General features: G+C 57.2%; 58 protein-coding genes and 1 pseudogene (2 of these 59 running past the window's edge). 27 read left to right on the top strand and 32 right to left on the bottom strand.

Features of this window, described 5'->3' with window-relative positions:
* Positions 1–650, top strand: the final stretch of a protein-coding gene (locus AC2FIB_RS09470; protein WP_496734328.1) for a TIGR02302 family protein. Its footprint begins 1,897 nt before the window's first position; the window shows 650 of its 2,547 coding nt (coding positions 1,898–2,547); its start codon lies off the left edge, out of view; it ends in the stop codon at positions 648–650.
* 6 nt (positions 651–656) lie between these two features.
* Here AC2FIB_RS09470 and AC2FIB_RS09475 read toward each other — a convergent pair whose 3' ends face one another.
* Positions 657–1,388, bottom strand: a complete 732-nt coding sequence (locus AC2FIB_RS09475) for a zinc-ribbon domain-containing protein (protein ID WP_496841968.1) — start codon at positions 1,386–1,388, stop codon at positions 657–659.
* Between the two features lie 184 nt (positions 1,389–1,572).
* Between AC2FIB_RS09475 and AC2FIB_RS09480 the strand changes: the two genes are divergently transcribed.
* The 4 genes from AC2FIB_RS09480 to AC2FIB_RS09495 are packed head-to-tail and all read left to right on the top strand — an operon-like array spanning position 1,573 to position 4,478.
* Positions 1,573–2,250 carry a cell division ATP-binding protein FtsE gene (locus AC2FIB_RS09480; protein WP_058273548.1) on the top strand — a complete coding sequence of 226 codons (678 nt, stop codon included), beginning with the start codon at positions 1,573–1,575 and terminating at the stop codon, positions 2,248–2,250.
* The gene (locus AC2FIB_RS09485; RefSeq protein WP_496734330.1) at positions 2,247–3,146 is read left to right on the top strand and encodes a cell division protein FtsX; all 900 of its coding nucleotides are present in this window, start codon (positions 2,247–2,249) and stop codon (positions 3,144–3,146) included. Before AC2FIB_RS09480 ends, AC2FIB_RS09485 begins: the two co-directional genes overlap by 4 nt.
* Entirely contained in the window at positions 3,146–3,886 is a 741-nt protein-coding gene (locus AC2FIB_RS09490) for a lysophospholipid acyltransferase family protein (RefSeq protein WP_496734331.1), read from the top strand. The genes AC2FIB_RS09485 and AC2FIB_RS09490 overlap by 1 nt, the downstream gene beginning before the upstream one ends.
* Complete coding sequence (locus tag AC2FIB_RS09495) at positions 3,873–4,478, top strand: pyridoxamine 5'-phosphate oxidase family protein (protein ID WP_496734332.1); 606 nt, start codon at positions 3,873–3,875, stop codon at positions 4,476–4,478. The genes AC2FIB_RS09490 and AC2FIB_RS09495 overlap by 14 nt, the downstream gene beginning before the upstream one ends.
* An 8-nt stretch (positions 4,479–4,486) precedes the next feature.
* Here AC2FIB_RS09495 and AC2FIB_RS09500 read toward each other — a convergent pair whose 3' ends face one another.
* A complete protein-coding gene (locus AC2FIB_RS09500) occupies positions 4,487–5,080 on the bottom strand; it encodes an NAD(P)H-dependent oxidoreductase (RefSeq protein WP_496734334.1) in 594 nt (197 codons plus the stop codon).
* Between the two features lie 102 nt (positions 5,081–5,182).
* Between AC2FIB_RS09500 and AC2FIB_RS09505 the strand changes: the two genes are divergently transcribed.
* Positions 5,183–5,761, top strand: coding sequence for a TetR/AcrR family transcriptional regulator (locus AC2FIB_RS09505; protein WP_496734335.1), 579 nt, complete (start codon positions 5,183–5,185; stop codon positions 5,759–5,761).
* A gap of 19 nt (positions 5,762–5,780) precedes the next feature.
* On the opposite strand, the gene lpdA is transcribed toward AC2FIB_RS09505, so the two are convergent.
* From lpdA to mdh, 10 genes are all read right to left on the bottom strand, one after another.
* Positions 5,781–7,169 carry a dihydrolipoyl dehydrogenase gene (lpdA, locus tag AC2FIB_RS09510; RefSeq protein ID WP_480794965.1) on the bottom strand — a complete coding sequence of 463 codons (1,389 nt, stop codon included), beginning with the start codon at positions 7,167–7,169 and terminating at the stop codon, positions 5,781–5,783.
* Positions 7,170–7,258: 89 nt separating this feature from the next.
* Positions 7,259–7,648, bottom strand: coding sequence for an MAPEG family protein (locus tag AC2FIB_RS09515; protein ID WP_496734336.1), 390 nt, complete (start codon positions 7,646–7,648; stop codon positions 7,259–7,261).
* A gap of 83 nt (positions 7,649–7,731) precedes the next feature.
* Entirely contained in the window at positions 7,732–8,001 is a 270-nt protein-coding gene (locus AC2FIB_RS09520) for a hypothetical protein (protein ID WP_058273540.1), read from the bottom strand.
* A 2-nt stretch (positions 8,002–8,003) separates the two neighbouring features.
* Positions 8,004–9,518: a 2-oxoglutarate dehydrogenase complex dihydrolipoyllysine-residue succinyltransferase gene (gene odhB / locus AC2FIB_RS09525; protein ID WP_496734338.1), complete on the bottom strand. Its 1,515-nt coding sequence runs from the start codon at positions 9,516–9,518 to the stop codon at positions 8,004–8,006.
* Positions 9,519–9,521: 3 nt separating this feature from the next.
* Complete coding sequence (locus AC2FIB_RS09530) at positions 9,522–12,479, bottom strand: 2-oxoglutarate dehydrogenase E1 component (RefSeq protein ID WP_496734340.1); 2,958 nt, start codon at positions 12,477–12,479, stop codon at positions 9,522–9,524.
* Positions 12,476–13,018, bottom strand: coding sequence for a DUF805 domain-containing protein (locus AC2FIB_RS09535; RefSeq protein WP_496734342.1), 543 nt, complete (start codon positions 13,016–13,018; stop codon positions 12,476–12,478). Before AC2FIB_RS09535 ends, AC2FIB_RS09530 begins: the two co-directional genes overlap by 4 nt.
* On the bottom strand, positions 13,015–13,845 hold the full coding sequence (locus AC2FIB_RS09540; protein WP_496734344.1) for a hypothetical protein: 831 nt from the start codon (positions 13,843–13,845) through the stop codon (positions 13,015–13,017). Before AC2FIB_RS09540 ends, AC2FIB_RS09535 begins: the two co-directional genes overlap by 4 nt.
* Positions 13,846–13,850: 5 nt before the next feature.
* Positions 13,851–14,732: a succinate--CoA ligase subunit alpha gene (gene sucD / locus AC2FIB_RS09545; RefSeq protein WP_058273535.1), complete on the bottom strand. Its 882-nt coding sequence runs from the start codon at positions 14,730–14,732 to the stop codon at positions 13,851–13,853.
* An 83-nt stretch (positions 14,733–14,815) separates the two neighbouring features.
* Entirely contained in the window at positions 14,816–16,009 is a 1,194-nt protein-coding gene (gene sucC / locus AC2FIB_RS09550) for an ADP-forming succinate--CoA ligase subunit beta (protein WP_058278788.1), read from the bottom strand.
* A gap of 363 nt (positions 16,010–16,372) precedes the next feature.
* Positions 16,373–17,335: a malate dehydrogenase gene (gene mdh / locus AC2FIB_RS09555; RefSeq protein ID WP_058273532.1), complete on the bottom strand. Its 963-nt coding sequence runs from the start codon at positions 17,333–17,335 to the stop codon at positions 16,373–16,375.
* A gap of 160 nt (positions 17,336–17,495) precedes the next feature.
* Between mdh and AC2FIB_RS09560 the strand changes: the two genes are divergently transcribed.
* Positions 17,496–18,251: a sulfite exporter TauE/SafE family protein gene (locus tag AC2FIB_RS09560; RefSeq protein WP_496734346.1), complete on the top strand. Its 756-nt coding sequence runs from the start codon at positions 17,496–17,498 to the stop codon at positions 18,249–18,251.
* Here AC2FIB_RS09560 and AC2FIB_RS09565 read toward each other — a convergent pair whose 3' ends face one another.
* Positions 18,252–18,551: a hypothetical protein gene (locus AC2FIB_RS09565; RefSeq protein ID WP_282120109.1), complete on the bottom strand. Its 300-nt coding sequence runs from the start codon at positions 18,549–18,551 to the stop codon at positions 18,252–18,254.
* Between the two features lie 170 nt (positions 18,552–18,721).
* Between AC2FIB_RS09565 and AC2FIB_RS09570 the strand changes: the two genes are divergently transcribed.
* The 12 genes from AC2FIB_RS09570 (at position 18,722) to AC2FIB_RS09625 (ending at position 27,532) form a co-directional block, all read left to right on the top strand.
* Positions 18,722–19,579: an HpcH/HpaI aldolase/citrate lyase family protein gene (locus AC2FIB_RS09570; protein WP_496734350.1), complete on the top strand. Its 858-nt coding sequence runs from the start codon at positions 18,722–18,724 to the stop codon at positions 19,577–19,579.
* 6 nt (positions 19,580–19,585) lie between these two features.
* Positions 19,586–20,140 carry an NnrU family protein gene (locus AC2FIB_RS09575; RefSeq protein ID WP_496734355.1) on the top strand — a complete coding sequence of 185 codons (555 nt, stop codon included), beginning with the start codon at positions 19,586–19,588 and terminating at the stop codon, positions 20,138–20,140.
* A gap of 12 nt (positions 20,141–20,152) precedes the next feature.
* Positions 20,153–20,359: a DUF1737 domain-containing protein gene (locus tag AC2FIB_RS09580; protein ID WP_496722954.1), complete on the top strand. Its 207-nt coding sequence runs from the start codon at positions 20,153–20,155 to the stop codon at positions 20,357–20,359.
* Complete coding sequence (locus AC2FIB_RS09585) at positions 20,359–21,387, top strand: MaoC family dehydratase (protein ID WP_496734356.1); 1,029 nt, start codon at positions 20,359–20,361, stop codon at positions 21,385–21,387. The genes AC2FIB_RS09580 and AC2FIB_RS09585 overlap by 1 nt, the downstream gene beginning before the upstream one ends.
* A 57-nt stretch (positions 21,388–21,444) precedes the next feature.
* Entirely contained in the window at positions 21,445–22,107 is a 663-nt protein-coding gene (locus AC2FIB_RS09590; RefSeq protein WP_496734358.1) for a DUF1194 domain-containing protein, read from the top strand.
* A 199-nt stretch (positions 22,108–22,306) separates the two neighbouring features.
* Positions 22,307–22,690: a succinate dehydrogenase, cytochrome b556 subunit gene (gene sdhC, locus AC2FIB_RS09595; protein WP_058278905.1), complete on the top strand. Its 384-nt coding sequence runs from the start codon at positions 22,307–22,309 to the stop codon at positions 22,688–22,690.
* Between the two features lie 11 nt (positions 22,691–22,701).
* A complete protein-coding gene (sdhD, locus tag AC2FIB_RS09600; RefSeq protein WP_170562777.1) occupies positions 22,702–23,073 on the top strand; it encodes a succinate dehydrogenase, hydrophobic membrane anchor protein in 372 nt (123 codons plus the stop codon).
* A gap of 24 nt (positions 23,074–23,097) precedes the next feature.
* Positions 23,098–24,906 carry a succinate dehydrogenase flavoprotein subunit gene (gene sdhA / locus AC2FIB_RS09605; RefSeq protein WP_496734360.1) on the top strand — a complete coding sequence of 603 codons (1,809 nt, stop codon included), beginning with the start codon at positions 23,098–23,100 and terminating at the stop codon, positions 24,904–24,906.
* Between the two features lie 133 nt (positions 24,907–25,039).
* Entirely contained in the window at positions 25,040–25,651 is a 612-nt protein-coding gene (locus AC2FIB_RS09610) for a methyltransferase domain-containing protein (protein WP_496734362.1), read from the top strand.
* On the top strand, positions 25,641–26,342 hold the full coding sequence (locus AC2FIB_RS09615) for a hypothetical protein (RefSeq protein WP_496734364.1): 702 nt from the start codon (positions 25,641–25,643) through the stop codon (positions 26,340–26,342). Before AC2FIB_RS09610 ends, AC2FIB_RS09615 begins: the two co-directional genes overlap by 11 nt.
* A 73-nt stretch (positions 26,343–26,415) precedes the next feature.
* Positions 26,416–27,195 carry a succinate dehydrogenase iron-sulfur subunit gene (locus tag AC2FIB_RS09620; protein ID WP_058273522.1) on the top strand — a complete coding sequence of 260 codons (780 nt, stop codon included), beginning with the start codon at positions 26,416–26,418 and terminating at the stop codon, positions 27,193–27,195.
* A gap of 88 nt (positions 27,196–27,283) precedes the next feature.
* Positions 27,284–27,532, top strand: coding sequence for a hypothetical protein (locus AC2FIB_RS09625; RefSeq protein WP_496734366.1), 249 nt, complete (start codon positions 27,284–27,286; stop codon positions 27,530–27,532).
* Between the two features lie 567 nt (positions 27,533–28,099).
* On the opposite strand, the gene deoD is transcribed toward AC2FIB_RS09625, so the two are convergent.
* The 3 genes and pseudogenes from deoD to AC2FIB_RS09640 all read right to left on the bottom strand — a co-directional run.
* Positions 28,100–28,810: a purine-nucleoside phosphorylase gene (gene deoD, locus AC2FIB_RS09630; RefSeq protein WP_496734368.1), complete on the bottom strand. Its 711-nt coding sequence runs from the start codon at positions 28,808–28,810 to the stop codon at positions 28,100–28,102.
* A 24-nt stretch (positions 28,811–28,834) separates the two neighbouring features.
* Entirely contained in the window at positions 28,835–29,149 is a 315-nt protein-coding gene (locus AC2FIB_RS09635) for an H-NS histone family protein (RefSeq protein WP_496734370.1), read from the bottom strand.
* 124 nt (positions 29,150–29,273) lie between these two features.
* A pseudogene (locus tag AC2FIB_RS09640) lies at positions 29,274–31,244 on the bottom strand (protein meaA); the annotation flags it as partial.
* Between the two features lie 141 nt (positions 31,245–31,385).
* Between AC2FIB_RS09640 and AC2FIB_RS09645 the strand changes: the two are divergent.
* The 7 genes from AC2FIB_RS09645 to AC2FIB_RS09675 all read left to right on the top strand — a co-directional run bounded on the left by AC2FIB_RS09645 (position 31,386) and on the right by AC2FIB_RS09675 (position 38,299).
* Positions 31,386–32,774, top strand: a complete 1,389-nt coding sequence (locus AC2FIB_RS09645; RefSeq protein WP_496734372.1) for a 1-acyl-sn-glycerol-3-phosphate acyltransferase — start codon at positions 31,386–31,388, stop codon at positions 32,772–32,774.
* A 113-nt stretch (positions 32,775–32,887) separates the two neighbouring features.
* Positions 32,888–34,174 carry a crotonyl-CoA carboxylase/reductase gene (gene ccrA / locus AC2FIB_RS09650; RefSeq protein WP_496734373.1) on the top strand — a complete coding sequence of 429 codons (1,287 nt, stop codon included), beginning with the start codon at positions 32,888–32,890 and terminating at the stop codon, positions 34,172–34,174.
* Positions 34,175–34,381: 207 nt separating this feature from the next.
* Positions 34,382–34,600, top strand: coding sequence for a hypothetical protein (locus AC2FIB_RS09655; protein WP_058278773.1), 219 nt, complete (start codon positions 34,382–34,384; stop codon positions 34,598–34,600).
* On the top strand, positions 34,539–35,258 hold the full coding sequence (locus tag AC2FIB_RS09660) for a helix-turn-helix transcriptional regulator (RefSeq protein WP_496734375.1): 720 nt from the start codon (positions 34,539–34,541) through the stop codon (positions 35,256–35,258). The genes AC2FIB_RS09655 and AC2FIB_RS09660 overlap by 62 nt, the downstream gene beginning before the upstream one ends.
* A gap of 84 nt (positions 35,259–35,342) precedes the next feature.
* Entirely contained in the window at positions 35,343–35,981 is a 639-nt protein-coding gene (locus tag AC2FIB_RS09665) for an acyl-homoserine-lactone synthase (RefSeq protein ID WP_496734377.1), read from the top strand.
* Between the two features lie 60 nt (positions 35,982–36,041).
* The gene (locus AC2FIB_RS09670) at positions 36,042–37,574 is read left to right on the top strand and encodes an ATP-dependent DNA helicase (RefSeq protein WP_496706082.1); all 1,533 of its coding nucleotides are present in this window, start codon (positions 36,042–36,044) and stop codon (positions 37,572–37,574) included.
* On the top strand, positions 37,571–38,299 hold the full coding sequence (locus AC2FIB_RS09675; RefSeq protein ID WP_496841973.1) for an SDR family oxidoreductase: 729 nt from the start codon (positions 37,571–37,573) through the stop codon (positions 38,297–38,299). Before AC2FIB_RS09670 ends, AC2FIB_RS09675 begins: the two co-directional genes overlap by 4 nt.
* A gap of 7 nt (positions 38,300–38,306) precedes the next feature.
* Here AC2FIB_RS09675 and AC2FIB_RS09680 read toward each other — a convergent pair whose 3' ends face one another.
* The 13 genes from AC2FIB_RS09680 to trpS form a co-directional block, all read right to left on the bottom strand.
* Positions 38,307–39,071, bottom strand: a complete 765-nt coding sequence (locus AC2FIB_RS09680; protein ID WP_496841974.1) for a TIGR02186 family protein — start codon at positions 39,069–39,071, stop codon at positions 38,307–38,309.
* Positions 39,072–39,073: 2 nt separating this feature from the next.
* On the bottom strand, positions 39,074–39,994 hold the full coding sequence (locus AC2FIB_RS09685; RefSeq protein ID WP_496841976.1) for a sulfite exporter TauE/SafE family protein: 921 nt from the start codon (positions 39,992–39,994) through the stop codon (positions 39,074–39,076).
* 346 nt (positions 39,995–40,340) lie between these two features.
* Positions 40,341–41,309 (bottom strand): ABC transporter permease, encoded by a 969-nt coding sequence (locus tag AC2FIB_RS09690; RefSeq protein WP_058278769.1) that lies wholly within the window; start codon positions 41,307–41,309, stop codon positions 40,341–40,343.
* Complete coding sequence (locus AC2FIB_RS09695) at positions 41,309–42,403, bottom strand: ABC transporter permease (RefSeq protein WP_282152456.1); 1,095 nt, start codon at positions 42,401–42,403, stop codon at positions 41,309–41,311. Before AC2FIB_RS09695 ends, AC2FIB_RS09690 begins: the two co-directional genes overlap by 1 nt.
* 1 nt (position 42,404) lies before the next feature.
* The gene (locus tag AC2FIB_RS09700; protein WP_058273509.1) at positions 42,405–43,934 is read right to left on the bottom strand and encodes an ABC transporter ATP-binding protein; all 1,530 of its coding nucleotides are present in this window, start codon (positions 43,932–43,934) and stop codon (positions 42,405–42,407) included.
* Positions 43,935–44,023: 89 nt separating this feature from the next.
* Positions 44,024–45,022 (bottom strand): BMP family lipoprotein, encoded by a 999-nt coding sequence (locus AC2FIB_RS09705; RefSeq protein WP_496722979.1) that lies wholly within the window; start codon positions 45,020–45,022, stop codon positions 44,024–44,026.
* Positions 45,023–45,181: 159 nt separating this feature from the next.
* Positions 45,182–45,595, bottom strand: coding sequence for a GNAT family N-acetyltransferase (locus AC2FIB_RS09710; protein WP_496734382.1), 414 nt, complete (start codon positions 45,593–45,595; stop codon positions 45,182–45,184).
* Positions 45,595–46,179, bottom strand: coding sequence for a tRNA (adenosine(37)-N6)-threonylcarbamoyltransferase complex dimerization subunit type 1 TsaB (tsaB, locus tag AC2FIB_RS09715; protein WP_496841977.1), 585 nt, complete (start codon positions 46,177–46,179; stop codon positions 45,595–45,597). Before tsaB ends, AC2FIB_RS09710 begins: the two co-directional genes overlap by 1 nt.
* The gene (locus tag AC2FIB_RS09720; RefSeq protein ID WP_058273506.1) at positions 46,169–46,732 is read right to left on the bottom strand and encodes a NifU family protein; all 564 of its coding nucleotides are present in this window, start codon (positions 46,730–46,732) and stop codon (positions 46,169–46,171) included. Before AC2FIB_RS09720 ends, tsaB begins: the two co-directional genes overlap by 11 nt.
* 69 nt (positions 46,733–46,801) lie before the next feature.
* Complete coding sequence (locus tag AC2FIB_RS09725) at positions 46,802–47,395, bottom strand: 2-hydroxychromene-2-carboxylate isomerase (RefSeq protein ID WP_496841978.1); 594 nt, start codon at positions 47,393–47,395, stop codon at positions 46,802–46,804.
* A gap of 9 nt (positions 47,396–47,404) precedes the next feature.
* Positions 47,405–47,860 (bottom strand): universal stress protein, encoded by a 456-nt coding sequence (locus AC2FIB_RS09730; RefSeq protein WP_058273504.1) that lies wholly within the window; start codon positions 47,858–47,860, stop codon positions 47,405–47,407.
* A gap of 65 nt (positions 47,861–47,925) precedes the next feature.
* Positions 47,926–48,789, bottom strand: coding sequence for a branched-chain amino acid aminotransferase (locus AC2FIB_RS09735; RefSeq protein ID WP_496734386.1), 864 nt, complete (start codon positions 48,787–48,789; stop codon positions 47,926–47,928).
* 59 nt (positions 48,790–48,848) lie between these two features.
* Complete coding sequence (gene trpS, locus AC2FIB_RS09740; RefSeq protein WP_496734388.1) at positions 48,849–49,877, bottom strand: tryptophan--tRNA ligase; 1,029 nt, start codon at positions 49,875–49,877, stop codon at positions 48,849–48,851.
* 86 nt (positions 49,878–49,963) lie between these two features.
* On the opposite strand from trpS, the gene AC2FIB_RS09745 reads away from it, so the two are divergent.
* Positions 49,964–50,650, top strand: a complete 687-nt coding sequence (locus AC2FIB_RS09745) for a rhomboid family intramembrane serine protease (RefSeq protein WP_282120136.1) — start codon at positions 49,964–49,966, stop codon at positions 50,648–50,650.
* On the opposite strand, the gene murJ is transcribed toward AC2FIB_RS09745, so the two are convergent.
* The 3 genes in view from murJ to AC2FIB_RS09760 are tightly spaced (at most 7 nt apart) and all read right to left on the bottom strand, a layout consistent with a single transcriptional unit that may run on beyond the window.
* Positions 50,651–52,192, bottom strand: a complete 1,542-nt coding sequence (gene murJ, locus AC2FIB_RS09750; protein WP_496734390.1) for a murein biosynthesis integral membrane protein MurJ — start codon at positions 52,190–52,192, stop codon at positions 50,651–50,653.
* Positions 52,189–54,960: a [protein-PII] uridylyltransferase gene (locus AC2FIB_RS09755; RefSeq protein ID WP_496734392.1), complete on the bottom strand. Its 2,772-nt coding sequence runs from the start codon at positions 54,958–54,960 to the stop codon at positions 52,189–52,191. Before AC2FIB_RS09755 ends, murJ begins: the two co-directional genes overlap by 4 nt.
* A gap of 7 nt (positions 54,961–54,967) precedes the next feature.
* Positions 54,968–55,910, bottom strand: the 3' portion of a protein-coding gene (locus tag AC2FIB_RS09760; protein ID WP_496841979.1) for a penicillin-binding protein activator. It continues 230 nt past the right edge of the window; only the last 943 of its 1,173 coding nucleotides appear in the window; the start codon falls outside the window, past its right edge; its stop codon occupies positions 54,968–54,970.

Raw genomic sequence — 55,910 nt, forward strand, 5'->3', positions numbered from 1 at the left:
TCCGTGATCTGCAGGAACAGTTCAACCCCGGCGCGCAAGCCGGCGAAAGCCAGGGCAACGAAGGCCGCTCGGGTGGGCAGGGCCGGGGCCAGAGCCACGAAGGACAAGGCGGTCAGGGTCAGGGGACTGACGAACAGGGCAGCGGCAGCCAGCAAGGCCAGGGGTCACTTGCAGATCGCCAACAGGCCTTACGCGATGAGCTGAACCGCCAGCAACAAGGATTGCCCGGAACCGGAACCCCCGAAGGTGACGCCGCGCGCGATGCGCTGGACCGTGCCGGGCGCGCGATGGAGGGTGCCGAAGAAGCCCTGCGCGGCGATGATCTGGCCGAAGCAATCGACCAACAGTCCGAAGCGATGGAGGCCCTGCGCGAGGGCATGCGATCCCTGGGCGAGGCGCTGGCACAAAACCAGCAGAACCAGCCGGGCCAAGGTTCGCAGGAAGGCGACATGCAAGCCGACAACCGTGATCCGCTGGGCCGCGCCCCAGGGGCCAATGGCACAATCTCGACCGATGAAAACCTGCTGCAGGGTGAAGATGTCTATCGCCGCGCCCGCGAATTGCTGGACGAAATCCGCCGCCGGACTGGGGAATCGGATCGCCCCCAGATCGAACTGGAATACCTCAAGCGCCTGTTAGAAAGATTCTGATCTCAATTAGTTCTGAGACGTGCCAGACCCGGTCTGTGCCTCAAGCCACAAACGCGCCTGATCCACCAGAGAGACATAGCTGTTGAGAACCGGGTCAGCCTGCGGCACCGCTTCGGAAATCTTCTGAGAATTGCTGTAGATCAGCAACAGGATCACGCCGATAATCAGAATCAGCAGGAACCCGCGCCGGAACCCGCCAGACTTGGCGGGCGGGGGCATGTCCTCGTCCAGCTTTGGCAGGGGGTCGTCGCTGCGTAGGCTGGAATTGATTGCCTCGACATCCGGCAGCGCGTCTTTCTGACCGAAATCCTTTGCGGTTTCTGTCGCGATCAGGTCCTTAGCGGTTTTTTCCACTTCGGGCGGCGCGTCGAGAGCCAAATCGGTCTGCGTCTCAAGGCTACCGCCTTCGTGGGCGCGCAGGTCTGCTTCGCGGGCCGCTTCTTCCTTGAGGATGTTGGCAACCGCCGGGTCGACATTGCCAGTCGAGGAAGCTGCGGCAGGTTCGGGCTCTGATTTGGGCTCTTCGACAGGTTTCGCGACAATCTCTGGCGTTTCCGCCTTTGCCGCGGGTTCGTCCGCGGGCGGTTCCGGCTTTACCGGTTCAGATGCAGTTTCGGGGTATTTGGCCTGAAACCAAGTCTTTTCGCAGTTGGAACACTGCACATCGCGGCCTTCCTCGGGAATGACCTCGTCTGGCACTTCGTACTGAGCACCACAATTCGGACAAGTAAGACGCATGCTGCCTCCCGGTCGGGGGCCCGACCTGATAATAGTTTTTTCAGGGATGTTATTCCGTTAAGACCTGACCGCAAAGGGTGTTTTCGGTTTCACACGGCAAGTGTCACCAATTCGACCCGGTGCAGGCATTGAAACCACAACCGCGCTCGGGCAAGAAGGGCGGCAACAATAATTGGGGGCCCTTGTGATCGAGCTGGAAAACGTCAGCTACACCTATGGTGATGGTGAGTTGCTAAGCGACGTGTCGCTTCAGTTGCAGCCGGGGTCGTTCCATTTTCTGACCGGTCCGTCGGGTGCGGGCAAGACGACTTTGCTCAAGCTATGTTATGGCGCGTTGCTGGCCACATCAGGACGGATGACCGCATTTGAGCAGGACATTGCACGCCTGGACCGAGATCAGATGGCGCTGCTGCGTCGCCGGATCGGGGTCGTGCATCAGGATTGCCGATTTCTGGACCATATGACCTTGGCTGAAAACGTCGCTTTACCGTTGATGGTGTCCGGCAAAGGCGAGAATGCGCAGAAAGAAGACCTGCTGGAATTGCTGAACTGGGTCGGGCTGGGCACACGGCTTGATGCGCTTCCTCCGGAACTTTCCGGGGGCGAACGTCAGCGCGCAGCTTTGGCGCGGGCGGTTATCTTGTCGCCGGACGTTGTGCTGGCCGATGAGCCGACCGGCAATGTGGATTGGGAAATGTCCCAGCGATTGCTGCGCCTGCTGGTCGAGTTGAACAAGATGGGCAAGACCGTGCTGATCGCGACCCATGACCTGAGCCTAATCCGCGCGGCCAAAAGCCAGGTTCAGGCCCGTGTCCTTCGGATATCGCAGCGCCAGATTCAATTGGCGGGGGCGGATCTATGAACAAGGGCACCATCCGCAGCATGCTGGTGCGCGACAAACGCGCAGATCGGGTTGTTCCACCATCCGGCTACACGGCGCAGCTGACACTGTTCGTTTCTGGCGCGATGGCCTTTCTGGCCGTTTTCGCGCTTGCCTTGTCGCTGGCATCAGGCCGGCTGGCCGACCGTTGGGCATCGGAACTAGCAGGGGCTGCCACTTTGCGTATAAACGCGCCCGCCGAACAGCTTTCCGCCCAGACCGAGGCCGCGCTGACCGTGCTGGCCCAAACCCCAGGCGTTGCGTCGGCACGCGCCCTGACCGCAGAGGAACAGGTCGCGCTTTTGTCCCCGTGGTTCGGTCCTGATTTGCCGCTGGATACTCTGCCTGTTCCGCAACTAATAGAAATCATCGAGGGCGAACCGGGTCTAGATACCGCTGGCTTGCGCTTGCGACTTGGCGCCGAAGTGCCCGGCGCCGTGCTGGACGACCATTCACGCTGGCGCGAGCCGCTGGTCGAGGCGGCAAACTCGCTGCGGCGATTGGGCTGGGTGTCTATCCTGCTGATTGGCGGCGCAACGGCGGCGATGATCACGCTGGCGGCCAATGCCTCATTGGCGGCCAATGCCCAAATCATCGAAGTCCTGCGCCTTGTCGGTGCCCGTGATCGTTTCATCGCCAGCGCATTTGTACGGCGGTTCACATATCGCGCTTTCTTCGGTGCGCTGGTCGGCGTGCTGTTCGGCATGACCGGTGTTCTGCTGTTGCCCGAAGCCTCGGTAGAGGGCGGGTTTCTGACTGGATTGGGTTTTCAGGGGGTTGGCTGGCTGTTGCCTGCGCTGATACCTCTGCTGGGGGCTGCGGTGGCGTTCTTGGCCACCTGGACAGCGGCGGTGCGCAAATTGAAGGAGCTTTCGTGATGGCTACAGCGATCCAATGGGTGCGCTCTCTGATCTTCATGATCGTGATTTATGCGTGGATGCTGATCCTTGGTATCGTTTTCGCGCCTTACGCGCTGTTTACCAAACGCGGGGCTTTGCAGGCATGTAAAACCTACGCGCGATCGACGATCTGGTTGGCCAGCTGGATGGTTGGCATCCGTTGTGAGGTTCGCGGAAACGTTCCAGTGGACGAGGTCGTAATTGGAGCCAAACACCAGTCCTTTCTCGACATCATCATGATTTTCAGCGCCATTCCGCACGGCAAGTTCATTATGAAAAGGGAACTGCTGTATACCCCGGTTATCGGTCTCTATGCCCGCCGCCTTGGGTGTATACCGGTTGATCGCGGCAGAAAGGGTGCTGCCGTCGCCAAGATGGTCAAAGACGTGGCTAAAGAGTTCTCTGAACCCGGGCAGCTTGTGATTTACCCGCAGGGCACACGCGTCGCACCGGGGGCGAAGAAACCTTACAAAGTTGGGACGGCAGTTCTGTATGAAGGACTGGGCTTTCCTTGTGTGCCGGTTGCGACGAATGCTGGTGTTTTCTGGCCGCGTACCGGGGTTATGCGCAAACCTGGTCTTGCAATCGTCGACTTTCTTGACCCGATCGAACCGGGTGTGGGGCGGGATCAATTTCTTGGACGTCTGGAAGACGTGATCGAAACACGATCCAATGCATTGATGCGAGAAGTGGGGTTTGAACCGGATGGAGCTCATTAAGAACATCGAAACGCTTGAGGCGCTCTACGGCACACCGGGCGCGCCTTCACTGCGCAAAGTGGCCAGACAGCTCACTCCGCTTTATCGCAAATGGATCATGGCGTCGCGCCTGTGCATCCTCAGCACCGTCGGGCCCGAGGGTGTCGATGGCAGCCCGCGAGGTGACGACGGCCCGGTTGTACTGGAACTTGATCCGCACACACTGGCGATGCCTGACTGGCGCGGAAATAATCGGCTGGACAGCCTGCGTAATATCGTTCGCGACCCGCGAGTGTCGTTGATGTTCATGGTGCCGGGGTCCAACAGTGTCGTGCGATTGAATGGCACGGCGCATGTGACAGCTGATGAAAATTTGCGCGTGCAGTTCGAAAAGCAGGGCAAAAAACCAGCAACAGTAATCGTAATCGAAATCACTGAGATTTACACCCAATGCGCCCGCGCCTTGATGCGAGCCCGTACCTGGGTCAGTGGCGACGAGACCGCGCATGTGCCGACCGTCGGTGAAATCCTCGCCGAGTCGTCGGACGGCGAGGAAGGCGGCACGCAATATGATCAGGAATGGGGCGCGCGCGCCGCGAAGACGATGTGGTAGGCGCGGGATCAGGCTGCCGCGGCACCGATCCGGGCTACCTTTGATATCCAGCGGTCCACGCTGCCGGGTTTGGGATAGCTGGCACCCGAAAAGTAAGTGAACCGGGTCGGTTTGAACCCGACAAATCCAAGTATCTGATCACGGATCTGGCGGATCAGCGCTTGCCTGTAGATCAGACGCATGAACCAACCCGGCGTGTCAGAGGTCAGGATGACACGTGCCGTGCGCCCTGTCAGCATGGGTGCTGGAAATCCAATCCTTGTTGTATTTCGCGTGTCGAAGGTGCGTCCGGGAATGAATGCCCGGTCAATCAAACCTTTCAGCTTGGCTGGCAAACCGCCCCACCACATCGGTGCCGTCAGGACAAGGTGTTCGCTCCATTCAAAATCCTGCAGCACTTGTTCCAATGCGGGTTCCAACGGTTTGAAGTCCTCATAGTTTCCCTGACCGAAGTCATGGTCAAACTGCAAGTCGCTTAGGTGAATCATGCGAACGTCGTGCCCCTGTTGTTTGGCCGCGTCGGCATAGGTTTCTGCAAATGTTCGGGACAGGCTGGTTTCGCCTGGGTGTCCGTCGAGGATCAGGATTTTCTTAGGTTGCATCGCGAATCTCCAAAAATGACCGTGGTCAGTTTATAATTGGAAAAAATGACCGTGGTCAATTACAAAATTTGACCACGGTCAAAAAACATGCGAACAGAGCATATGCAAAAGACAGTTCAAAAGAGAACCCTCAAAACGCGCGCCCGATTAATCAAGGCCGCAGAGGACGTTATCGAAAGAAACGGCTATCAGGCTTTGCGGGTGGAAGACGTGGTTCAGGCAGCCGGGGTCGCAAAGGGAACCTTTTTTGCGCATTTCCGGGACAAAGACGCGCTAATGGAAATGCTGATTGGTGAGAGGCTGGTTACCTGTTTCGATCAGGTCGAACAAGGTCCTGTCCCACGCACGGCCCCCGAGATCGCCGATGCCCTGCAACCGATCCACGCCTTCATGACGTCCGAGCGCTATGTGTTTGATCTGATCATCCGGTACTCAGGCGCTACGGCAATCACCGAGATCGGGCCCATAGCGCGCTGCTTCGAACGCTATGTCAGACTGGTTGCTGACTGGTTGGAAACCGCGAAGGTGCGCAAAGACATATCCCCCGACCTGCTGGCCGAAGGGGTTCAGGCCTTTGCTATTCAGTCCATGTCGCTGAAGTTCTGCGCGCTTCATGAGGCAGAGAGTTTTTCAGATAGGTTAGAAATCTATCTGGACGCGTGGTTAACCCCGGCAACCTGACGGCGGCCGGGGTTTCATATTAACTGTGAATCGGTCCGTCGCCACAGGCCAACGCAGCCTCACGCACGGCTTCCGAATAAGTTGGGTGGGCGTGGCAGGTCAGGGCCAGATCCTCGGCCGAGGCGCCGAACTCCATCGCCACACAGACTTCATGAATCAGATCGCCAGCACCGGGGCCGATGATGTGGCAGCCCAGAATGCGATCCGTTTCCTTGTCAGCTAGGATTTTTACAAATCCGTCGGTCATCAAGTTGGCTTTTGCACGACCGTTGCCCATGAACATGAATTTGCCGACCTTATAGGCGCGGCCCTGTTCTTTCAGGGTTTCTTCGGTTTCGCCCACATTTGCGACCTCTGGCCAGGTGTAGATCACACCCGGAATGACGCCATAATTCACATGGCCGTGCTTGCCCGCGACTTGTTCGGCCGCGGCCATGCCTTCATCCTCGGCCTTATGGGCCAGCATGGGGCCTTCCGTCACGTCGCCGATAGCGTAAATGCCTGGAACATTAGTCTGCCAATCAGAACCGACCTTAATCTGACCACGCGGCGACATTTCGACGCCCAATGCCTCAAGACCCAAACCGTCGGAATAGGGTTTGCGCCCGGTTGCAACCAGCACAGTGTCGGCCTCGATCACATGCTCGCTGTCATCCTTGCGCAGCTTGTAAGTAACTTTGGCCTTGGTCTTGGTGGCTTCGGTCTTTTGGACCGCCGCGCCCATGACAAATTTCAGGCCCTGTTTTTTCAAGATACGTTGGAATGTTTTCTGAACCTCGGGGTCCATGCCCGGAGTGATCGCGTCCAGGAATTCGATCACAGTCACCTCAGCCCCCAGCCGTTGATAGACCGAGCCCAATTCCAGTCCGATCACACCGGCGCCGATTACGACCATCTTTTTCGGGATCTTGTTCAGAGACAAAGCTCCGGTCGAAGTCACGACAACCTTTTCGTCCACTTCGACACCGGGAAGCGAAGAAGGCTCGGACCCGGACGCGATGATGATGTTCTTGGCGGTGTGAACTTCATCACCCACTTTGACCTGACCGGCTGCGGGGATCGAGCCCCAGCCTTTCAGCCAGTCGATTTTGTTCTTTTTGAACAGAAACTCGATGCCTTTGGTGTTGCCATCGATCGTTTCCTGCTTGTAGCCCTGCATCTGTTTCCAATCGACCGAGGGACTTTTGCCCTTCAGGCCCATCTTCGCAAAGTTATGTTCGGCCTCATGCAGTTGATGGCTGGCATGCAGCAGCGCCTTGGAGGGGATACAGCCGACGTTCAGGCAGGTTCCACCCAGAGTTTCACGCCCTTCGACGCAGGCAGTCTTCAGACCCAGCTGCGCGCAACGGATGGCGCAAACATAGCCGCCGGGGCCCGATCCGATTACGATAACGTCATAATTTGCCATGTGTCAGGTCCTTATCGATTACGGGGACGGCGGCAATTTTCTGCACGCCGGGGCGTTTCCCCATTACATTATCCATGTCAGCGACTGAATCAAAAGACAGCCGCCAGCAACATTACGGTGTTGGCCAACAAGCCAACAATCCAAATCACGGTTCGCCAAGGCGTCCCACCCATTGCGTAGGCGGGGACGTAGAGGATGCGGGCGATCAAATAGATCCAGCTACAGGCCGCAGTGAGCCCGTTCGACTGGCCCGAAACCGTCACGACAAGCGCCGCAATTGCGAACAGAACCAACCCCTCGGTGTGGTTGCTGAGGGCACGGTGCAGACGCCCCGAAACCCCCGGTTTGTCAAAGGGGATATCCCGCGGGCCAATCGCAAGGCCAAGGTCAATCTTTCCGTGTCCTGCAGCCAGATAGACCACGAATTGCGCGACCCAAAGTAATGCGGCAAGGGCCAGGACGGTTAGTTCCGTGGTCATCCAGTGGTTCCCTTTGAGCTGTCGAAAGTCATCGCGTTACCCGTTCGTGCCGCGCCCCAATGGGGAGGCGCAGCTTCATGCTTTCAGACAGGGTCCAGAACCTTGGTCTGGATATGTGCCACGCCACCACGTTCGTGGTGCATGGCCAGCTCTTCGGATTCGATGAAGCTCTGGGCCCGGTCGAGATCGGTGATCTCGAACAACGCGACCGCGTGGTCCTTGCGATCAGGGTCTTTCCAGATATGGAGGTCGCGGATGCCCGCGGCCTCTCTCATCGGTTTGTCTTCTTCGAACACCTTTAGCCAGACATCAAAATCTGCCACGTCAGCTTGCCAGAGTACATGTGTTGCCATGATTACAGATCCATCAGCAGACGGCGCGGGTCTTCCAGCGCCTCTTTCACACGTACAAGGAACGTCACCGCGCCCTTGCCGTCAACAATCCGGTGGTCATAGGACAGTGCCAGATACATCATCGGGCGGATCTTGATCTCACCATTGATGACCATTGGACGGTCCTGGATCTTGTGCATGCCAAGGATACCCGACTGCGGCGGGTTCAGGATCGGTGACGACATCAGCGAGCCATAGACGCCACCGTTCGAGATGGTGAAGGTGCCGCCCTGCATCTCTGCCATGGACAACTTGCCATCACGAGCGCGCTTGCCCTTTTCGGCGATAGCCTTTTCGATATCCGCGAAGGACATGCTGTCGGCGTCGCGGATGACAGGAACAACCAGACCTTGCGGCGTCCCAGCGGCCACGCCCATGTGCACGAAGTTCTTGTAGACGATGTCAGTGCCATCGATCTCGGCGTTGACTTCCGGAACCTCTTTCAGCGCATGACAGCACGCCTTGGTGAAGAAGGACATAAAGCCCAGTTTCACGCCGTGCTTTTTCAGGAACAGCTCTTTGTATTCATTGCGCAGGCCCATCACCTCGGTCATGTCCACCTCGTTGAAGGTGGTCAGGATTGCCGCAGTGTTCTGCGCATCCTTCAAACGCTTGGCGATGGTTTGGCGCAGGCGGGTCATGCGCACGCGCTCTTCGCGGGCGGCATCCTGTGCTGCGACCGGTGCCCGAGGCGCTTGCGCCGGTGCCGGTGCTGCCGCCGCAGGTGCCGGGGCCGCGGCCGTAGTCGCTGCGCGGGCAACATCCTCTTTCATGATCCGCCCATCACGACCGGTGCCTGTGACCTGATCCGCGGACAAACCGGCCTCTGCCATAGCTTTTTCGGCGGATGGCGCGTTGGCGATGTCCTTGCCGGTGCTTGCTGCTGCAGCCGGGGTTGCCGCCGCAGCTGCCGGAGCAGCGACGGACCCTGCCGCTGCGCCCGAAATCACCGCCAGTTTGGCCGACGCCTCAACTGTTGCGCCTTCGGGGGCAACGATTTCTGCCAGAACACCCGCAGCCGGGGCCGGAACCTCGACCGAGACCTTGTCGGTTTCCAGCTCACACAGCATCTCGTCCTGTGCGACGCTGTCGCCGACCTGTTTGAACCATGTCGAAACGGTCGCTTCAGTCACGGATTCACCCAAGGTCGGCACCATGACGTCAACACTGCCGCCAGACGCCGCCGGAGCAGCCGCAGCCGCCGGGGCCGGTGCGGCTACCGGGGCAGGAGCTGCGCCTTCACCTGCAGCGATGGTGGCCAGCAGAGCGTCAACGCCAACGGTTTCACCTTCGGCGGCGACGATTTCGCCCATCACGCCAGCGGCAGGAGAGGGGACTTCAACGGTGACCTTGTCAGTCTCCAACTCACACAACATTTCATCAACCGCGACGGCGTCGCCGGGTTTCTTGAACCATGTCGCAACCGTGGCTTCGGTAACCGACTCGCCAAGCGTGGGAACTCGAACTTCAATGGACATCGATTATTTTCCTTCAATGCTCAGCGCTTCGTCGACCAGCGCTTCTTGTTGGGCTTTGTGTTGGCTGGCCAGACCCGTCGCGGGAGAAGCCGATGTGGAGCGGCCGACATAACGCGGCCGCGTGTGCTTGGCGCCGATGCGGGTCAGAACCCATTCGATATTCGGTTCGATAAAGGTCCATGCACCCTGGTTCTTGGGTTCTTCCTGACACCAGATCATTTCGGCACCCTTAAAGCGCTCCAGCTCATTAATTAGCGAATGAGCTGGGAAGGGATAGAACTGCTCAATCCGCATCAGGTAGACATCATCGATGCCGCGCGCATCGCGTTCTTCGAGTAGATCGTAGTAGACCTTGCCGGAACACATCACCACGCGTTTGACCTTGTCGTCCTTGACCAATTTGGTTTCCGAGTTTCCGTGCTGTGCATCGTCCCACAACACGCGGTGGAAGCTTGAACCAGTGGTGAACTCTTCTGCTGTGCTGACCGCCAGCTTGTGGCGCAGTAACGATTTGGGCGTCACCAGGATCAGCGGCTTGCGGAAGGTCCTGTGCAGCTGACGGCGCAGGATGTGGAAATAGTTTGCAGGGGTCGTGCAGTTGGCCACGATCCAATTGTCCTGGCCGCACATCTGTAGGAACCGTTCCAGACGCGCTGACGAGTGTTCAGGCCCCTGACCCTCGAAGCCGTGTGGCAACAGGCACACCAGACCGGACATGCGCAGCCATTTGCTTTCGCCCGAGCTGATGAACTGGTCGAACATGATTTGCGCGCCGTTGGCAAAATCACCGAATTGCGCTTCCCACAGGGTCAGTGCATTCGGTTCCGCCAGTGAGAATCCATATTCAAAGCCCAGCACCGCGTATTCGCTGAGCATCGAGTCGATTACATCGTATTTCGACTGGCCCTCACGAATGTTGTTCAGTGGGTAGTACCGTTCTTCAGTTTCCTGATGTATGAAACCCGAGTGACGCTGACTGAACGTCCCGCGCGTCGCATCCTGCCCTGACAGGCGCACCGGATAGCCTTCGGTCAGCAGCGAGCCAAAGGCCAGGGCCTCACCAGTCGCCCAGTCAAACCCTTTGCCGCTTTCGAACATCTGTTTCTTTTGATCCAAAAGACGTGAGACGGTACGGTGCACTGCGATATCTGCTGGTGTGTGGCTCAGCGCGTTGCCAATCTGCGCCAGCGTTTCCGGTTTAATTGCTGTGTCGCCGCGGACATATTCATCTTTGTTCTTGTCCAGATGCGACCAGCGCCCGTCCAGCCAGTCAGCCTTGTTGGGCTTATAGTCTTTGCCCGCCTCGAACTCATCATTCAGATGCGCCTGGAAGGCGGCCTTCATATCCTCGATTTCGCCTTCGGGGATCAGGCCGTCTTTGACCAGGCGCTCGGTGTACAGCGACAGCGTCGTCTTATGCGTCTTGATCTTCTTGTACATGATCGGGTTGGTGAACATGGGCTCATCGCCCTCGTTATGCCCGAACCGGCGATAGCAGAAAATGTCGATAACCACGTCCTTGTGGAACTTCTGCCGGAATTCGGTCGCAACCTTGGCGGCATGCGTTACAGCCTCGGGATCGTCGCCATTCACGTGGAAGATCGGTGCCTCAACCATCAGCGCGATATCGGTGGGGTAGGGGCTGGAGCGGCTGAAATGCGGCGCGGTGGTAAAGCCAATCTGGTTGTTCACCACGATATGCATCGTACCGCCGGTTTTATGACCCTTAAGGCCAGACAGGCCAAAGCCTTCGGCGACAACACCTTGACCCGCAAAAGCCGCATCGCCGTGCAGCAGGATGCCCATAACCTTGGTCCGGTCTTCGTCACCCAACTGATCCTGTTTTGCGCGAACCTTGCCCAGAACAACCGGGTTCACAGCTTCAAGGTGGGAGGGGTTTGCAGTCAGCGACAGATGGACACTGTTGCCATTGAATTCACGGTCGCTGGACGCGCCGAGGTGGTATTTCACATCGCCGGAACCATCCACATCTTCGGGTTTGAAGCTGCCGCCCTGGAACTCGTTGAAGATGGCGCGATAGGGTTTGCGCATCACGTTGGCCAGAATGTTCAGGCGGCCCCGGTGCGGCATGCCGATGACGATATCACTGACACCCAGCGCACCGCCGCGCTTGATGATCTGCTCCATCGCGGGGATCAAGGCTTCGCCGCCGTCCAGGCCGAAACGCTTGGTGCCCATGTATTTAACGTGCAGGAACTTCTCGAAGCCTTCGGCCTCGACCATCTTGTTCAGGATCGCCTTGCGGCCTTCCTTGGTGAACTGGATTTCCTTGCCGTACCCTTCGATCCGTTCCTTCAGCCACGCGGCTTCTTCCGGATTTGAGATATGCATGTACTGCAGCGCGAATGTGCCGCAATAGGTCCGTTTCACGATCTCGACAATCTGGCGCATGCTGGCCATCTGCAAACCCAGCACATTGTCGATAAAGATCGGGCGGTCCATGTCGGCTTCGGTGAAGCCATACGTCCTGGGGTCCAATTCCGGGTGGGTGCTGGCGGCGCGCATGCCCAACGGGTCCAGATTTGCGGCCAGATGGCCCCGGATACGATAAGCCCGGATCAACATCAGCGCTCGCAGACTGTCCAGAACCGCCCGTTTGATCTGGTCTTCGCTGACCTGAACGCCCTTGGCCTCGGCCTTGTCCTTAATCTTGTCGCCTGCTGCCCTGGCGTCGATTTCGGCCCACTCTCCGGTCAACGCTCCGGTCAGATCATCCGTCGGCATCGGAGGCCAGTCGGTCCGAGCCCAGGATGGTCCTTCGGCCTCGCGCTGGACGTCCGGCGTGGCGTCGCCCATCGCCCGGAAAAAATCGACCCAGGCCGCATCTACAGCGTTCGGGTCCTTGGCGTACTGGGCATAAAGCTGCTCCAGATATTCAGCATTATGCCCCTGCATAAAGCTTGAGGCATGAAAGGCAGAGTTGGGCGTATGTTCGGTCATTGGGCTACCTCATATGGGTTGGGACCGTATTGGTTGGTGCCTGGCTGGCTGGGGCGGGTCAGCCACCACAGGACCAGGAGGGGCGAGATCATCAGGATTAGGATGGTCGGTATAACAATCAATAAAGTCGCGCGGGTGAACAGGATGTTCAAACCCCCGCCATGCTGGAACTGGTCGGACAGCCCGATGCCAAAGATCAGCACAACAAAGGCACCGACAATCAACAGGATCGGCAACAGAGCAAAAAGCCCACTGCGCCCGGTGTCGTGCATCCGACGCCATGCGACGGCCAGATGCGGGATAAACACGATCAGGCCAACGATGCTTTGTACTGGCGCAGAGGACGTCGCAGTGACCGCTTTGACCTCGTCAGTCTGGCTGACCGAGACCTGAGTGAAGAACTGCCAGTCGATGATCCCGGCGATGATGTTCCAGATTACGATGAACAGGAAAAAGAACCAGTATTCGGGCCGCGAGGCGCGACCCGAGAAGGTGAAGAACTTGGCGAAACAGGTGCGGATGGCGTCAGAGAAGGTCATGGTTTGGCCTCCTTATTTCGCCGATAGATTTCTAATCCAAATGCAGCATTGGGTTTTCTGGAATACTGCTCTTCGAATTCGGCTTGCTCGAACCAGAAAAAATCCACTCTCGCTGGCCCCATGCCAACTTGGGGTTCCAGAATCGGGCGATCAAAAAAAACGCCTAGTTTCACGAGAACATTAGCAGCACCAGAAAGCGGTTTGTGTAGCTCAACTCCAATCGTCGTGGCGCTCACAGTTCGAGCCGGACCAAGAGATACTTTGTGCTCGTCACCCGGGTATTGATGAATTGCCTCAGAAACCAATGTTGCATCTTGCAAAGAAGAACTAAAGAAGCGGTATCCGAGGTCTTCGCCAAGCTTTCTGTTCCCGCCCTTGTCATGGATCATCAAAAACGCGCCGGTGTATCCATCCCACCAGAACGCATCATAGACACCGCGCTGTGAGACATCGGATATGGTGTCCAGATGCTCATCCATGTCGGGAATGACACCAGTTTCTGTATCCAGACCGAAAGAGTTGTATCTCTCATCAATGAGGGCATGGAAAAGTCCGCCATCGGCCAAAAGCGAAGGAAGTGCCTCGGGATAGGGCGCACGGAACTTTTTCCATCCGCGTTCTGAGAATTCCTCAGCAATCGAAGCTCGATCCGTCAATGACCATGTGCATAGATCGATTACGTCCTGTGTTGGCTTTGTGAATTTCGGTGATGCGCTGGCATTTTCCGAGATTGCGGAAAACAGGATACTCAGGGCCAGAACCAAAACATGCAGGAGGCGAGGGGATTTTGCCCCCCGCCTCACAAAGCATATATCCCGGCGCGTCATCGCGCTTACCCAATCGCTTCCAGCACAGCCTCACCCAGCTGCGCCGGGCTTTCGGCCACGACGATACCTGCACTGCGCATGGCTTCGATCTTGTCCTCGGCACCACCTTTGCCGCCGGCGACGATCGCGCCTGCGTGGCCCATGCGGCGGCCCGGAGGAGCCGTGCGACCCGCGATAAAACCAGCGGTGGGTTTCGAGCGGCCCTTCTTGGCCTCATCTGCCAGGAACTGCGCGGCTTCTTCTTCGGCCGAGCCACCGATCTCACCGATCATGATGATTGAGTGGGTTTCGTCATCCGCCAGAAACCATTCCAGCACGTCGATATGCTCAGTCCCTTTGATCGGGTCACCGCCGATGCCCACACAGGTGGACTGGCCCAGGCCTACGTCTGTTGTCTGTTTCACAGCTTCATAAGTAAGCGTACCCGAGCGGGAAACGACACCCACGCTTCCGCGTTTGTGAATGTGGCCGGGCATGATGCCGATCTTGCAGGCGTCGGGCGTGATCACACCGGGGCAGTTCGGGCCGATCAGGCGTGACTTGCTGCCCTCTAGAGCGCGCTTCACCTTCATCATGTCCAGAACCGGGATGCCTTCGGTGATGCAGACGATCACTTCCATCTCGGCATCAATCGCTTCGAGGATCGAGTCTGCCGCAAAGGGCGGCGGCACATAGATCACGCTGGCGTTGGCTTCGGTCACATGCTTGGCCTCGTGGACCGAGTTGAATACGGGCAGGTCAAGATGGGTCATCCCGCCTTTGCCGGGGGTCACGCCGCCAACCATCTTGGTGCCATAAGCAATGGCCTGTTCGCTGTGGAATGTGCCCTGCGAGCCAGTAAAGCCCTGACAGATCACTTTGGTATTTTCGTCGATGAGGACTGCCATTTGGCATTCTCCTGTTTTAAGCGGGCCCGAGCCTGCCTGAATTCGTCGGAAAGGTGGGCAAATCCCACCCCACGGAATTGGGGTTAGCCTTTGACGGCCTTCACGATCTTCTCGGCACCGTCTTTCAGGTTGTCCGCCGCGATCACGTCCAGGCCAGAGGTGTTGATGATCTCTTTGCCCTTCTCGACATTCGTGCCTTCAAGACGCACAACCAGCGGAACTTTGAGGCCGACTTCTTTCACCGCGGCGACAACGCCCTCGGCAATCACGTCACAGCGCATGATGCCACCGAAGATGTTGACCAGAATACCTTTGACCTGCGGGTCCGAGGTGATGATCTTGAACGCCTCGGTCACTTTCTCTTTGGTGGCGCCACCGCCCACGTCGAGAAAGTTGGCAGGCTCGGCACCATACAGCTTGATGATGTCCATGGTCGCCATCGCCAGACCGGCACCGTTCACCATGCAGCCGATCTCACCATCCAGCGCGATGTAGTTCAGGTCGTACTTAGAGGCTTCCAATTCCTTGGGGTCCTCCTCGGTCGTGTCGCGCAGCTCGGCGATGTCGGGATGGCGGTAGACCGCGTTACCGTCAAAGCCGACCTTGGCGTCCAGCACTTTCAGGTCGCCCTTGTCGGACACGATCAGCGGGTTGATTTCCAGCATCTCCATGTCCTTCTCGACGAAGGCGGCGTATAGCTGGCTCATCAATTTGACGCACTGTTTGACCTGTGCGCCCTCCAGGCCCAGCGAGAAGGCGATGCGGCGGCCATGATAGGGCTGATAGCCTGTTGCCGGATCGACCGAGAAGGACAGGATTTTCTCGGGCGTTGCCGCGGCAACCTCTTCGATGTCCATGCCACCTTCGGTCGAACACACGAATGAGATGCGGCTGGTCTGGCGATCCACCAGCAGGGCAAGGTACAGTTCACGCTCGATGCCGGAACCGGCTTCGATGTAGATGCGGTTGACTTGCTTGCCCGCAGGGCCGGTTTGATGCGTGACCAGCGTACGGCCCAGCATCTTCTTGGCTTCCTCGGATGCTTCTTCCACCGACTTGGTCAGACGAACACCGCCTTTTTCACCAGCGTCAGCCTCTTTGAAGGAGCCCTTGCCACGGCCACCCGCGTGGATCTGTGCTTTGACAACCCAGAGCGGGCCATCCAGCTCACCGGCTGCAGTTTTGGCTTCCTCAGCGCGCAGAACCGCGCGACCTTCGGAGACCGGAGCGCCATAGCTGCGAAGAAGCGCTTTGGCCTGATATTCGTGAATGTTCATCGAAACTGTCCTGTCTGACTGCGTTACACCGTTATAGGGGTGTCTAGCGGGCAAGTTTAAAGGGTTTTTTGACAGGGAAGCAGTTTTTCACGAAGATTTTCATTATTTGTGATCACGGTTTTTTTGGGTGTGATCACAAAATGCAATGAAGGTTGCCCGTTTGATTCGTCGTCGTTGACGGCCTTTAGAATAAAGAAAGAATTCAGCTAGCGCTAAACTTGGCAAGTCTGCCGAGATGGCGGATTCAAACGTTTACATGACAGCTGTGCCGGTGACATGTCGATTCAATGGTGCCGTAATTGTCCAAAGAAAAACCCGGCTCACCAATGGTGAACCGGGTTCTGAATTACCTCTGCAGAGGGATCAGGCCAGCGAGCTGTCGATGCCCTTACATGCTTCGATCAGGCCTTTGACGGCGTTGACCGAATTGTCGAACCCGGCCTGTTCGTCTTCGTTCAGCTTGATGTCGACGATCCGTTCGACGCCACCGGCACCGATCACGGTAGGTACACCTACATACAGACCGTCGACGCCCAGCTCACCGCTGCAGTATGCGGCGCAAGGCAGGACGCGTTTTTGGTCTTTCAGGTATGCTTCGGCCATTTCGATCGCCGAAGTTGCGGGCGCGTAGTAAGCCGAGCCAGTTTTCAGCAAGCCAACGATTTCGGCACCGCCGTCACGGGTACGCTGAACGATGGCGTCCAGCTTGTCCTGCGTGGTCCAGCCCATCTCAACCAGATCCGGCAGCGGAATGCCAGCAACGGTCGAGTAACGAACCGACGGCACCATGGTGTCGCCGTGGCCGCCCAGAACAAACGCAGTGACGTCGCGCATCGAAACGTTGAACTCTTCAGAAAGGAAGTGTGCGAAACGAGCCGAGTCCAGAACGCCTGCCATGCCGCAGACTTTGTTGTGCGGCAGACCCGAGAATTCGCGCAGAGCCCAGACCATCGCATCCAGCGGGTTGGTGATGCAGATCACGAACGCGTCGGGTGCGTGGGCTGCGATGCCTTCGCCAACGGACTTCATGACTTTCAGGTTGATGCCCAGCAGGTCATCGCGGCTCATGCCGGGTTTCCGGGCAACGCCGGCGGTGACGATGCAGACGTCTGCGCCTGCGATATCGGCATAATCGCTGGTGCCGGACATGGCTGCGTCGAACCCTTCCGAAGGGCCGGATTCAGCGATGTCGAGCGCTTTGCCTTGCGGCAGCCCGTCTGCGATGTCGAACAGGACTACGTCACCCAGTTCTTTGACAGCTGCGAGGTGCGCAAGCGTGCCGCCGATGTTCCCAGCGCCGATAAGCGCAATCTTGGGTCTGGCCATTTGGAAAATCTCCGGTCGGAATTGAAATCGCGGCTGTGCTAGTCGCTAAATGGCTTTCGCGCAAGTGTTCAGCGGCGCGGCATGCAACCGCATACCGTTTGCACTGCCTGTGCTGATTGCGCTAAACGGCCAAGGATACAGGCCGAAACCGGGGCGCTGCATGTTCGAATTGAACCTGATGTTTTTTGTTGTAGCGATCCCGGCTGTGATCTTTGCGGGTATTTCGAAGGGTGGCTTTGGCTCGGGCATGGCCTTTGCGTCCTCATCGATTCTGGCGTTGATATTGGAGCCGGGGCAGGCACTGGCCCTGATGCTGCCGATTTTGATGGTGATCGATGTTGCAACTCTTGGACCCTATTGGAAACGCTGGAGCTGGCCGGATTCGCGCCTGTTGATCCTTGGGGCGGTGCCCGGCGTGGCGTTGGGCGCATGGCTTTATCGCGCCACCGATGATGATTTGCTGCGCCTGCTGATCGGGGGGATTTCCATTGGTTTTGTCGTTTGGCATGTCAGTCAATCCAAAGGCTGGGTGCGCGGCTTTACAAACAGACTTCCTGCCCCCGCCGGACTGTTCGCTGGTCTGGTTGCTGGTTTCACCAGCTTTGTCAGCCATGCGGGCGGCCCGCCAGCCGCCGTTTACCTGCTGTCGCAACGCCTGTCGAAGACCGAGTTTCAGGCCAGCACTGTATTGGCCTTCTGGGTCATCAACATCACGAAATTTGTGCCTTACGCCTATCTTGGCCTTTTCACTTGGCACACCGCGTGGGCCGATCTGCTTTTGACACCATTTGCGATTCTTGGTGCCTGGCTGGGCGTCCGGGCGCATTTCATGCTGTCCGAGCGCCTGTTCTTTGGCATCGCCTATGTGCTGCTGACGCTCACGGGCAGTAAACTGATCTGGGACGCTTTGACCTGATCAGACGTTGGGCGGCAGGGCATCGGCGATCATTTCATAAGCCTGACCCGAGGCAACAAGGCAGGTCATTCCATCCGGCAATGTCACGGTGATCGTCCAGCTGCCGCTTTGGTCCGACGCATAGAGCTCCATCACTGCGCCTTGACGCGCGATGCCGATCCCCTGGCGCGTTTCGCCGTAAGTTTCGGTCAGCCGTTTTATCACCTCGTCACGTGGTGCGCAGTTGCGGGCGTGGGCCTGTTGCGCAGCCAGAACCATGATTCCGAGGCCCATCGTCATCTTCAGCAGTGTCTTGTGCATCTTTGACCCTTTTCGATTTCTTTTGCCGGTCAGGGTGCCGCCGTTGGACCGAAATCCGGTTAAAGGAACGCACGTTGCGTCGCAAATGCTGCGATGCGGCGATTTTGCGCTTGAACTTTCCGACAAAAAATGCCCCATTCCGCGCAACTTTATTTCTTCGGGAGAAGCCAATGGACTCGCGCCAGCGCCCCTATCGCTCTGTTCTCTATATCCCTGGTTCAAAAGACCGGGCGCTGGACAAGGCGCGCACCCTGCCTGTGGATGCAATCATTTTTGATCTCGAAGACGCGGTGTCCGCCGACGAAAAGAACAATGCGCGCGAAACGCTTAAGGCTGCACTAGCTGCAGGCGGCTATGGTGATCGGGTCAAGATTGTCCGCATCAATGGCCTGGATACCGAATGGGGTCACGCCGATGCCGAAGCTGTGCGCGAGATGGACGCCGACGTTGTTCTTTTGCCCAAGGTGAATTCTGCAGCGGATGTGGACGCGCTTGCCGCAATCACCGGCGATATCCCGATCTGGGCGATGATGGAGACCCCACGCGGCATGCTGAACGCCGCTGAGATCGCCGCTCATCCGCTGATGGCAGGTTTTGTCATGGGTACCAATGATCTGGCGAAAGAGCTGCAAACCCGCTTCCGCCCGGATCGCCTGCCGCTGATGACCTCACTGGGCCTGTGCCTTCTGGCCGCAAAGGCCGAGGGTCTGATCATTGTTGATGGCGTCTATAATGCATTCAAGGACGCCGAAGGTCTGGCCACCGAATGTGAGCAGGGCCGTGACATGGGTTTTGACGGCAAGACCCTGATCCATCCGGCGCAGGTCGACGTCACCAACGCAGCCTTTGCGCCGTCGGAGATCGAGATTGATCTGGCGCGTCGCCAGATTGCTGCTTTTGAAGAGGTTGAAGCGCAAGGCCAGGGCGTTGCCGTGGTCGACGGCAAGATCGTTGAAAATCTGCACGTTGTAACTGCCCGCGAAATTCTGGCAAAAGCGGAGGCAATTACAGCTTTGCAAGCGGGGTAAGCCAGCATGGGCTTTGTTCTTCTGATTCTCGGTGTGGCGCTTTGGTGGGCTGCACATCTGTTCAAACGCGTGATGCCTGAACGGCGCGCTGCGATGGGCGATGCTGGCAAAGGCGCGGTTGCGCTGGCGCTGGTCGCGTCCATCCTGTTGATGGTCTTCGGCTATCGTATGACCGATTTCATCTATGTCTGGGCCCCACCGTCCTTCATGATCCACATCAACAACCTGCTGGTGTTGATCGCGATCTTTATGTTGAGCCCGGCCGGAACCAAGGGCCGTATTCTGAACAAGCTCCGCCATCCGATGCTGGGCGGGTTTAAACTGTGGGCTTTCGCGCATTTGCTGGTGAATGGGGATCTGGCCTCGATCATCCTGTTCGGCGGGTTGTTGGCTTGGGCTGTGGTCGAAGTGATCGTGATCAACAAGTCGCAGCCTGACTGGACCCCCGGTGAACCCGGAACCTATGGGAAGGACGCGATGTTCTTTGTGGCCTCGATCGTACTGCTGGGTGTCATCGGTTACATTCACGGGCTAGTCGGCCCGTCGCCGTTCCCCTCGTAAGGATCTGACATTATGACAAAACTCTACCGTTTGTTGACCGAAGAAGACACATCGGCCTTTTGTCACAAAGTGTCAGATGCTTTGGCAAAAGGCTGGGATTTGTATGGCGACCCGTCCTATGCCTATGACGAAAACAGCCGCATGATGCGTTGCGCACAGGCCGTGACCAAAGAGGTCGAGGCCGACTATTCACCTGACATGAAACTGGGACAGCAATAATGGCAAAAACCAATCCGGGCCGCTTTTTTGAGGACTATTCCATTGGTCAGGTATTGGACCATGCCGTGCCGCGCACGGTGACCAACGGCGAGCGGGCGCTGTACCACGCGCTCTATCCGGCGCGGCATGCGCTGTATTCCTCGGACGAGTTCGCCCGGAATTGTGGTCTGCCGCAAAGCCCAATTGATGACCTGGCGGCGTTTCATGTCGTGTTTGGAAAAACTGTCCCGGATATTTCGCTGAATGCGGTCGCCAATCTGGGGTATGCTGAAGGGCGCTGGCTTAAGCCGGTCTATCCCGGCGATACCTTGCGCTCAGAATCCGAGGTGATCGGCCTCAAACAGAATTCGAACGGCAAGACCGGCGTTGTCTGGGTTCGCACGCGTGGCCTGAACCAACGCGATGAAGTCGTCATCGAATACGTGCGTTGGGTCATGGTTCGGAAATCGGATCTGGATGCGCCCGCGCCCGAGACTGTGGTGCCTGAACTGAAAAAGGCGCTGGACGTGACGGATCTGATCGCGCCCGAGGGCCTTGATTTTACTCAGTACGATTTTGCTCAGGCTGGCGAGGCGCATCGCTGGGGCGACTATGAGATTGGCGAGAAAATCGATCACGTCGATGGCGTCACGATCGAAGAGGCCGAGCATATGCTGGCCACCCGCCTGTGGCAGAACACCGCGAAAGTGCATTTCGATCTGACCTTCCGTCCCGAAGGGCGGCTGATCTATGGCGGTCACGTGATTTCCATGGCCCGGACCCTGTCATTCAATGGGTTGGCTAACGCACAGATGATCGTTGGCCTGAACGGTGGCGCGCACGCTAACCCCTGTTTTGCGGGCGACACGATCAAGGCCTGGTCCGAAGTTCTGGACAAGGCGGAAACTGCCATTCCGGGCGTCGGCGCCGTGCGCCTACGGTTGGTCGCAACCAAGGGCGGCGCGCCGTTTGAGTTGAAAAACGAAGACGGTCGTTATTTGCCCAATGTTCTGCTTGATCTGGATTACTGGGCTTTGATGCCGATCTGATACTCGTGGTGACATTCATTTGATCGCAGCCAGCGCCAATCGTGTTAGGCTGTGGTCATGACCTTGCTTCGCACAATAGCTGCCTGCGTCTGTCTGGCGCCACCCGCTTATGCCTGCGATCTGGCGTTGGCGCTGGCCGTAGATGTCTCTGGCTCGGTGGATTCGACCGAGTATCGAATACAAATGGATGGTCTTGCTGCGGGATTGCGCGACCCGATCGTGTCCGAGGCGCTGGTGCGCGGGAAAGCCCGCGTGATGCTGGTGCAGTGGACAGGGTCCTCTCGTCAGATGGTCACCGTTCCGTGGACACAGATCGACAGTTTCGAGGCAATTGATCAGTTTGCTGTGAAAGTAGCCAACGATCCAAGGGTCTGGCGCAACTTTTCCACCGCAATTGGCGAGGCGCTGGAATCGACCATGTCCTATTTCGATACGGTGTCGGATTGCAAACGCCACCTGATCGATATCTCTGGCGATGGGGTGTCGAACGAGGGGGTTGAACCATCGGACGTCCACAGAATTCTGCGGACACGCGGTGTGACGGTGAACGCGATTGCAATCGAAGAAAGCGAACCGGATCTGACCGCATATTTCTTTGAAAATGTGATCGTGGGCGAGGGGGCGTTTGTCGTCTCAGCCTCAGGGTTTGCTGATTATCCCGAGCGGATTCGTAAGAAACTGCTGCGCGAGGTGACCCAGCAAACCGCTGATCTGAAATAGCCACACAACAGAATCGGGTCTGTAGGCGCTAACACCATAAAGGATGGAAAACTTTTGTGATCACGAGCTTATTTTGTGTGATCACATAATGCAAATATCCGTCATTTTGCGCCAATTGTGAACTTTTTTGCATCTGCAGCACGTGACAGAACCGCAAAAAACAGTAAAACCTTCGGAAGCCAACCGTAAAGGAGCCAACATGGCCGATGTAAATCGGGGCAACCGCCCTCTTTCACCTCACCTCACGATCTACCGCCCCCAACTGACTTCGATGACATCGATCCTTGTGCGCATCACGGGTATTGCGTCGCTAGCGATCGCATTCTTTGTCGTCTGGTGGTTCCTGGCGGCGGCAACATCCGAAACGGCATTCAACTTCATCGATGGGCTGATGAGAAGCTGGCTGGGTGATCTGGTGATGTTCGCTGCGACCTGGGCGATCTTCTATCACATGCTGGGTCGTCTGCGTCACGTGATCTGGGATCTGGGGTATTGCGTAGATGTCGGTATCTCCGAAAAGATGGGGATCGGCATGCTGGTGTTGGCCACCATCCTCGCCTTCATCACGGCAATTGCGGTTTAAGGAGATTGGCCATGAATTACCTCACTGACCGCAAACGCGCGCAGGGTACCGGTGCCGGAGGCGAAGGTACGCATCATCATTGGCAGATGATGGTCAGCTCGGCCGCTCTGGTCGTTCTGGTGCCACTTTTCGTTTTTGTCTTCGCAAGCGGCTTGGGCAGATCATACGAAGAGGTTCTGACCTACTACAGCCGCCCATTCCCGGCGATTGTAACTGGCCTGACTTTGGTCGTCGTAATCATCCATCTGGTACGTGAGACGCAGGTTGCGATCGAAGACTATGTCCATGGTGTCGCAGAAAAGCTGAGCCTCATGGCCGTCGCGGCGTTTGGCTACACATTGATAGCTGCCGGGCTGTTTGCCCTGATCAAGCTGGCTCTGTGAAACGCGCGGTAAGGAAATAATCAAATGACAGCTGCATACGAATACGAAACACACGAATATGACGTGGTTGTTGTCGGCGCTGGCGGTGCCGGTCTGCGCGCCACGCTGGGCATGGCTGAGCAGGGTCTGCGTACAGCGTGCGTGACCAAAGTGTTCCCGACGCGTTCGCACACGGTTGCCGCGCAGGGCGGGATCGCCGCATCTCTGTCCAATATGGGTCCGGACCATTGGCAGTGGCACATGTACGACACCGTCAAGGGCTCGGACTGGCTGGGTGACACCGACGCGATGGAATATCTCGCCCGTGAAGCGCCTAAGGCCGTGTATGAGCTGGAACACTACGGCGTGCCGTTCAGCCGGACTGAGGAAGGCAAGATCTATCAGCGCCCCTTTGGTGGCCACACGACCGAATTTGGTGAAGGTCCTGCCGTGCAGCGGACCTGTGCTGCTGCGGACCGGACCGGCCACGCGATCCTGCACACGCTGTACGGCCAGTCGCTTAAGAACAACGCCGAGTTCTATATCGAATATTTTGCCATCGACCTGATCATGTCCGAGGACGGTCAGTGTCAGGGTGTCGTCTGCTGGAAGTTGGATGACGGCACGATGCACGTCTTCAACGCCAAGATGGTTGTTCTGGCAACCGGCGGCTATGGCCGCGCCTATTTCAGTGCGACCTCGGCCCATACCTGCACCGGTGACGGTGGTGGCATGGTGGCTCGCGCAGGGCTGGCCCTGCAGGACATGGAGTTCGTTCAGTTCCACCCGACCGGCATTTACGGTTCTGGCTGTCTGATCACTGAAGGCGCGCGTGGTGAGGGCGGTTACCTAACCAACTCGGAAGGCGAACGGTTCATGGAGCGTTATGCGCCCCAGTACAAGGACCTCGCGCCTCGCGATTACGTCTCGCGTTCGATGACAATGGAGATCCGCGAAGGCCGTGGCCATGGTGACGGTGGCGACCACATTCACCTGAACCTCAGCCACTTGCCGGCCGAGGCGCTGGCCGAACGTCTGCCAGGGATTTCGGAATCGGCGCGCGTTTTTGCGGGCGTAGACGTCACCAAGGAGCCGATCCCGGTTCTGCCGACCGTGCACTACAACATGGGCGGCATTCCAACCAACTATTGGGGTGAGGTTCTGAACCCGACCGCTGACAACCCGACGGGCGTTGTCCCCGGATTGATGGCTGTGGGTGAAGCAGGCTGTGCCTCGGTCCACGGGGCGAACCGTTTGGGCTCGAACTCACTGATCGACCTCGTAGTGTTTGGCCGCGCTGCTGCAATCAAAGCGGGCAAGGTAGTGGATGCCGAGGCACCGAACCCGGTGCTGAACCAGGCGTCCGTCGATAAGGCGTTCGACCGCTTTGACGCGGTACGTAATGCCAGCGGTGCAATCGCTACCGCCGATCTGCGTCTTGAGATGCAGAAGACCATGCAGGAAGACGCAGCGGTCTTCCGGACAGCAAAAACCATGGCCGAGGGCGTCGACAAGATGACGGCGATCGCCGCCAAGATGGACGACCTGAAAGTCAGCGACCGCTCGCTGGTCTGGAACAGCGATCTGATGGAGACGCTGGAGCTGACCAACCTAATGCCAAGCGCGTTGGCCACGATTGTCGGCGCTGAGGCGCGTAAGGAATCCCGCGGCGCGCACGCGCATGAGGATTTCACCGAGCGTGATGATGAGAACTGGCGCGTTCATACGGTGTCGCGTGTTGATGGCAACCAGGTTGATCTCAGCTATCGCCCGGTCATTGCCGATCCGCTGACAACCGAAGACGAAGGCGGCATCAGCCTGCAGAAAATCGCGCCCAAAGCGCGGACGTTCTGATGTCGTAAAACCTAAAGACGCGACAGAGACCGAGAGGCGACGCGGTGATTAGTATCGTTGAGAGAAAAGGACCATACGCACCCAAAGACCGTGGAACCCGTTTCTGCGGCCCCGCTAGTGTCGATGTGCGAGCATGAGTAATTTTTCCTCAAACGAATACTGGACCAATCGTTACGCGCAGGGCAAAAACTCTGGCGCTGGGTCTTATGGCAGGCTGGCGGTTTACAAGGCCAATTTCATCAACACCTTCATCGAAGTTGAAGACATACAATCGGTTGCCGAACTGGGCAGTGGCGACGGTAATCAGGCAAGCCTTTTTGATATCCCTCAATTCACAGGGTTGGATATCTCGGAAGATTGCGTGCGCAAGTGTAACACGCAATTCAGTGGGCGTTCAGGTTGGAAGTTTCTTTCGGCAGATGCAGAGGTCGAGTCGCACGACGCCGCACTATCTCTGGACGTAATTTACCATCTGGTCGAGGATGACGTTTTTGAGGCCTATATGAACCGGCTGTTTTCTTTGGCAAAACGGTTTGTGGTGATTTACTCGTCCGATTTCGATTTTGAAACAAACAACGTTCATGTGCGCCATCGGGCGTATTCGGCCTGGGTCGCGGACCGGTTCCCAAATTGGAAGATGTATTGCGGCGAGACAAACCCGTTCAATCGAGATGGCCATGGCAATGCCAGCAGGTACAGTTTTGCTTCGTTCAAAGTCTTCGAAAGGATGAGTGATGGCGGTTAGAGCACATATGGCCTCGTACCCATTGCGGGAGAAAATGTTACCCCTTGCGGTGCAGTCGATCATCGATCAGGTGGATGCGCTGTACCTGTGTCTGAACGAATGGGGCGAGGTTCCGGCGGAGTATAAAGAAAACCCTAAGATACACGCCTTTGTGCCGGAAGACGATCAGAAAGATGTCGGTAAGTTCTTCACGACACCCGACCCGGACGACATCGTTTTCTTCGTCGATGATGATCTGATCTATAGCGAAATTTTCGTAAAGCACATGGTTCAGCGGCTTGAGGAGAAGGGCCCGGAGAAGGTGGTTTTTGGAACTCACGCTTCGACCTACACCGAAAAGACTCCGACCAGCCATCGACAACGAGATGTTGTCAAGGTTGGCCGACCACTGCGCCGGATGCAGCGCGTTGACCAGCTTGCAACATGTGGCATGGTTGCGATGGGCAAGAACGTCGCTCCGTATGAGTTCATGAAAGACAGCCAGAAATTCGTGGATGTGCGATATGCGCGTTGGCTGTACGAAAATGGAGTTGAAAGCTGGGCAATTGACCGGCGACGGGGTTTTGTCGGCCGCATTCCAGCGGAAAGAGATCACGAGACTATCTTTAAAACATTCACTAGACGAACACCTCCGGCAGTACTTGCAGAAATATCCTTATTTGCGTCCCGATCCAACGAAGGAGTGGAGTGAATATGCCCGTTCATTGCATTAGCATGTTGGTGCTTCAAATGTCGTCTAAGCAGAACGCCAAAGGACTTGACTGATGGTACAATTAACCCTCCCAAAAAACTCTCGGATTACCACAGGTAAAACTTGGCCAAAGCCTGAAGGCGCGGCCAATGTTCGTAAGTTTCAGATCTATCGCTGGAACCCGGATGACGGTCAAAATCCACGTGTAGACACCTATTTTGTCGATATGGACAGCTGCGGCCCGATGGTTCTGGACGCGCTGATCAAGATCAAGAATGAAATCGACCCGACGCTGACCTTCCGCCGGTCCTGCCGCGAAGGTATCTGCGGTTCCTGCGCGATGAATATCGACGGGATCAACACGCTGGCCTGTATCTACGGCATGGATGAAATCAAGGGTGACGTTAAGATTTATCCGCTGCCGCATATGCCGGTCGTAAAGGACCTGATCCCTGACCTAACGCATTTCTACGCGCAGCATGCAAGCATCATGCCCTGGCTGGAAACTAAGACCAACCGTCCTGCGAAAGAGTGGAAGCAATCCATCGAAGATCGCAAGAAACTGGATGGGTTGTATGAATGCGTGATGTGCGCCAGCTGCTCGACCTCGTGCCCCAGCTATTGGTGGAACGGGGATCGCTACCTTGGGCCCGCTGCGCTTTTGCATGCGTATCGCTGGATCATCGACAGCCGTGACGAAGCCACTGGTGAACGTTTGGATGAGTTGGAAGACCCGTTCAAGCTGTATCGCTGCCACACGATCATGAATTGCGCCAAGACCTGTCCGAAGGGTCTGAACCCGGCCAAGGCGATTGCCGAAATCAAAAAGATGATGGTTGACCGCGCAGTTTGAACACAGCCGAAAGAAATTATGAAGCCCGGGATGGTAACTTCCCGGGTTTTTTCGTGTTCTGCGAGTATTGAAAATTCGGAGAACATCAATGACTCAAACACTTACTAAGGTTTTGTCTGCCGCCGCGATCACGGCTCTTTCGGCCTGTGGCGGTTCGAGCAGCAATCGGGCGGATATTGTATTCAAGCAAGTGGAATGCGCCGGGCAGGCGGGGATTAGTGGTTCGTTTACGACGCAATATGAACTGCAGGGTGGCAAGCAGGCTGAAGTATTTGTTCCAGGTGATGGCGTAAGCGAGGCTCAGGCCGCTAAAGCGAATGCCTGCATGGCGGCGTAACAGGAATCAAGCCTAGGGCTGGCAGATGCAAATGCCAGCCTTAGTTGCGTTCAGGGCATACCGAAGCTGCAAAAAAGATGCGGTGAATCTGTCGGCGCGTCTGTCTATTTTTCAATCAGGGAGGAGTGACCGAGTTAGAACAGGATCTCTCCGATGGAAAAAAACAGAACACAAAATCAGAGGCTCTAAAAACGTTGGAACAAGCGTGGTCATATTACACTCCAGAACCTGTGAAACCCGTAAATGACCGCATCCCAGATTTGTTCGAATACGCTAACGCCGCCTGAACCGACAACTGTGGGCTTGCCACTAGTGGGAAAAATGGGCCATGCATTGGCATGCCCATATTGCTTCTTATTCTGGCAGGCGGAGTATTTGCCTATTTCCTGTGGCGCTCGCGCACCTCATCCTTGAGCCGGGACTGCCGCTGGCGGCAGCACCGTAAAGAAGGCGTTTGGGTGTGTGCATTCTGTGGCGCGCAGCAGCAGGGAGGCGGCGCTCCAACTCAATGCCTGAAGGGTCAATAGCAGCATAAGCAGGGCGGCTTCCCACCCTGCATGTTTGCATTTACGCCGCCGGAAATGCCGCCTGTAGTGCGATTTCAACCATGTCGCCAAAACTGCTTTCGCGATCAGCTGAGGGCAAAGCTTCGCCGGTCTGCAAGTGGTCGGAAACGGTTAGAACAGCCAACGCCCGGCATTTGTGGCGCGCGGCCAGAATGTACAACTCAGCAGCTTCCATCTCGACCCCGAGAATACCGTGCCGCACCATCTGTTCGTTCAGATCTGGGCGTTCGTCATAGAAAACGTCCGACGAATAGATGCCACCTACATGGGTTGGCGTGCCTTTGGCCATTGCCGCTTGAGCCGCCGCCTGAAGCAGCCCCCAATCAGCACAGGGTGCGAAATTCAGCTCTTTCATGATGCCGCGTGACGGTGTGCTAAGCGTGGTCGAGGTCATCGCCAGGATCACATCGCGGACATTCACACTGTCCTGCATGCCCCCGCAAGAGCCGATACGGATCAGCGTTTTGGCACCATAGTCCCGGATCAGTTCGTTGACGTATATCGACAAGGATGGCATGCCCATCCCGCTACCTTGAATGGTGACAGGATTATCTTTCCAGCGTCCCGTAAAGCCCAACATGCCGCGCACGTCATTGACTTTCTTCACGTCGTCCAGGAACGTTTCAGCCGCCCATTTTGCACGATAGGGATCGCCGGGCAAAAGAACCGTTTCTGCAATATCGCCTTTTTCGGCTCCAATATGAATTGTCATTTTGGGGTACGTTCCAATTAGAAATTAGACTTCCAGATCCGAAATATCTGCGCCGGAATTCAATGCGTCATGAATCCATTGCGGCTTTCGACCACGACCCGACCATGTTTGTTCTGGATTGGCGGGGTTTTTGTATTTCGCTTTTGTGGCTTTTCCAGATATCGGATTGTCTTTTGACAGTTCCGACAAAGAGAACCCGAATTCAGCTGCGGCTTTTTCCGCCGCTTTCAGCGCTTCTTTGCGTTCGCGTTTTTCTGCACCAATAAGCGCCTTTTCCACCTGATCGCGCAATTCAAGTAGATCCTTGCGCGACATATTTTCCAGATTTGTCCCCGACATTCACCCTCTCCCAGGAAATAGTCATTAACGGCGTTACCGATGGCACACCGTAATTCCAAAGAATAGGATTATCTATCCCCTTTTATTCAGGGATAGAAACAGGATCAGTTCAAATTGACCGGAGTTACTCGGCAGCCAGGTTTTGAGGATCTACAAGAGTGACGATATCGCCCATGATTGCATTCAGTTCGAAATTCTTGGGCGTATAGATCTTTGCAACACCCATTGCAGTAAGCTTTGCGGCGTCGTCATCGGGGATGATGCCACCTACAATCACCGGAATATGATTCAGCCCGGCCTCGCGCAGCCGGTTCATGACGTCCTGCACAAGCGGAATGTGGCTGCCTGACAGAATAGATAGACCGATCACATGCGCGTCGTCATCTGCAGCGGCGGTTACGATTTCCTCGGGAGTCAGGCGAATACCTTCGTAACTGATATCCATCCCGCAATCCCGGGCGCGGAATGCGATCTGTTCGGCCCCGTTCGAGTGACCGTCCAGCCCCGGCTTGCCGACCAGGAACTTCAGACGGCGACCAAGCTTGTCGCTGACCACATCCACTGCAGCCCGCAGATCTTCCAAGCCTTCTGTCTTGTTCGAGACCGAGCCCGATACGCCCGTAGGCCCGCGATAGGTACCGTAGACTTTGCGCATTTCTTCGGCCCACTCACCCGTGGTTACGCCAGCCTTGGCAGCTGCGATTGAGGGCTCCATGACGTTGGTGCCGTTTTGCGCCGCTTCGCGCAGCGCGGCCAGAGCCGCCGCGACAGCTGCGTCATCGCGATCTTGCCGCCATTCATTCAGGCGCGCGATTTGTTCTTGTTCGACAGCAGGGTCAACGACCATGATGCCGCCATCTTCGGTCTGCAGGGGCGAGGGTTCGCCTTCGATCCACTTGTTCACACCGACAACGACAGTTTCGTTCCGTTCAATGCGGTTCAGGCGTTCAGCGTTTGAATCAACAAGCCGTGACTTCATGTATTCGATCGACGCTACTGCTCCGCCCATTGAATCCAGATTGGCGAGTTCGGCGCGTGCGCCCTGTTTCAATTCTTCTACCTTCGCGTCAACAGCGGGGTTGCCGTCGAACAGGTCGCCATATTCCAGCAAGTCGGTCTCATAAGCCAGAATCTGTTGCATCCGCATCGACCATTGCTGATCCCACGGGCGGGGCAGGCCCAGTGCCTCGTTCCATGCGGGCAGCTGAACTGCGCGGGCGCGGGCTTTTTTCGAAAGAGTTACGGCCAGCATCTCGATCAGGATGCGGTAGACGTTGTTTTCGGGCTGCTGCTCGGTCAAACCGAGCGAGTTGACCTGAACGCCATACCGGAATCGGCGGAATTTCGGGTTCTCTACGCCGTAGCGGTCGCGCAGGATTTCGTCCCAAAGATCGACGAAAGCGCGCATTTTGCACATTTCAGTGACAAAGCGGATACCTGCGTTAACAAAGAACGAAATCCGTCCGCAAAGTGCCGGGAAATCCTCGGCGGGAACACGAGGGCGCAGTTCGTCCAGAACGGCGATGGCGGTGGCCAGCGCATAAGACAGCTCTTGCTCCGGTGTCGCGCCGGCTTCTTGCAGGTGATAGGAACACACGTTCATCGGGTTCCATTTCGGCACGTTGGTATAACAGTACTCGGCCACGTCTGCGATCATCTTAAGCGAGGGTTTGGGCGGGCAGACATAGGTGCCGCGGCTCAAGTATTCCTTGATCAGGTCGTTTTGTACCGTGCCCTGCAGTTTGGAGATATCTGCGCCTTGTTCCTCGGCCACAGCGATGTAAAGCGCAAGCAGCCAAGGCGCTGTCGCGTTGATCGTCATCGAAGTGTTCATCTGTTCCAACGGAATCTGGTCGAACAGAACTCGCATATCGCCCAGGTGGCCGACAGGTACGCCAACCTTGCCCACTTCGCCGCGCGCGAGCGTATGATCGCTGTCATATCCGGTCTGCGTGGGCAGATCGAAGGCCACCGACAGGCCCGTCTGGCCTTTTGCCAGGTTCCCGCGATACAACGCATTCGACGCTTTGGCGGTGGAATGACCGGCATAGGTTCGGATGAGCCAGGGGCGATCTTTCTGCGTCTGCGTCATAGCTGGACCTCGCGTCTCGGTTGGGCAAGAAAATTACGTTCCCGGCCTCTAAAGCGCAATTTTCGGGACATGTCAATTCGCTGCGTCGCGGCATATTGGGTTCTTCAGATTGTAGGACGCAGCGTTTGGTGGCAGGGTGCACGCATGACTCAGACCGTGGAACTTCCGCTTTGGCTTTTTTTGCTGATCCTGGTGTTTGCCGTGGTCACTTTGGCATCACATTTTCTGTTCCCGTCGGTGCGGTGGTTTTTCAGGCGTCGACTCGAACGAGCGGTGAAACGATTGAACACGCGCCTGAAGCGGCCGATCCAGCCGTTCAAGTTGGCACACCGTCACGATATGATTCAGCGCCTGATCTATGACCCGCAGGTTGGTCAGGCCGTTCAGGATCACGCACGCGAAGCGGGTGTCCCCGATGCTGTGGCGTTCGAGCAAGCGCAGCGATACGCGCGTGAGATCGTTCCCTCGTTTTCAGCCGTTGCCTATTTCAGCATTGCGATCCGTCTGGCTCGTTTGCTGAGCAATGCGTTTTATCATGTGCAGCTTAGCTATCAGGACGAAGACGCTGTCGAAAACATCGACCCCGACGCCACGGTGGTTTTCGTCATGAATCATCGCAGCAATATGGACTATGTGCTCGTTACCTACCTCGCGGCGCAACATTCGGCCCTTTCTTATGCGGTGGGTGAATGGGCCCGTGTCTGGCCCCTTAGCCGTCTGATCCGTGCGATGGGGGCTTATTTTATCCGGCGAAAGTCCGGCAATGATCTCTATCGTCAGGTGTTGTCATGTTATGTGCGCCACGCGACCGCGGCAGGAGTGACGCAGGCCATGTTCCCCGAAGGTGGGCTAAGTCTGACTGGTGCCCTGGGTCGTCCAAAGCTGGGTTTGCTCAAATATATTATTGACGGGACCTCGGAAGAGGGCCGCGATGTTGTATTCGTCCCCGTGGCGCTGAACTATGATCGTGTGCTCGAAGACACTGTTTTGACGCGTGCCGCATTAGGCAATGAACGACGGTTTCGCGCGCGGATCGGTGTAATCACCAGATGGATCCTCAAACAGCTCTGGCGGCGCGTGATCGGGCGCTACAAGCGATTTGGCCTAGCCTCGGTCCGATATGGTCAGCCCGTTTCCTTGCGGGCGTTTCGGGCAGATCATCAGCGCGATCTGATGACCGATTTGGCGCGTGACCTGATGACGCGACTCCGCGCTGCAATCCCGCTGGTCCCTGTACCCGCCGCGTGTTGGCTAATGCAAAAGCATAAAGAGATGTCGGAGGCCGATGCCGTTCAGGTGATTGTCGATCTCATGCGTCGCAATGGAATGACGGACCAAGAGAACCAGACATCGGTTGAAGCCGCGATTGATCAGTTGGTCGAGCGGCGAATTCTCAGGCGCAGTGACGGGAAAATATGCCTGTCCGGTCAAAGGGTTGATCTTCTGGAGTATTATGCAGCCTCGGTTCCGATGGGACCAGACGAGGGAAATGCTGCGGATGCGAAGGAAATTTCTGCATCCGCTGGGTCATAAAGTTACAAAATAGCACCGATTTCGGTTGCATTATTTCCTAAAGGCCAATATTCCATCGGTTAATGCACGCGATTCTGCATCGCGGCAAAGGTTTAGAACTGAAGGAGGCCAACATGGCTCTGGACACCGACAGCGGCATCGCGTCGTACGAGGCACCGGAAAAAGACCTCTATGAGATGGGTGAAATCCCTCCGATGGGTTTTGTGCCCAAGAAAATGTATGCATGGGCGATCCGCAAGGAGCGCCACGGCGACCCGGACACCGCGATGATTCAGGAAGTTGTAGACGTTCCCGTGCTGGACAGTCACGAAGTGCTGGTTCTGGTCATGGCTGCAGGCGTCAACTATAACGGCGTCTGGGCCTCGCTGGGCAAGCCGATCTCGCCTTTTGACGGCCATAAGGCACCTTACCACATTGCCGGTTCGGATGCGTCTGGCATCGTTTGGGCAGTTGGTTCAAAAGTCACCCGTTGGAAAGTTGGTGATGAGGTTGTCATTCACTGCAACCAGGATGACGGCGACGACGAACATTGTAATGGTGGCGACCCGATGTATTCGGACAGCCAACGGATTTGGGGCTATGAAACCCCCGATGGTTCGTTCGCACAGTTCACCAATGTTCAGGCTCAACAGCTGATGCCGCGTCCCAAGCACCTGACTTGGGAAGAAAGCGCCTGCTACACGCTGACACTGGCAACTGCTTACCGGATGCTGTTCGGCCACGAGCCGCATGACCTGAAACCGGGCCAGAACGTTCTGGTCTGGGGCGCATCGGGCGGTCTGGGCTCTTACGCGATCCAGCTGATCAACACCGCAGGTGCAAACGCGATCGGCGTGATCTCGGACGAAAGCAAGCGCGACTTTGTGATGGGTCTGGGTGCCAAGGGCGTTCTGAACCGCAAGGACTTCAATTGCTGGGGTCAGCTGCCCACAGTGAACACACCCGAATATGCCGAGTGGTTCAAAGAGGCCCGCAAGTTCGGCAAGGCCATTTGGGACATCACCGGTAAAGGCAACAACGTCGACATGGTGTTCGAACACCCGGGCGAAAGCACCTTCCCGGTTTCGACTTTCGTCGTTAAAAAAGGCGGCATGGTTGTGATCTGCGCTGGTACCACCGGCTACAACCTGACCTTTGACGTGCGCTACATGTGGATGCACCAGAAGCGTCTGCAGGGTTCGCACTTTGCTCACCTGAAACAGGCGGCCGCAGCAAACCAGCTGATGGTCGAGCGTCGACTGGACCCGTGCATGTCCGAAGTGTTCACCTGGGCCGATCTGCCTGAAGCGCATATGAAAATGATGCGCAACGAGCATAAGCCGGGCAACATGTCGGTGCTGGTTCAGGCTCCACAGACCGGAATGCGCACCTTGGAAGAGGTTCTGGCCGCGCGCGACTAAGTTCGTCTCAGACAAAATCCAAAACACCCGCGAATCGGTTTTCCGGCTCGCGGGTGTTTCTTTTTGGGCGATGATATTAGCCTTTTCAAAGACTTAAAAGAAAATACCCCGCTGTTTTTGGGGAGTAGAAATCAGTGAATAGGCTAAAAAAACTTCCTCATGCTATGGTTGTGTTAACCCTTCGTTAACCGTTTCGGAGAGACGCTGATGGCGCAAAATGAGTGGATACTGGACGTACTGTCGGACCTCAGCGCCTTTGCTGTTGAAAACGGTTTGACCGCGCTTGCCGAGCAGTTGGATGACACCAAGCTGATCGCCGCAGCCGAAATCTCGTCCAGAAAGAATGAGGTTCGGGCACCAGCGGATGGCAACAAAACTCGATATGAGCCAGGTTCTGGAGGACTTGGAAAACACCAGCTCGCTTGACGAACTAAGCGAAGTCGCCATTCGCCTGCGGGACAGGCTGCAGATTGAAAACCTGATTTACCATTGGGTCGACGGAGCCGGTGATCAATACGGCTATACAACCTATCCCGACGTCTGGGCCGAACGGTACCGCGAGCGTAACTATCATAGAATCGATCCGGTCATACTGGGCTGTTTCCAACGGTTTCATCCGGTGGACTGGAAGACGCTGGATTGGTCGGGCAAGGTTGCCAAGACATTTTTGACGGATGCATTAGAGCACGGCGTTGGCAATCAAGGTTATTCCATTCCAATCCGTGGGCCGAATGGTCAATTCGCCTTGTTTACCGTCAACCACACCTGTGATGATGAAACCTGGCAGAAATTCATCGAAACGCATGGGCGTGAGTTGATCCTGATCGCTCATTACATCAACCGAAAGGCGCTGGAGTTTGAAAGTGACCGTCAGCCCGAATCTGCGCGCGGATTGTCGCCGCGTGAAGTGGACGCCATGACTTTGCTCGCCCTGGGTTATAGCAGGGCGCAGGTCGCTCATTCCTTGTCGATCTCGGAACACACGCTGAGGGTCTATATCGAAAGCGCACGCGCCAAGTTGGGTGCGCAAAACACAACTCATGCTATCGCAACGGCCTTGAGCCGAGGGTTAATAGTGGTTTAAGGCGCGCGCGCACTAAAAACCGGAAATTAACCACGACTTTGTACCCCCTTCGTTCTTGCACAGGACGACAAGGGGAAAAGAGTCATGTTGCGTTATGTCTATGCTGACGAATTGCACAAATATCCAAAACTGGCCGAGGGGATGTTTCGGGACCGCGCCGATCAATTCAAAACCCGGCTGGGCTGGGATGTTCTTGTCAACGACAAGGGGGAAGAGCGGGATCAGTACGATGATCTGAACCCGATTTATGTCATTTGGGAAGAACCGGATGGCAGCCATGGTGGGTCCATGCGTGTTTTGCCGACGACCGGTTCGGTCATGGTGAACGAGGTGTTCGGACACCTGACGGGCGGCAAACCAATCAACAGCCCCTTGATCTGGGAAGTAACGCGCTTTTGTCTGTCGCGCACGGCAAGCCCGCACACGGCCGGGGCCATCATGCTTAGCGGTGGCGAGATGATGGAGGGGTTTGGTCTAACCCACATTGCGGGTGTTTTTGATGCGCGTATGATTCGCATCTATCGCCTGATCGGATCATCCCCGATCGTGCTGGGCACGGAAGGTAAGGGACGTGAACAAATCTCGGTCGGGATGTGGCCGTATTCGGCGGACGACTGCAACCGCGTGGCCAAGCGCGCAGGCATCCCGCGTGAATTGTCGCGGCTGTGGTTCAAGACGGCTTTCGGCGTTGGCAGGCAACGCCCGTTTGCATTGTCAGCGTGACAGGATGAAAACCGAATTCCACATCTGGTGATAGCTGGCGCGGGCTTGTAGGGTCGCGCCATGTCTTTGCCCTCTGTGACCTACTCTGACGACCAGGCCGCCGCGTATGACAGCATCTCTGAGATGCTGAAATCGGCAGGTGTTGACCTTGACGATGACGCGCTGCTGAAGCTACCGGGATCGGGTAAGTCCGGTGTGATGGCCGTGATTGGCAAGGCGGGGTCCGGAAAAACCCTGCTGCTGGCTGAGCTTTACAAAGCCATTGCGGACACCGGCGTTCAGATTGTGTCCGGCGATTTCGAGAGCCGCAAAGCCCGTGAAAAACGCAGTCTGGCGATCTTGGCCCCGACGAACAAAGCGGCCAGCGTATTGCGTCTGCGCGGGGTGCCAGCCACCACGATCCACCGCATCCTTTATACACCCGTCTACGACCCGGAATACGAGCGCATCGCCGAATGGCTGGCAGGAAATGACGAACGTCCCGAAATCGAAGGCCTGACCGACGAGGCGCTGGATCGCGCAGCAGCGTTCTACCAGAACAACAAATCCATTCCCGGAGCGTTGGCCGCGGCAGGGTTACGGGGCTCCGATTTTATCACCGGCTGGAAACGCCGGGACGAGCCGTTGGACATCGGGTTTGTGGACGAAGCCTCGATGCTGGATGACCGGCAATTCGAAGACTTGCAAGAAATCTTCCCAACACTTCTGCTGTTTGGTGACCCGGCACAGCTGGCACCGGTCAATCAGTCGGGCAGCATGGTGTTCGAAGCGTTACCCGAACCGCGCAAACAGATTCTTCACCGAGTTCATCGGCAGGATGCGGACAACCCGATATTGGACCTTGCCCATGCGCTGTCGGACCCACAGATGGGGTTCGAAGATTTTGAGCGCATGGTCGAGCAGACCGCCCGTCAGGACGACCGTGTGGTTTGGGGGCAGCGGGTCGAGGTCGATCTGATGGCCCGCAGTCCCGTTCTGGTCTGGCGCAATGCAACCCGCATTCGGCTAATTCAGGCTTTTCGGAATGTTCACGGCGCGCCGGATACCGAATTGTTGGAAGGTGAACCGCTTATCTGCGACGGTATTGAACTGCCCCTTAAACATCGCAAGAAACGGCTGGATCTTGAGGCGCGTGGCCTGATCAAGGGCGCTCAGGTCATCTATCTGGGCCCCGGCCGCAAACCGGGGTTTTCCAGGTTGCACGTGATGGGGGCAGAAGACCCTCAGGTCAGCGCCGCATCCATCGTCAAGATTGAAAAACCGGACGAGGAAGAGCCGTTCATTCCCTTTGCCGCGCGCATGGGCGCCACCTTTTTGCACGGTGCAGCAGTCACCATTCACAAGGCGCAAGGGTCGCAGTGGGACACTGTTCAGGTTTTCGCTCCGGATATTTATGCCGCTGCCCGTATGGGCCGCACCGAGGCTGGACAGCCACTGTGGAAACGTTTGGCCTATGTCGCCATCACGCGCGCGCAGGAAAGGCTGATCTGGGTCGTACGCAACCGGCTTGCCAAGCCGACTTATCCGCTGCGTGTGGACGACCTGCGCGCTGTCCCGGCGGCCTCACTGACCTTGGAGGCAGAAGAGACATGACATCCATTATTGTGACCGGCGCAAGTTCTGGCATAGGGCGCGCCACGGCTGAATTGTTTCTGGCCCAAGGATGGACGGTTGGTCTATTGGCGCGCAGTGCTGACAAGCTGAACGAAATGGCTGCAGAGCACGCAAACGCAATTCCATTGGTCGCGGATGTCACCGATGCACAAGCGGTTGAGGCCGCCTTTGGCGACTTTCAGGGTAAGGCGGGCCATTTGGATGTTCTGTTCAACAACGCGGGAATATTCGCGCCGGGGGGAACGATTGACGAGATCGCGTTGGACGATTGGTACCAAAGCGTCGCCGTCAACCTGAACGGCATGTTCCTGTGTGCCCGTGAGGCGTTTCGGATCATGCGCCACCAATCGCCGCAAGGCGGGCGCATCATCAATAACGGCTCAATTGCCGCCCATGTGCCGCGCCCCAACTCGGTGCATTACTCGGCGACGAAACACGCCATTACGGGCTTGACCCGCAGCCTGTCTTTGGACGGGCGGGGCTTCAATATCGCTTGTGGGCAGATCGATATCGGCAATGCGCGAACACAGATGGTGCAGGGCCTGGTCGAGGCGGCCATTGCCGACGGGCAGCAGCCCGACCCAACAATGGCCGTCAAAGATGCAGCGCGGTCCGTCTTGCACATGGCAAACCTGCCGCTTGAGGCAAACGTTCAGTTCATGACCGTCATGGCCACGACGATGCCCTATATCGGACGCGGGTAACGATCAGTTACTCGCGCAATAGGCGGAACGCGGTTGACGCACCCCAACCCGCCGCAATGGCAATGACCAAAGACATCAGGCCGTACCAGACCGGTTGCTGGCGGGACATGTTGTACAAGAACCGCTCCAACCCCACTTTGCGCACGTCGATGGTGGTCTCAAATTGTGAAACGACCTCGCCGCCGCGGGTTAGGAAGATGCGCGCCACATAGTCGCCTTCGGTCAGATCCGCAGGCATGTCGATTGAGGTACGGAACAGGGTTTGTTCATCAACGGCCACGGTGTCTTCGCGAATGGAATACAGACCTTCGTTCTCTCGGATACGAATAACAGCGTCCGCGAATTCCTGCGCGCCGCGGATGTTCATCGCAGCACCAACAGACCGGATGGCACGTTCGATTGATACGCTGTATCGCAGGTCTTCGGTATCCGACAGTATCTCATTCAAAGGCGCGCTGGTCGCAACCGCATAAAAACTGGGGGCTTCGTCTACGAGGACACTGTCAGTATTAACCCAGATTCCAAGCTTGCGCTCTTTACGCCGAACGGTGACAGGACTGGATGGACCAGACACTGCGACAATCACTTCCAGCGGTGGTCCTGACGGAATGGGAGCTTCGCGTTTGACCGCGCCAAAGACCAGGATCTCAGAGCCGTCGAAATTGGCGGTGATGGCCACGCGATCCTGGCTGAGACCCAGAACGACCTCCTCATCAACAGCCAGGGCGGGGCTGGCACAAAGAGTCAGCGCAACAAGCAAGCGTTTCAGCATGATCAGTGCCCTCCGCCGGTGCCAAGCGAATAGAGCTCGGATGGTTCAAGCAGCAGATCCAGCGCCAGTTTTCCGCAAACCGCAAGAACAAGGGCTGCGAGCAACACGCGCAACTGCTCGGCAGGCATGCGGGCGCCGATCACCGTGCCGATCTGTGCGCCGATGACGCCGCCAACCAGAAGCAATACGGCGAGAACGACATCAACTGTAAAGTTGGTGGTGGCATGCAGCATGGTCGTAAAGGCGGTGACAAAGATGATCTGGAACAGGGATGTTCCGACAACAACCTTGGTGGGCATTCCCAACAGATAGATCATCGCAGGCACCATGATGAACCCGCCGCCAACGCCCATAATGGCCGACAGAACGCCAACGAACAGGCCAACCAGCGCAGGCGGGATGACCGAGATATACAGGCCCGAAGTCCGGAACCGCATTTTGAACGGCATCGCATGCACCCAGCCGCGTTGGCGACGCTTGGGGGGTGCGGACACGCCTTTCTTGGATTTACGGAGCGCATTCAGGCTTTCGATGAACATCAATCCGCCCACGACGCCAAGGAACACGACGTAGCACAACGTCACAAGCAGATCGACCTGCCCGAGGCTTTTGAGGTAGTTGAAAATCACCACCCCAAGCGCGGCACCCGTTAAGCCCCCTATCAATAGGACGGTCCCCATTCTCAGGTCGACGGTTTTTCGTCGGAAATGCGCCAGAACCCCAGAGAAGGAAGAGGCAACAATCTGGTTGGCTTCAGTTGCAACCGCAACGGCCGGCGGAATGCCGATAAAGAACAGCAGGGGCGTCATCAGGAAGCCGCCGCCGACACCGAACATGCCCGAAAGAATGCCGACCATCCCCCCAAGCCCCAATAGAAGGAAGGCGTTTACAGAAACTTCGGCGATAGGAAGGTAAATTTGCATATCGAGCTACTGGATGAGGGTGGGCGGGTCACAGAGGGTGACCGCGGTCGCCTCAAGGCAAAGTGGTATAGGTTTAATGCAGCGCGCGGCGGCAATGCCCCGTGACCACATGGCGAATGTCGGTTCGCTGGGCGTCATGCCAGCTGCCTGATAAGGCTGGTGATCTGATTATCCCCAGTGTTGAGGTTTACAAGCGTTCCCAAATTCACGATCCGGACCGCTTCCGAGTCGCGGGGTATGTTTGGAGACACTTGCATACCCCTTTAGAACGGTTGCGGCATGCAAAATCAACTCTGCATGCCGCTCTGCAGCGAACAGGACTGAACTGAGTCCGAAACTGGACTTATTAGCGCTCTTTCACGTAAGGCTCACCACCGGCGCGCGGCGGAACCGCCTTGCCGACAAAGCCAGCCAGAATGACCACGGTGAGGACGTAGGGCAGGGCGTCCATCGCCTGCACAGGGATGACCACGCCGCCCAGATCGATGTTCTGGAACCGCAGCGCGATGGCCTGCAATAAACCGAATAACAGGCAGGCGCCCATTGCATGCCATGGGCGCCATTTCGCAAAGATCAGAGCTGCCAGCGCGATGAACCCACGGCCTGCAGTCATGTCCTTAACGAACCCGGCCTGCAACGCAGTGGCCAGATAAGCCCCGGCGATGCCACACAGCACGCCACAGATGGCAACAGCGGCATAGCGCAGGCCAACGACCGAAACACCGGCCGTGTCGACGGCAGCGGGGTTTTCACCCACAGCGCGCAGGCGCAAGCCGAACCGTGTGCGATACAGAATCCACCACGTTGCCGGCACCATAAGGAACGCGACATAGACCAGGATCGAATGGCCCGAGAGCAGTTCAGAATAGATCGGCCCGATGATCGGCACCCCGCTCAGTGATTCGGCAAAGGGGAAATTGATCGGTGTGAAACGACCGCCACCAAACAGCGAGGGCGTGCGCCCGCCCTGTTCGAACCAGCTTTGCGCGACAAGGACCGTCATACCTGCCGCAAGGAAGTTGATTGCGACCCCGGATATCAACTGGTTGCCCCGGAAGGTGATCGAGGCTAAACCGTGAAGCCCGGAAAGAACAAGAGAAGAGGCGATCCCCGCCAGCAGGCCCAACCAGACCGACCCGGTCACAGCCGCGACGGCTGCCGAGAAGAAGGCGGCCATTAGCATCTTGCCTTCCAGACCGATGTCGAAAATGCCCGCACGTTCGGAATAGAGCCCAGCCAGACAGGCCAGCAATAGCGGAGTGGCCAGACGGATGGTCGAGTCAAGGACCTGGATGAAGGTAATGAAGAACTCCATCACTGCGCTCCCTTCCGCAGGCTCAGGAACAGCTTTTCAAGCGGCATCCGGACCATGTTGTCCAATGCTCCGGTGAATAGGATCACCAGGGCCTGAATGACAACGATCAGTTCGCGTGGGATCGATGTCCAGAAAGCCAATTCTGCACCGCCCTGATAGAGAAACCCGAACAGGATCGCCGCAAGGAATACACCAAACGGGTGCGACCGGCCCATCAGCGCCACCGCGATGCCGATGAATCCCGCGCCCTCGGTTGCGTTCAGAACGAGGCGTTCGGCCTCGCCCATCACGTTATTGATAGCCATCAGCCCCGCCAACGCGCCCGAAATCAGCATCGCAATGATGGTGATCCGCACCGGCGAAATGCCTGCATAGACAGCGCCGGTTTCGGTCTTGCCGTAGGACCGGATTTCATAGCCCAACCTTGTCCGCCAGATCAGCGCCCAGACGACAAAACAGGCCAAAACCGCAATGAAGAACGTGATATTAACAGGGGTCCCTTTGAACACCACGTTTTCGGCGGTTGAGAACATCGACTGAAATGTGGGTAGGTGAACGGCCTCGGGGAAACGCGCCGACGAGGGGTCTTGCGCGCCCGGCGGTCGCATAAGATTGACCAACACGTAGTTCAGGAATGCCGCCGCAATAAAGTTGAACATGATCGTTGTGATCACGATGTGGCTGCCACGCTTGGCTTGCAGATAGGCCGGAATGGCCGCCCATGCCGCACCAAACAGCATCGAACCTGCGCAGGCCGCCAGCAGCGCAACGCTCCAATGCGGCCAGGGGATGTAGAGGCATACCATGGCAACGCCAAGCCCGCCCAGCATTGCCTGACCTTCACCCCCGATGTTAAACAGCCGGGCATGGAAGGCGACAGCCACAGCCAATCCAGTGAACATGAAGTTGGTGGCGTAATACAGCGTATAACCCCAACCGTAGGTCGACCCGAGCGCGCCGGTCACCATCAGTTTCACCGCTTCGATCGGGTTTTCACCGATGGCCAGAATGACCAAGGCGGACAAGATTGCGGCCAATATCAGACTGATCAGCGGGATCAGCACCACATCGGCCCATTTGGGCATCTTTTCCATGTTACGCGGCCTCTCCCGCAACACCGGCCATCAACAGGCCAAGTTCTTTTTCATCTGTTTCATGGGGCAGTCTTTCGCCCATGACATGTCCGTCAAACATCACAGCGATGCGATCAGATAGCGAGAAGATTTCTTCCAACTCAACCGAGACGAGCAGGATTGCTTTACCTTGATCACGCAGCGCGACGATCTGCTTGTGAATGAACTCGATCGCGCCGATGTCGACGCCGCGGGTTGGTTGACCCACCAATAGAAGATCCGGGTTCCGTTCAATTTCGCGCGCGACAACAATCTTTTGTTGGTTCCCGCCCGAGAAGCTCTTGGCTGTAAGCCATGCATCAGGTGGCCGGACGTCGAATTTCTCGATCTTGCGCTCGGTATCGGCGCGCAGGGCGGCGTTGTTCATGAAAATCCCGCTCTGATAGGCAGGATCACGGTGATAGCCAAAGGCCACGTTTTCCCAAGCGTGGAAGTCCATCACAAGACCTTCGCGCTGACGGTCTTCCGGAACATGCGCAATATGCTGTGCGCGACGGGCCTGACCGTCGGATCCCGGACCGCTAAGCGCCAGCGGGGCACCGTTCAGTTTGATCGAACCCTGACCCGGACGCATGCCGCCCAGAACTTCCAGAAGCTCCGATTGGCCATTTCCGGCCACGCCAGCGATACCGACGATTTCACCGGCCCGAACGGTCAGGTCGATACCCTTGACCCGTTCGACCCCGGCCGAATCGAAAACGCTGAGCTTTTCAATTTCCAAAACGGGCTTACCGGGTTGCGCAGGTACTTTGTCGACCTGCAGCAGCACCTTGCGGCCCACCATCAGCTCGGCCAGTTCCTCGGGGCTGGTGTCGGCTGTTTTCACCGTCGCCGTCATCTGACCGCGCCGCATGACCGAAACCGTATCGGTGTTTTCCATGATTTCGCGCAGCTTGTGCGTGATCACGATGATCGTCTTCCCTTCGGCCCGCAGGCGGTCAAGGATGCGGAAAAGCTGGTCAGCCTCGGACGGGGTCAGAACCCCGGTGGGTTCGTCCAGAATCAGAATCTCGGCCTTGCGATACAGGGCTTTCAGGATCTCGACCCTTTGCTGCATTCCGACGCCAATCTCGTCGATGCGCTTGTCGGGATCTACGAACAGCTCGTATTCCTCTTCCAGCGCTTTCAGTTCTTTGCGCGCTTTGGACAAGGACGGGGCCAGCAGCCCGCCATCCTCGGCACCGAGAACGATGTTTTCCAGAACGGTGAAATTCTCAACCAGTTTGAAATGCTGGAACACCATCCCGATCCCGGCAGCAATGGCCGCCTGGCTGTCAGGGATGTCGGTCTTGTTGCCGTTAATCCAGATTTCACCTTTATCGGCTTTGTAAAAGCCGTAGAGGATGCTCATCAGCGTGGATTTGCCCGCACCGTTTTCACCGATGATCCCATGGATCGTACCGGGGGCGACGCTGATAGAAATGTCTTTATTGGCCTGAACCGGCCCAAAGGCTTTGGATATCCCTTTGAGCTCAATGGCGGGGACGGTCATGTCTTGTCCTCAATTGCCGAAAGGGCCGCGGTGTCATACGCGGCAGAGTCGGGGGCAAGGCGGAGGTTGTTCCCCCGCCTTGCGCGATATCAGAACTGCAGTGCCGGGCAGCTGTCGTTCTCATAATAGCTGACAACAGAGACGTTACCGTCGATGATGTCCTGACGCGCTTTGTCGACTGCGCCTTTCATCTCGTCCGAGACCAGAGGTGCGTTGTTGTCATCCATGGCGACGCCAACACCTTCTTCGGCCAGACCCATCTGGAACACGCCGGTTTCCAGGCCTTCGCCCGCTGACATCGCGTCATAAACGGCAACATCAACGCGTTTCAGCATCGAGGTGAGAACCTTACCCGGGTGCAGGTGGTTCTGGTTGCTGTCCACGCCGATCGACAGGATGCCTTCGTCTGCCGCGGTCTGCAGTACGCCAACACCGGTGCCACCAGCGGCCGCATAGATCACATCAGCGCCCTGGCTGATTTGTGCTTTGGTTAGTTCCGAACCCTTCACCGGGTCGTTCCATGCTGCCGGGGTGGTACCGGTCATGTTGGCAACAACATTGATGTCAGGGTTTACAGCCTTGGCACCCTGCGCATAACCGCAGCCAAAGTGGCGGATCAGCGGGATATCCATGCCACCGATAAAGCCGACGGTGCCGGATTCCGATGCCATCGCGGCCATCATGCCAACCAGATATGACCCTTCATGTTCGGCAAAACCGATTTGGCGGATGTTGGGGATGTCCAACCAGTTGACGTCAACCGCAACGAATTTGGTGTCCGGGTAATCGGCGGCCACGGCGGACAGCGGATCAGCCATGCCAAAACCCATCGTGATGATCGGGTTCGAGCCGGATTCAGCGAAACGGCGCAGAGCTTGCTCGCGCTGTGCTTCGGACTGGATCTCGATCTCGTTATACGAGCCGCCTGTTTCTTCGGCCCAACGCGACGCGCCGTTGTGGGCGGCTTCGTTAAAGGATTTGTCAAACTTGCCACCAAGATCAAAGATCAGGGCAGGATCTGCCAGCGCGGCGCCAGCCGTAAGTGCGACTGCGGCGGTGGCACCCATCAAGGATTTCATCAGGGTCATTTTATACTCCCGTTTGTTATTATCGGTCGGGGCGAAGATAGCCCCGTTCACCCACTGTGAGCGAGCATAACTGTTGTGATGGCGGGAATTAAGGACGTTTGCAACCACCGTGGTCAACAGATTTTTGACCATTTGGTCGAAAAATTTTATCTCTGACGGTCAATCCAGCGCGGATTCCATCACGATAGCATCGATTTTCTGATTGTTTTCGCGCAGGTAATACCCCTTGCGCAAACCACAGGCGCGATAACCGCTGTGTTCATACAGCGCGATGGCCGGCAAGTTATCCGCAGCGACGTCCAGAACAGCGCGCGTTGCCCCCAAAGCCTTTGCTTTCGTGTGCCATTCATGCATGCAATTTCGGGCTAAGCCCTGTCGCTGGACGTCCGGATGCGTGGCGATCGTCAGCAATTCCGCCTCATCGCCGATCACCTGGAACAGCGCAAAAGATTGAGTATTTCCAACGGCATGGATGAACCGATTGTTCAGAAGATCCGCAAATTCGACCGCAGCCCACGACCGTGACCGGGTAAATGCCGCCGCGTGTGTTCTGGCGAGATCCTCTGGGGTCATCAGTCCAGCAAAACCGGGGGGGTGTCTTTGGAAGGGGCCGCGTCCGCAGGCCGAACATAGAGTGGAGCCGGCTGCGCGGTGTTGGTCTGCCACCTTTGCCCGGTGATCCGGGCAATTGCGCGGATTTGCGCATCCGGGTCGTCATTCAGGATCAGGCGGCCAAGTGATTCTGCCTCAATTTGAGGCATAAGCATCGGACTTTGGTCCGGCAACGCCACGTAAACCTGATCACGTGGTGCGCGGATCGCGGGCAGAGCGTCCATAGACATATCAGCCAATGCGTCGAACCCGGACACGCCTACCGCTGGAACGCCAAGGCCCAGGGCTAGGCCGCGCGCCGCAGAAACCGAGATTCGGATGCCGGTAAAGTTTCCGGGTCCAACGCCGACACCGATCGCGGACAGGTCTTTCCACCCATATCCGGCATCGGTCAGAACTTCTTCCAGCAACGGCATCAGACGTTCGGCTTGACCGCGCGACATCGCTTCGATGCGCGAAGTCACGATCCGGTTGCCGCACAACAAAGCGGCCGCGCAATGCGCGGCCGATGTATCAAACGCCAAAATAATGGGTTCAGACGGCAACAGGACGAACCTCGGTCACTTCGGGGATGTAGTGGCGCAGCAGGTTTTCGATACCCATCTTCAACGTCAGGGTCGAAGACGGGCAGCCCGCGCAAGCACCCTGCATGTGCAGGTAGACAACGCCCCGGTCAAACCCGTGGAACGTGATGTCGCCGCCATCCTGAGCAACTGCCGGACGGACGCGGCTATCCAGCAAGTCTTTGATTTGATTTACGACTTCTGCATCCTCGCCGGTGTGCTCTGCATGGCCCGATGCGGCTGTTTCACCAGCGCCGATGACCGGTTGGCCGGATTGATAATGCTCCATCACCGCACCGAGAATCGCAGGCTTGATGTGATCCCATTGGACATCATCGGACTTGGTGACGGTCACGAAGTCATTGCCGAGGAATACACCCGTTACTCCGCTAACCGCAAAAATCCGTTTTGCCAAAGGTGATTTTTCACCGGCTTCAGCCGATGGGAAATCCGCAGTGCCCGCTTCCAGCACGGTTTGGCCGGGTAGAAATTTCAAGGTTGCAGGGTTCGGCGTGGATTCGGTCTGGATGAACATGTCACGGCTCCGTTTCAGTTGCCTCTGATATGCGGGTCCGGGCCGGATAAGTCAAGATTTGGAACGATTCTAAATGTTGGCCGCCAACCGGATTGCATCATCCAACCGATCATCTCCCCAGTATAGTTCGTCGCCGACCAGAAAACTCGGCGCACCGAACAGCCCTTTGGCCTGTGCGGTTTTGGTTTGCTCGATCAAAGCTGACTTAATCTCGGGGTCTTGGGTTCTGTCCAAAAGGTCGTCAGGCAAACCGGCGGATTTCAGGCAATCAACCAGAACCGCATCGTCCGACACGTTCCGACCTTGTGCGAATTCGGCCTTATAGACCGCCCGAACAAATCGCGCCCTATGGGTCTGATCTTCAATAGCCAGCGTGAGGCGCGCAGCCTTCAGGCCGTTTTGCGGAAACGGGTCCGGTTGCCGGAAGGGCAGGCCGCGCTGCGCCGTCAAACGCTCCATATCGCGCCACATATAGCGCCCTTTGGCCAGGTAAATGTTAAACGGAGAATTATCCCAACCCTGCGCCGCGAAAATGGGCCCCAGAAGAAAGGGATGCCATTCTACGGCGACGTTATGCTGTGCCGCAGCCTGCTCGATTCGCATGGCGCTGAGGTAGGAATAGGTCGATGCGAATTCGAACCAGAACTGGATGCGGCGTTGCATTGGGTGGCCTCAGGTGATGGCTTCCAGCTTTTCCTTGCTAAGGTCGCCGGGCACAATTGTGATCGGAATCGGCAAGCTGCCCGAGTTTTTGGTCAGCTGCGTTACCAAAGGGCCAGGCCCTTTCTTTTCGATGCCAGCCCCCAGGACCAGAACGCCGATGTCCGGGTCTGACTGGACATGTTCGATGATCTGAGGGACAGGGTCGCCTTCGCGAATGGACAGTTCGGGGTCGATCCCTTGTTTGTCGCGCATCCATTTGGCGAAAACTTCGTAATGCGCATGAATGCGTTCGCGTGCCTCTTCGCGCATGGTTTCGGCAACACCGATCCAGTGATTGAACTCATCGGGTGGGATGACGGACAGGATCGTTACCCCTCCACCGGTATGGGCTGCACGCATTGCAGCGAAACGCATCGCGTTAAGGCATTCACGGCTGTCATCCAGAATGACTAGAAACTTACGCATGGGTGTCCTCGTGTATTTAGGGGGATCATGCCCGACCAAATGCGGGCTGGCAACACGGCGTATGACTACCGAGTGCCTGCCGCCCAGTCCCAATAAAGCTCGCGCGCGCGACGTGCAATCGGTCCGACCTGATATTGGGTGTCTTCTAATGCGGTGACCGGCGTTATCTTGTTCATGTTACCGGTCATAAACACCTCATCCGCCTCGTGAAAATCTTCAAAGCTGAGAACAGATTCGTGGACCGTCACGCCGTCAGCGCGCAGGTTTTTGATATGTCGCGCTCGGGTGATTCCGGCCAGAAAAGTTCCATTGGGCGTAGGGGTGAATACCTCGCCGTCCCGGACCATGAAGATGTTTGCGGTGGCGGTTTCCGCCACATGACCCAAGGCATCCGCTACCAGCGCGTTCGAGAACCCCTTGGACTTTGCCTCTTTCAGCATTCGGGCGTTGTTGGGATACAGGCATCCGGCTTTGGCATTCACAACGGCTGATTCCAGAACCGGCCGGCGGAACCGCGTGGTGGTCAGCGTAACCGAAGCTGTCTCCGGTGCCATTGGTATCTCTTCCAGACAAATAGCAAATCCGGTGCTGTCCTGCTGAGGCACAATGGCCGTGGCGTCACCGTCAATGCCCCAATACATCGGCCGAATATAGACGGCGGAACCTTTGGCATAGCCATCCAGCCCTTCGCGGACGATTTCGACCATCTGTTCGGTCGTCACGGTTGGGGTCAGTAAAAGCGCCTCGGCCGAGCGGTTGACCCGTTCGCAATGGGCCACCAAATCCGGGGTCAGCCCGTCGAAGAATCGCGCGCCGTCAAAGACCGAAGACCCCAGCCAAGCGCCATGGTCTGCCGCCCGCATGATCGGGGCGTCCCCGTTGTGCCACTGACCATCAAAATAGGTGCGGATATTTTTGCCGACTGCCATGACGCCCTCCTTTGCCCTTGGGGCAACCTAGGAAGGCGTCACAGGAAGGTCCAGCGCAATCAGCCTTGTTTTGCGCCAACCATACCCACGATGTCGTAGGTCTGTTGCAGGATCGGGGCCGCTATCGCCCGCGCCTTTTCCGCGCCGCGTGCGAGAATCCGGTCAATCTCGGCCTCTTCCCCCATCAGACGCGCCATCTCGGTTGAGATCGGCGACAGTTTGGCGACCGCCAACTCAGCGAGCATCGGTTTGAATTCACCGAATTGTTTGCCGCCGACTTCGGCCAGAACCTGTTCCGCCGTTTGATCGCTGAGCGCAGCATAGATGTTGACCAGATTGCGCGCCTCGGGACGTTCGGACAGACCGTCGGTTTCTGAAGGCAGGGCATCCGGGTCGGTCTTGGCCTTGCGGATCTTTTTGGCGATCTCGTCGGCATCGTCCGTCATGTTGATCCGGGTCATATCGGACGCGTCCGAAGATGACATCTTCCGCGAGCCGTCCCGCAGGTTCATCACGCGCGGCGCGGGTCCACCGATTACAGGCTCGGTCACCGGAAAGAAATCCACGCCATAATCATGGTTGAACTTGATCGCGATGTCGCGAGTCAGCTCCAGATGCTGTTTCTGGTCCTCGCCCACCGGCACATGTGTCGCGTGGTAGGTCAGGATGTCCGCTGCCATCAGTGCCGGATAAGCAAACAAACCCAGCGAGGCGTTCTGAGCGTTCTTGCCCGCCTTGTCCTTGAACTGTGTCATCCGCTGCATCCAGCCCATGCGGGCGATACAGTTGAAGATCCACGCCAATTGTGTGTGCTCTGCCACCTGGCTCTGGTTGAACAGAATAGACTTTTCCGGGTCCAGACCAGCAGCAATGAAGCCGGCGCAGACTTCGCGGGTCTTTTCGCGCAGGCGGGCAGGGTCTTGCCAGACGGTGATCGCGTGCAGGTCGACCATGCAGTAAATGGTCTCGTAATCTTCGCCCTGCATATCCACAAAACGCTTGAGCGCACCCAGATAGTTACCAAGGTGCAGGTTTCCCGAAGGCTGGATGCCGGAAAACACGCGCGGCGTGAACTTGGTTTCGGTCATCGAAGGGAACTCCCGTCTGGAAAAATCAGCCCCCGTCGCTTACCCATGAGGCCAAGGGACGTCAACAGCCGCGAAAGGCAAGCCCAATGAGCAGTGAGCATTATACACCCGCCGTGAACCCCCTGCCGCCCGTCGTGGTGGCGTTGGTCCTGTTCATCATGGGGATCGAATTGGCGTTTACGCTGGGTGCACGTGGTCTTGTGGGTGGGCCATCAGCGGTAGGTTGGCGGTTGGATGCCCTGCAGAGTTACACCTTTTCCCCGGATATCTTTCACTGGATGATCGAGAATGGCCGTTGGCCGTTTGAACATGTGATCCGTTTCGTGACCTATCCGTTCGTATCGGGCAGTTTTACCCAGGCGGTTTTTGTCAGCGTCTTCGTTCTGGCCATGGGCAAAATGGTAGCCGAAGTGTTCGGGGGTTTTCAAATGCTGATCATTTTCGTTTTGTCCGGTATCGGTGGCGCGTTGGTCTATGGGTTGTTGCTGAATCCCGCCTATCCGCTGGTCGGAGGGTTCCCACCGGTTTACGGTCTGATCGGCGCGTTCACATGGCTGCTGTGGCGCAAGTTGTCACTGGTCGGCGAAAACCAGTCTCGGGCCTTCAGCCTGATCGCGGTTTTGATGGGCATCCAGCTGGTATTCGGACTTTTGTTTGGCGGCACGTCCGATTGGGTTGCCGATCTGGGCGGGTTTGCCACCGGATTTGGTCTGTCGTTTTTCCTGGCACCCGGCGGATGGGCGCGGATCGTGGGACGTATTCGCCGCGACTGATCAGGATCGACGCAGCGCTTTTCTGAATTCGGACAGCTCGAACGCTTTGAAGAGGTGACCGAGTAAGAAATAGGCGGCAGCTGCAACTATGATTAGGACAAGCAGCGCCAGATAACGCCACCCGGGTACTTGGAAGGTCCAGCCAAAAATATGAAGGGCGGCGAAAAGCACAACGCCCATACCCAGCGATGCCGCGACGACGCGCCAGGCACGTCGTTTGAACCGGTCGTCAAACCGTGCTTCATCGCCGAAACGGCGCGCTCCAATCGCCAACAAGGCAACCATCGCCCAACCGGCAGCCGAAGCCGCGATCGCCGGTGCGATCCACCCCACCAATGGGTAAAGGCCAAAGGCCAGCCCGGCATTGATCACCATCGCAACTACGGCATAGCGAAACGGAGAGCGGGTGTCTTCGCGCGCGAAGAACAAGGGCTGCAGTAGCTTTTGCAGCATGAAAGCGGGCAGGCCGACGCCATAGATAGCTACGGCCAAGGCAGTGGCTGCCGTGTCCTCGGGGCTGAATTGGCCGCGTTCGAACAGGACCGACACCAGAGGTATTGGAATGATCAGAAAGGCAACTGTGGACGGCAGGGTCAGCAGCAGTGTGAACTCTCCGGCGCGGGAATAGGCATTGCGCGCCCCGCCCTTGTCCCCGGCCCGTAAGCGGCGGGACAGATCTGGGAGCAGGACGATCCCCACCGCAATACCGACCACGCCCAATGGCAATTGATACAGCCGATCCGCTGCGAACAGCCAACTGACAGCCTTTTCAGTTTTGGACGCGACCAACTGGCCAACCACCAGATTGACCTGCGTAACGCCCATCGCCAAAGCGGCGGGCACTGCAATGCGAACCATGCGTCGCATTTCCGGGCTGAGCTTGGGCAATCCGGGACGGATGCGAATACCTGCACGTTCTGTCGCCACCCAAACCAGCGCCAGTTGCGCGACCCCTGCCAGCGGAATGACCGTAATCAACCACCAGATTACGTCGCCGCCAGACAGCGCGCCTGCGATCAAAGCAGTACAGGCAAAGATATTGAGTAAGACAGGCGCGGCAGCGGCAGCCGCGAACCGACCGGTGGCATTCAGAACGCCGGAAAACAGCGCGGCCAGCGACATGAACAGGATATAGGGAAAAACGACGTAACCGTAGTCGACAGCCATGTCGAAGCGTTCATCGCCATAGAACCCTTCGGCGGTCAGCCAAACAAGTCCAGGCATGAATACCATCGCCAATCCAACCAGTGCCAAAACAGCTGCCGCCAGCAGGTTGAACGCATCCTGAGCAAACCCTTCGGCGTCTTCTTCGCCCTCCAGTCGTTTCGAGAACATTGGCACAAAGGCGGCGTTGAAGGCACCTTCGGCAAAGAAACGACGAAACATGTTGGGCAGGCGGAAAGCGGCAACAAAGGCGTCCATCACCGGACCAGGCCCGATATAGGCGGTTAGCAGAATCTCTCGGAGAAATCCCAAAATTCGACTGGCCAGAGTCCAGAATCCGACCGTGAACAGGCCTGAAAACAACCGGATCTGTTTCATGAGATTGCGCGCTCCGCACCTTCAGTGATGGCTTTGCGCAGCTTGGTCTCAAGACCGCGTTGCTTGCTTTCGGAATGGTATTTCAGGCCGAACATGTCCTTGACGTAGAAGGTATCGACAACTTGTTCTCCATAGGTCGCGATCACGGCATTGGCGATATAGACATTGGCCGCAGCCAGCGTTCTTGTCAGGTCATACAACAAGCCTGGGCGGTCGCGGGTATCAACCTCGATGATGGTGTAGATCTCGGACCCGTCATTATCGAAGATGATATGGGTCGGCACATTGAAGGCGCGTTCGCGTTTCTTGATCTTGTCGCGCGATTTCAGCGCGTCACGCGCCACGACTTCGCCCTTGAGCGTCTTTTGGATCATCTGTGTCAGCCGCGGCAAACGGCTGGCCTCAAAAGGGTGGCCCTCGGCATCCTGAATCCAGAACGCATCGGTGACGTACCCGTCCTTGGTGGTGTAGCTACGGGCGTCGACCACGTTGGCCCCAACCAGCGCAAGCGCCCCGGCGATACGGGCGAAAATCCCTGGATGGTCTGCCATGGCAAAACACGCGCGGGTAGCGTCGCGATCGTCATCCGGGTGCAGGTGAATTTCCATCGCGCCGGGGTCGCCGCTGTGTTCCAGAGCGCGTAGCATTTTCGCGAACTCAATATGTGTAGACAGGTTCAGGCCCTGCCAATAGGGCGCATAGTGTCGTCCTGTTTCGGCCTTCAGGTCAGCCTTCGACCAATCGTCAAGCGCCGAACGCAGCGCCTTTTTGGCTTCTGCGCCACGGTTGGCCCGGTTCAGGTCTTCCATACCGGTTTCAAGCGCCCGTTTGGTTTCAGCGTGCAAGGCGCGCAGCAGGGTGGCCTTCCAGTTGTTCCAGGTGTTGGGCCCAACGCCGCGAATGTCACACACGGTCAGAACCGTGAGCAGATCCAACCGTTTGACCGTCTTAACCGCCTTGGCAAAATCACGGACTGTGCGCGGGTCCGAAATGTCCCGTTTCTGCGCCATGTCCGACATCAACAAGTGATATCGCACAAGCCATTCCACGGTTTCCGAGTCTGATTTGTTCAGACCCAAGCGCGGAGCAACCTTGCGTGCGATCTGAGCGCCCAGAATGGAATGGTCCTCGGGTCGCCCCTTGGCGATATCGTGCAGCAGCAAGGCCACATAGAGAACCTTGCGGTTAACCCCGCGTTTCAGGATCGATGACGCCAGCGGCAGCGATTCAACCAGTTCACCGCGTTCAATCTGGGCCAGGTTGACGATGGTCTGGATCGTGTGCTCGTCCACTGTATAGCTGTGATACATGTTGAACTGCATCATCGCCACGATGTGCTCGAACTCTGGCAAAAACGCCGACAATACTCCCAATTCGTTCATACGGCGCAGGGCGCGTTCCGGGTTGCCGTGTTTCAGCATCAGGTCCAGAAAAATGCGCTGCGCCTCTTTGTTTTGGCGCATGTCGTCGTCGATGAGGTTTAGGTTGGCTGTCACCAGCCGCATCGCATCCGGGTGGATCAGCATGCCAGTGCGAAGACCTTCCTCGAACAGACGCAGAAGGTTCAGCTTGTCGGACAGAAACTTCTTGGCGTCCGCTACATCCAAGCGACCGTGAACGACCTTGTACCCTGCTTTGACACGCGGTCGGCGCCGAAAGATGCGTTCCAGTAGGGCGGCACCTTTCACGTGTGACGCTTCGAGTTTGGTCAGGAAGATCCGGGTCAGCTCACCAACGCGCGTTGCCTCGCGGAAATAGCGTTGCATGAACACTTCAACAGCCCGTCGTCCGGCCCTGTCTTCATAACCCATACGGTCGGCAACCTCGACCTGCAGGTCGAAGGTCAGTTGTTCTGTCGCACGACCGGTCAGCAGATGCAGATGAGAGCGTACAGCCCACAGAAACTCTTCGGCCTCTACAAAGGTGTCGAATTCCTCGGGTTCAAACAGGCCCAGAGGGACCAGCTCGGCCACGTCTTGAACGCCATAGATGTACTTTGCAATCCAGTAGAGTGATTGAAGATCGCGCAGCCCACCCTTGCCTTCTTTTACGTTGGGCTCGACCATATAGCGCTCGCCCTGTTTGTGGTGGCGCTCGTCACGTTCCTGCAGCTTGGCCTCGATGAATTGACGCTCGCTACCCTTGAACAGCTCGGTTTTCAGGCGGTTATCAAGCTCTTCGGCAAGGGCCGCGTCGCCAGCCAGGAAACGCTGCTCCAGCATGGCGGTGCGGATGGTGAAATCCTCGGTGCCCAGTCGCAGGCAATCCTTGATCGTTCGGGATGAATGGCCAACCTTCAGGCGTAGATCCCAAAGCATGTAGAGCATGGACTCGATGACGCTCTCGGCCCAGGCGGTGATCTTGTAGGGCGTCAAAAAAAGCAGATCGACGTCCGAAGCCGGGGCCATTTCGCCGCGGCCATATCCACCAACAGCAAGAACCGCAATCTTTTCGCCCTGCGTCGGGGTTGCCAGCGGATGTAGATAGGTGCTGGCCACTTGCATCGCTGTGCAGACCAACCCGTCGGTCAAATAGGTGTAGGACCGGGTCAAAGGTCTGGCGTCAAAGGGGCGTTTAGCGAAGGCATCCGCAATGGTCTTGCGCCCAGCCTTTTGGGCATCGCGCAGGATGCGCACGGTTTCATTCCGCCGCGCGGCATTGTCTTGAATATTTTCAAAGGCTTCCGACAGTTGCACCAGGATGGCGGTACTGTCGAAAATTTCATCGGCCGGGCAGATCAGCTCACCCTTGGGGGTGAGCGTCAGCATCGGCTGATCAGAAACCGGCGCCAGAGAAGCTTTGAGGGGCGGAGTCAATCACTACTACCTGTTTGTTCTGGATCGTGGCAACGGCCAGACCGCGTTCATTCGTGCCGTCTGATCGCAGGCGGAAGATGCCGCCAACGCCCTGGAAACCGGCATTTTGTGTCAGGGCAGATGCGGTCAGCGCGTCGGATTTTCCTTGGCTGACCAAAGCCGCAATCGCTGCAATGCCATCATAGGCCAGACCGCTGATCGGGTGCGGAGCCTCACCATAGGTGCTGTTATACCGCTGACGGTACGCCTGCGCCTTTGCCGGGTCGGGCAGGGCGAACCAGCCCCCTTGAACACCCGGCAGTTCCAGCGTCTGTGCCGGTATGTCCCAGCGCGTCAGGCCGAGGAACTGGGTGGTGGCCGGCGACACACCAGCTTCTGGCAACAGCTGCGAATACAGCGGCAGTGCGCCAGCTGTCGTTGCCGTCAGAAACACCGAATCCGCACCAGCAGCATCCACGGTTGCCTTGATCGTTGGAACCGAATTGATGACGCCTTGCTGGGACCGGTCATAGCCAACCGTACCCGCGTTCGCTACACGGCTGCTGGCAAGCGCAGTTGCAATCGCCGATTGACCAAGCTGCCCGGCTGCATCGTTGCTGTGGACGATGACCATGCTGGTCTTGCCTTGAGAACCGGCAAAGTTGACCAAACGGTTGGCCGTGTTCTGAAAGGTCGGGCCCAGAACAAAGACGTTGCCGCCTGCAATGCTGGTATTGTTCGAGAAGGACAGCACGTTGACCTTGTTATTCAGTACGGAGAGACCTGCCGAGTTTGCCGCCTGCGCGTAAACCGGGCCAATGATGATCTTCGCCCCATCCGCGACGGCCTGTTGCGCCACTGTCGCGGCTGTGTTCGAGCTGCCCCGCGTGTCATAAACGCGCAGATCAATCTTAACATTCTGC

It is taken from the genome of Ruegeria sp. YTSA072, from assembly GCF_059610285.1.

Coding starts and splice junctions, on each gene's coding strand:
- AC2FIB_RS09475 (WP_496841968.1), bottom strand. CDS start 1,388: ATGCGTCTTACTTGTCCGAATTGTGGTGCTCAGTACGAAGTGCCAGAC.
- AC2FIB_RS09485 (WP_496734330.1), top strand. CDS start 2,247: ATGAACAAGGGCACCATCCGCAGCATGCTGGTGCGCGACAAACGCGCA.
- AC2FIB_RS09490 (WP_496734331.1), top strand. CDS start 3,146: ATGGCTACAGCGATCCAATGGGTGCGCTCTCTGATCTTCATGATCGTG.
- AC2FIB_RS09495 (WP_496734332.1), top strand. CDS start 3,873: ATGGAGCTCATTAAGAACATCGAAACGCTTGAGGCGCTCTACGGCACA.
- AC2FIB_RS09500 (WP_496734334.1), bottom strand. CDS start 5,080: ATGCAACCTAAGAAAATCCTGATCCTCGACGGACACCCAGGCGAAACC.
- AC2FIB_RS09505 (WP_496734335.1), top strand. CDS start 5,183: ATGCAAAAGACAGTTCAAAAGAGAACCCTCAAAACGCGCGCCCGATTA.
- lpdA (WP_480794965.1), bottom strand. CDS start 7,169: ATGGCAAATTATGACGTTATCGTAATCGGATCGGGCCCCGGCGGCTAT.
- AC2FIB_RS09515 (WP_496734336.1), bottom strand. CDS start 7,648: ATGACCACGGAACTAACCGTCCTGGCCCTTGCCGCATTACTTTGGGTC.
- AC2FIB_RS09520 (WP_058273540.1), bottom strand. CDS start 8,001: ATGGCAACACATGTACTCTGGCAAGCTGACGTGGCAGATTTTGATGTC.
- odhB (WP_496734338.1), bottom strand. CDS start 9,518: ATGTCCATTGAAGTTCGAGTTCCCACGCTTGGCGAGTCGGTTACCGAA.
- AC2FIB_RS09530 (WP_496734340.1), bottom strand. CDS start 12,479: ATGACCGAACATACGCCCAACTCTGCCTTTCATGCCTCAAGCTTTATG.
- AC2FIB_RS09535 (WP_496734342.1), bottom strand. CDS start 13,018: ATGACCTTCTCTGACGCCATCCGCACCTGTTTCGCCAAGTTCTTCACC.
- AC2FIB_RS09540 (WP_496734344.1), bottom strand. CDS start 13,845: ATGACGCGCCGGGATATATGCTTTGTGAGGCGGGGGGCAAAATCCCCT.
- sucD (WP_058273535.1), bottom strand. CDS start 14,732: ATGGCAGTCCTCATCGACGAAAATACCAAAGTGATCTGTCAGGGCTTT.
- sucC (WP_058278788.1), bottom strand. CDS start 16,009: ATGAACATTCACGAATATCAGGCCAAAGCGCTTCTTCGCAGCTATGGC.
- mdh (WP_058273532.1), bottom strand. CDS start 17,335: ATGGCCAGACCCAAGATTGCGCTTATCGGCGCTGGGAACATCGGCGGC.
- AC2FIB_RS09560 (WP_496734346.1), top strand. CDS start 17,496: ATGTTCGAATTGAACCTGATGTTTTTTGTTGTAGCGATCCCGGCTGTG.
- AC2FIB_RS09565 (WP_282120109.1), bottom strand. CDS start 18,551: ATGCACAAGACACTGCTGAAGATGACGATGGGCCTCGGAATCATGGTT.
- AC2FIB_RS09570 (WP_496734350.1), top strand. CDS start 18,722: ATGGACTCGCGCCAGCGCCCCTATCGCTCTGTTCTCTATATCCCTGGT.
- AC2FIB_RS09575 (WP_496734355.1), top strand. CDS start 19,586: ATGGGCTTTGTTCTTCTGATTCTCGGTGTGGCGCTTTGGTGGGCTGCA.
- AC2FIB_RS09580 (WP_496722954.1), top strand. CDS start 20,153: ATGACAAAACTCTACCGTTTGTTGACCGAAGAAGACACATCGGCCTTT.
- AC2FIB_RS09585 (WP_496734356.1), top strand. CDS start 20,359: ATGGCAAAAACCAATCCGGGCCGCTTTTTTGAGGACTATTCCATTGGT.
- AC2FIB_RS09590 (WP_496734358.1), top strand. CDS start 21,445: ATGACCTTGCTTCGCACAATAGCTGCCTGCGTCTGTCTGGCGCCACCC.
- sdhC (WP_058278905.1), top strand. CDS start 22,307: ATGGCCGATGTAAATCGGGGCAACCGCCCTCTTTCACCTCACCTCACG.
- sdhD (WP_170562777.1), top strand. CDS start 22,702: ATGAATTACCTCACTGACCGCAAACGCGCGCAGGGTACCGGTGCCGGA.
- sdhA (WP_496734360.1), top strand. CDS start 23,098: ATGACAGCTGCATACGAATACGAAACACACGAATATGACGTGGTTGTT.
- AC2FIB_RS09610 (WP_496734362.1), top strand. CDS start 25,040: ATGAGTAATTTTTCCTCAAACGAATACTGGACCAATCGTTACGCGCAG.
- AC2FIB_RS09615 (WP_496734364.1), top strand. CDS start 25,641: ATGGCGGTTAGAGCACATATGGCCTCGTACCCATTGCGGGAGAAAATG.
- AC2FIB_RS09620 (WP_058273522.1), top strand. CDS start 26,416: ATGGTACAATTAACCCTCCCAAAAAACTCTCGGATTACCACAGGTAAA.
- AC2FIB_RS09625 (WP_496734366.1), top strand. CDS start 27,284: ATGACTCAAACACTTACTAAGGTTTTGTCTGCCGCCGCGATCACGGCT.
- deoD (WP_496734368.1), bottom strand. CDS start 28,810: ATGACAATTCATATTGGAGCCGAAAAAGGCGATATTGCAGAAACGGTT.
- AC2FIB_RS09635 (WP_496734370.1), bottom strand. CDS start 29,149: ATGTCGGGGACAAATCTGGAAAATATGTCGCGCAAGGATCTACTTGAA.
- AC2FIB_RS09645 (WP_496734372.1), top strand. CDS start 31,386: ATGACTCAGACCGTGGAACTTCCGCTTTGGCTTTTTTTGCTGATCCTG.
- ccrA (WP_496734373.1), top strand. CDS start 32,888: ATGGCTCTGGACACCGACAGCGGCATCGCGTCGTACGAGGCACCGGAA.
- AC2FIB_RS09655 (WP_058278773.1), top strand. CDS start 34,382: ATGGCGCAAAATGAGTGGATACTGGACGTACTGTCGGACCTCAGCGCC.
- AC2FIB_RS09660 (WP_496734375.1), top strand. CDS start 34,539: ATGGCAACAAAACTCGATATGAGCCAGGTTCTGGAGGACTTGGAAAAC.
- AC2FIB_RS09665 (WP_496734377.1), top strand. CDS start 35,343: ATGTTGCGTTATGTCTATGCTGACGAATTGCACAAATATCCAAAACTG.
- AC2FIB_RS09670 (WP_496706082.1), top strand. CDS start 36,042: ATGTCTTTGCCCTCTGTGACCTACTCTGACGACCAGGCCGCCGCGTAT.
- AC2FIB_RS09675 (WP_496841973.1), top strand. CDS start 37,571: ATGACATCCATTATTGTGACCGGCGCAAGTTCTGGCATAGGGCGCGCC.
- AC2FIB_RS09680 (WP_496841974.1), bottom strand. CDS start 39,071: ATGCTGAAACGCTTGCTTGTTGCGCTGACTCTTTGTGCCAGCCCCGCC.
- AC2FIB_RS09685 (WP_496841976.1), bottom strand. CDS start 39,994: ATGCAAATTTACCTTCCTATCGCCGAAGTTTCTGTAAACGCCTTCCTT.
- AC2FIB_RS09690 (WP_058278769.1), bottom strand. CDS start 41,309: ATGGAGTTCTTCATTACCTTCATCCAGGTCCTTGACTCGACCATCCGT.
- AC2FIB_RS09695 (WP_282152456.1), bottom strand. CDS start 42,403: ATGGAAAAGATGCCCAAATGGGCCGATGTGGTGCTGATCCCGCTGATC.
- AC2FIB_RS09700 (WP_058273509.1), bottom strand. CDS start 43,934: ATGACCGTCCCCGCCATTGAGCTCAAAGGGATATCCAAAGCCTTTGGG.
- AC2FIB_RS09705 (WP_496722979.1), bottom strand. CDS start 45,022: ATGACCCTGATGAAATCCTTGATGGGTGCCACCGCCGCAGTCGCACTT.
- AC2FIB_RS09710 (WP_496734382.1), bottom strand. CDS start 45,595: ATGACCCCAGAGGATCTCGCCAGAACACACGCGGCGGCATTTACCCGG.
- AC2FIB_RS09720 (WP_058273506.1), bottom strand. CDS start 46,732: ATGTTCATCCAGACCGAATCCACGCCGAACCCTGCAACCTTGAAATTT.
- AC2FIB_RS09725 (WP_496841978.1), bottom strand. CDS start 47,395: ATGCAACGCCGCATCCAGTTCTGGTTCGAATTCGCATCGACCTATTCC.
- AC2FIB_RS09730 (WP_058273504.1), bottom strand. CDS start 47,860: ATGCGTAAGTTTCTAGTCATTCTGGATGACAGCCGTGAATGCCTTAAC.
- AC2FIB_RS09735 (WP_496734386.1), bottom strand. CDS start 48,789: ATGGCAGTCGGCAAAAATATCCGCACCTATTTTGATGGTCAGTGGCAC.
- trpS (WP_496734388.1), bottom strand. CDS start 49,877: ATGACCGAAACCAAGTTCACGCCGCGCGTGTTTTCCGGCATCCAGCCT.
- AC2FIB_RS09745 (WP_282120136.1), top strand. CDS start 49,964: ATGAGCAGTGAGCATTATACACCCGCCGTGAACCCCCTGCCGCCCGTC.
- murJ (WP_496734390.1), bottom strand. CDS start 52,192: ATGAAACAGATCCGGTTGTTTTCAGGCCTGTTCACGGTCGGATTCTGG.
- AC2FIB_RS09755 (WP_496734392.1), bottom strand. CDS start 54,960: ATGCTGACGCTCACCCCCAAGGGTGAGCTGATCTGCCCGGCCGATGAA.